At 71.2% G+C, this 54,089-nt stretch carries 57 protein-coding genes, 1 tRNA gene, 1 pseudogene and 1 riboswitch (1 of these 60 running past the window's edge); of the genes and pseudogenes, 18 read left to right on the top strand and 41 right to left on the bottom strand.

Annotated elements, in window-relative coordinates:
• From bioA to HZU84_RS10585, 14 genes are all read right to left on the bottom strand, one after another.
• Positions 1–909, bottom strand: the 5' portion of a protein-coding gene (gene bioA / locus HZU84_RS10650) for an adenosylmethionine--8-amino-7-oxononanoate transaminase (protein WP_256365852.1). Its footprint begins 504 nt before the window's first position; 909 of the gene's 1,413 nt are visible here — the first part of the coding sequence; the start codon lies at positions 907–909; its stop codon lies beyond the left edge, outside the window.
• Between the two features lie 16 nt (positions 910–925).
• Positions 926–1,321 (bottom strand): aspartate 1-decarboxylase, encoded by a 396-nt coding sequence (panD, locus tag HZU84_RS10645; RefSeq protein ID WP_149504179.1) that lies wholly within the window; start codon positions 1,319–1,321, stop codon positions 926–928.
• A 100-nt stretch (positions 1,322–1,421) separates the two neighbouring features.
• Positions 1,422–1,967, bottom strand: coding sequence for a histidine phosphatase family protein (locus tag HZU84_RS10640; RefSeq protein WP_149504180.1), 546 nt, complete (start codon positions 1,965–1,967; stop codon positions 1,422–1,424).
• Positions 1,968–1,978: 11 nt separating this feature from the next.
• The gene (cobS, locus tag HZU84_RS10635; protein WP_180692894.1) at positions 1,979–2,770 is read right to left on the bottom strand and encodes an adenosylcobinamide-GDP ribazoletransferase; all 792 of its coding nucleotides are present in this window, start codon (positions 2,768–2,770) and stop codon (positions 1,979–1,981) included.
• A gap of 16 nt (positions 2,771–2,786) precedes the next feature.
• Entirely contained in the window at positions 2,787–3,851 is a 1,065-nt protein-coding gene (gene cobT, locus HZU84_RS10630; RefSeq protein WP_149505296.1) for a nicotinate-nucleotide--dimethylbenzimidazole phosphoribosyltransferase, read from the bottom strand.
• A gap of 59 nt (positions 3,852–3,910) precedes the next feature.
• Complete coding sequence (locus HZU84_RS10625; RefSeq protein ID WP_149504181.1) at positions 3,911–5,389, bottom strand: cobyric acid synthase; 1,479 nt, start codon at positions 5,387–5,389, stop codon at positions 3,911–3,913.
• A 205-nt stretch (positions 5,390–5,594) separates the two neighbouring features.
• Positions 5,595–6,740 (bottom strand): aminotransferase class I/II-fold pyridoxal phosphate-dependent enzyme, encoded by a 1,146-nt coding sequence (locus HZU84_RS10620; RefSeq protein ID WP_149504182.1) that lies wholly within the window; start codon positions 6,738–6,740, stop codon positions 5,595–5,597.
• A gap of 4 nt (positions 6,741–6,744) precedes the next feature.
• The gene (cbiB, locus tag HZU84_RS10615; protein WP_149504183.1) at positions 6,745–7,749 is read right to left on the bottom strand and encodes an adenosylcobinamide-phosphate synthase CbiB; all 1,005 of its coding nucleotides are present in this window, start codon (positions 7,747–7,749) and stop codon (positions 6,745–6,747) included.
• Between the two features lie 5 nt (positions 7,750–7,754).
• Positions 7,755–8,324 carry a cob(I)yrinic acid a,c-diamide adenosyltransferase gene (gene cobO / locus HZU84_RS10610; protein WP_149504184.1) on the bottom strand — a complete coding sequence of 190 codons (570 nt, stop codon included), beginning with the start codon at positions 8,322–8,324 and terminating at the stop codon, positions 7,755–7,757.
• Between the two features lie 41 nt (positions 8,325–8,365).
• The gene (locus tag HZU84_RS10605; RefSeq protein ID WP_180692893.1) at positions 8,366–9,193 is read right to left on the bottom strand and encodes an ABC transporter ATP-binding protein; all 828 of its coding nucleotides are present in this window, start codon (positions 9,191–9,193) and stop codon (positions 8,366–8,368) included.
• Positions 9,193–10,203 carry a FecCD family ABC transporter permease gene (locus tag HZU84_RS10600; RefSeq protein ID WP_149504185.1) on the bottom strand — a complete coding sequence of 337 codons (1,011 nt, stop codon included), beginning with the start codon at positions 10,201–10,203 and terminating at the stop codon, positions 9,193–9,195. The genes HZU84_RS10605 and HZU84_RS10600 overlap by 1 nt, the downstream gene beginning before the upstream one ends.
• Complete coding sequence (locus HZU84_RS10595; RefSeq protein WP_244954294.1) at positions 10,200–11,048, bottom strand: ABC transporter substrate-binding protein; 849 nt, start codon at positions 11,046–11,048, stop codon at positions 10,200–10,202. The genes HZU84_RS10600 and HZU84_RS10595 overlap by 4 nt, the downstream gene beginning before the upstream one ends.
• Entirely contained in the window at positions 11,045–11,617 is a 573-nt protein-coding gene (locus HZU84_RS10590) for a bifunctional adenosylcobinamide kinase/adenosylcobinamide-phosphate guanylyltransferase (protein ID WP_149504186.1), read from the bottom strand. The genes HZU84_RS10595 and HZU84_RS10590 overlap by 4 nt, the downstream gene beginning before the upstream one ends.
• Positions 11,618–11,637: 20 nt before the next feature.
• Positions 11,638–13,533, bottom strand: a complete 1,896-nt coding sequence (locus HZU84_RS10585) for a TonB-dependent receptor domain-containing protein (protein ID WP_149504187.1) — start codon at positions 13,531–13,533, stop codon at positions 11,638–11,640.
• A gap of 85 nt (positions 13,534–13,618) precedes the next feature.
• Positions 13,619–13,861, bottom strand: a riboswitch (cobalamin riboswitch).
• Between the two features lie 108 nt (positions 13,862–13,969).
• On the opposite strand from HZU84_RS10585, the gene HZU84_RS10580 reads away from it, so the two are divergent.
• The 3 genes from HZU84_RS10580 to HZU84_RS10570 all read left to right on the top strand — a co-directional run bounded on the left by HZU84_RS10580 (position 13,970) and on the right by HZU84_RS10570 (position 15,549).
• Complete coding sequence (locus HZU84_RS10580) at positions 13,970–14,203, top strand: cell division protein ZapB (protein WP_037483244.1); 234 nt, start codon at positions 13,970–13,972, stop codon at positions 14,201–14,203.
• Between the two features lie 2 nt (positions 14,204–14,205).
• The gene (locus HZU84_RS10575) at positions 14,206–14,538 is read left to right on the top strand and encodes a cell division protein ZapA (RefSeq protein ID WP_149505299.1); all 333 of its coding nucleotides are present in this window, start codon (positions 14,206–14,208) and stop codon (positions 14,536–14,538) included.
• A gap of 198 nt (positions 14,539–14,736) precedes the next feature.
• On the top strand, positions 14,737–15,549 hold the full coding sequence (locus HZU84_RS10570; RefSeq protein WP_149504188.1) for a sulfite exporter TauE/SafE family protein: 813 nt from the start codon (positions 14,737–14,739) through the stop codon (positions 15,547–15,549).
• Here HZU84_RS10570 and HZU84_RS10565 read toward each other — a convergent pair whose 3' ends face one another.
• From HZU84_RS10565 to HZU84_RS10555, 3 genes are all read right to left on the bottom strand, one after another.
• Positions 15,550–16,869: a methyl-accepting chemotaxis protein gene (locus HZU84_RS10565; protein ID WP_149504189.1), complete on the bottom strand. Its 1,320-nt coding sequence runs from the start codon at positions 16,867–16,869 to the stop codon at positions 15,550–15,552. It lies immediately after the preceding gene.
• 61 nt (positions 16,870–16,930) lie between these two features.
• Positions 16,931–18,988, bottom strand: coding sequence for a chemotaxis protein CheA (locus HZU84_RS10560; protein WP_149504190.1), 2,058 nt, complete (start codon positions 18,986–18,988; stop codon positions 16,931–16,933).
• A gap of 149 nt (positions 18,989–19,137) precedes the next feature.
• Positions 19,138–19,500 (bottom strand): response regulator, encoded by a 363-nt coding sequence (locus HZU84_RS10555; RefSeq protein WP_037483269.1) that lies wholly within the window; start codon positions 19,498–19,500, stop codon positions 19,138–19,140.
• Here HZU84_RS10555 and HZU84_RS20540 point away from each other — a divergent pair.
• The 5 genes from HZU84_RS20540 to HZU84_RS10535 are packed head-to-tail and all read left to right on the top strand — an operon-like array spanning position 19,499 to position 22,066.
• On the top strand, positions 19,499–19,633 hold the full coding sequence (locus HZU84_RS20540) for a hypothetical protein (RefSeq protein WP_256365853.1): 135 nt from the start codon (positions 19,499–19,501) through the stop codon (positions 19,631–19,633). The genes HZU84_RS10555 and HZU84_RS20540 overlap by 2 nt on opposite strands.
• 17 nt (positions 19,634–19,650) lie before the next feature.
• The gene (locus HZU84_RS10550) at positions 19,651–20,808 is read left to right on the top strand and encodes a hybrid sensor histidine kinase/response regulator (RefSeq protein WP_149504191.1); all 1,158 of its coding nucleotides are present in this window, start codon (positions 19,651–19,653) and stop codon (positions 20,806–20,808) included.
• On the top strand, positions 20,805–21,434 hold the full coding sequence (locus HZU84_RS10545; protein WP_149504192.1) for a response regulator: 630 nt from the start codon (positions 20,805–20,807) through the stop codon (positions 21,432–21,434). The genes HZU84_RS10550 and HZU84_RS10545 overlap by 4 nt, the downstream gene beginning before the upstream one ends.
• A gap of 36 nt (positions 21,435–21,470) precedes the next feature.
• Positions 21,471–21,719 carry a hypothetical protein gene (locus HZU84_RS10540; protein WP_149504193.1) on the top strand — a complete coding sequence of 83 codons (249 nt, stop codon included), beginning with the start codon at positions 21,471–21,473 and terminating at the stop codon, positions 21,717–21,719.
• Entirely contained in the window at positions 21,716–22,066 is a 351-nt protein-coding gene (locus HZU84_RS10535; protein WP_149504194.1) for a hypothetical protein, read from the top strand. The genes HZU84_RS10540 and HZU84_RS10535 overlap by 4 nt, the downstream gene beginning before the upstream one ends.
• Before the next feature lie 13 nt (positions 22,067–22,079).
• On the opposite strand, the gene hisF is transcribed toward HZU84_RS10535, so the two are convergent.
• The 12 genes from hisF to HZU84_RS10475 form a co-directional block, all read right to left on the bottom strand.
• Positions 22,080–22,859, bottom strand: a complete 780-nt coding sequence (gene hisF / locus HZU84_RS10530) for an imidazole glycerol phosphate synthase subunit HisF (protein ID WP_149504195.1) — start codon at positions 22,857–22,859, stop codon at positions 22,080–22,082.
• Between the two features lie 25 nt (positions 22,860–22,884).
• A complete protein-coding gene (locus HZU84_RS10525; RefSeq protein ID WP_149504196.1) occupies positions 22,885–23,334 on the bottom strand; it encodes a nucleotidyltransferase substrate binding protein in 450 nt (149 codons plus the stop codon).
• 11 nt (positions 23,335–23,345) lie between these two features.
• Positions 23,346–24,095: a 1-(5-phosphoribosyl)-5-[(5-phosphoribosylamino)methylideneamino]imidazole-4-carboxamide isomerase gene (gene hisA / locus HZU84_RS10520; RefSeq protein WP_149504197.1), complete on the bottom strand. Its 750-nt coding sequence runs from the start codon at positions 24,093–24,095 to the stop codon at positions 23,346–23,348.
• 66 nt (positions 24,096–24,161) lie between these two features.
• Entirely contained in the window at positions 24,162–24,824 is a 663-nt protein-coding gene (gene hisH / locus HZU84_RS10515) for an imidazole glycerol phosphate synthase subunit HisH (protein WP_149504198.1), read from the bottom strand.
• A 1-nt stretch (position 24,825) separates the two neighbouring features.
• Positions 24,826–25,449, bottom strand: coding sequence for an imidazoleglycerol-phosphate dehydratase HisB (hisB, locus tag HZU84_RS10510; RefSeq protein WP_149504199.1), 624 nt, complete (start codon positions 25,447–25,449; stop codon positions 24,826–24,828).
• Between the two features lie 15 nt (positions 25,450–25,464).
• The gene (hisC, locus tag HZU84_RS10505) at positions 25,465–26,568 is read right to left on the bottom strand and encodes a histidinol-phosphate transaminase (protein ID WP_149504200.1); all 1,104 of its coding nucleotides are present in this window, start codon (positions 26,566–26,568) and stop codon (positions 25,465–25,467) included.
• A 14-nt stretch (positions 26,569–26,582) separates the two neighbouring features.
• The gene (gene hisD, locus HZU84_RS10500; protein ID WP_149504201.1) at positions 26,583–27,905 is read right to left on the bottom strand and encodes a histidinol dehydrogenase; all 1,323 of its coding nucleotides are present in this window, start codon (positions 27,903–27,905) and stop codon (positions 26,583–26,585) included.
• Positions 27,906–27,936: 31 nt separating this feature from the next.
• Entirely contained in the window at positions 27,937–28,587 is a 651-nt protein-coding gene (gene hisG, locus HZU84_RS10495) for an ATP phosphoribosyltransferase (protein ID WP_149504202.1), read from the bottom strand.
• Positions 28,584–29,852 (bottom strand): UDP-N-acetylglucosamine 1-carboxyvinyltransferase, encoded by a 1,269-nt coding sequence (gene murA, locus HZU84_RS10490; protein WP_149504203.1) that lies wholly within the window; start codon positions 29,850–29,852, stop codon positions 28,584–28,586. Before murA ends, hisG begins: the two co-directional genes overlap by 4 nt.
• Positions 29,853–29,979: 127 nt before the next feature.
• Positions 29,980–30,261, bottom strand: a complete 282-nt coding sequence (locus tag HZU84_RS10485) for a BolA family protein (RefSeq protein ID WP_149504204.1) — start codon at positions 30,259–30,261, stop codon at positions 29,980–29,982.
• 68 nt (positions 30,262–30,329) lie between these two features.
• Complete coding sequence (locus tag HZU84_RS10480) at positions 30,330–31,109, bottom strand: ABC transporter permease (RefSeq protein WP_149504205.1); 780 nt, start codon at positions 31,107–31,109, stop codon at positions 30,330–30,332.
• On the bottom strand, positions 31,106–32,017 hold the full coding sequence (locus HZU84_RS10475) for an ABC transporter ATP-binding protein (protein WP_149504206.1): 912 nt from the start codon (positions 32,015–32,017) through the stop codon (positions 31,106–31,108). The genes HZU84_RS10480 and HZU84_RS10475 overlap by 4 nt, the downstream gene beginning before the upstream one ends.
• Before the next feature lie 108 nt (positions 32,018–32,125).
• On the opposite strand from HZU84_RS10475, the gene yghU reads away from it, so the two are divergent.
• Together yghU and HZU84_RS10465 are read left to right on the top strand one after the other, a co-directional pair.
• Positions 32,126–32,989: a glutathione-dependent disulfide-bond oxidoreductase gene (gene yghU, locus HZU84_RS10470; protein ID WP_149504207.1), complete on the top strand. Its 864-nt coding sequence runs from the start codon at positions 32,126–32,128 to the stop codon at positions 32,987–32,989.
• A gap of 116 nt (positions 32,990–33,105) precedes the next feature.
• Positions 33,106–33,762, top strand: coding sequence for a TetR/AcrR family transcriptional regulator (locus tag HZU84_RS10465; RefSeq protein ID WP_149504208.1), 657 nt, complete (start codon positions 33,106–33,108; stop codon positions 33,760–33,762).
• A gap of 98 nt (positions 33,763–33,860) precedes the next feature.
• Here HZU84_RS10465 and lysM read toward each other — a convergent pair whose 3' ends face one another.
• The 3 genes from lysM to HZU84_RS10450 all read right to left on the bottom strand — a co-directional run bounded on the left by lysM (position 33,861) and on the right by HZU84_RS10450 (position 35,343).
• Positions 33,861–34,370 (bottom strand): peptidoglycan-binding protein LysM, encoded by a 510-nt coding sequence (lysM, locus tag HZU84_RS10460; protein ID WP_149504209.1) that lies wholly within the window; start codon positions 34,368–34,370, stop codon positions 33,861–33,863.
• 186 nt (positions 34,371–34,556) lie between these two features.
• The gene (locus tag HZU84_RS10455; RefSeq protein ID WP_244954295.1) at positions 34,557–35,180 is read right to left on the bottom strand and encodes an MOSC domain-containing protein; all 624 of its coding nucleotides are present in this window, start codon (positions 35,178–35,180) and stop codon (positions 34,557–34,559) included.
• An 87-nt stretch (positions 35,181–35,267) separates the two neighbouring features.
• A tRNA-Arg gene (locus tag HZU84_RS10450) sits at positions 35,268–35,343 on the bottom strand.
• 160 nt (positions 35,344–35,503) lie between these two features.
• Between HZU84_RS10450 and HZU84_RS10445 the strand changes: the two genes are divergently transcribed.
• Positions 35,504–36,022 (top strand): c-type cytochrome, encoded by a 519-nt coding sequence (locus HZU84_RS10445; protein ID WP_149504210.1) that lies wholly within the window; start codon positions 35,504–35,506, stop codon positions 36,020–36,022.
• A 42-nt stretch (positions 36,023–36,064) separates the two neighbouring features.
• On the opposite strand, the gene HZU84_RS10440 is transcribed toward HZU84_RS10445, so the two are convergent.
• From HZU84_RS10440 to HZU84_RS10400, 9 genes are read right to left on the bottom strand one after another with little or no spacing between them, the layout of a single operon-like run.
• Entirely contained in the window at positions 36,065–36,604 is a 540-nt protein-coding gene (locus tag HZU84_RS10440) for a DUF2946 family protein (RefSeq protein ID WP_149504211.1), read from the bottom strand.
• A complete protein-coding gene (locus tag HZU84_RS10435) occupies positions 36,597–37,658 on the bottom strand; it encodes a YheT family hydrolase (RefSeq protein ID WP_244954296.1) in 1,062 nt (353 codons plus the stop codon). Before HZU84_RS10435 ends, HZU84_RS10440 begins: the two co-directional genes overlap by 8 nt.
• Positions 37,655–38,101, bottom strand: coding sequence for a YybH family protein (locus HZU84_RS10430; protein ID WP_149504212.1), 447 nt, complete (start codon positions 38,099–38,101; stop codon positions 37,655–37,657). Before HZU84_RS10430 ends, HZU84_RS10435 begins: the two co-directional genes overlap by 4 nt.
• Positions 38,102–38,122: 21 nt before the next feature.
• Entirely contained in the window at positions 38,123–39,007 is an 885-nt protein-coding gene (gene purU / locus HZU84_RS10425; protein WP_149504213.1) for a formyltetrahydrofolate deformylase, read from the bottom strand.
• Between the two features lie 59 nt (positions 39,008–39,066).
• A complete protein-coding gene (gene waaF, locus HZU84_RS10420; RefSeq protein ID WP_180692892.1) occupies positions 39,067–40,140 on the bottom strand; it encodes a lipopolysaccharide heptosyltransferase II in 1,074 nt (357 codons plus the stop codon).
• Positions 40,141–40,153: 13 nt separating this feature from the next.
• Positions 40,154–40,360: a zinc-finger domain-containing protein gene (locus tag HZU84_RS10415; RefSeq protein ID WP_037486115.1), complete on the bottom strand. Its 207-nt coding sequence runs from the start codon at positions 40,358–40,360 to the stop codon at positions 40,154–40,156.
• Positions 40,361–40,397: 37 nt separating this feature from the next.
• Positions 40,398–41,321 carry a branched-chain amino acid transaminase gene (locus tag HZU84_RS10410; RefSeq protein ID WP_180692899.1) on the bottom strand — a complete coding sequence of 308 codons (924 nt, stop codon included), beginning with the start codon at positions 41,319–41,321 and terminating at the stop codon, positions 40,398–40,400.
• A gap of 36 nt (positions 41,322–41,357) precedes the next feature.
• Complete coding sequence (locus HZU84_RS10405; protein ID WP_149504215.1) at positions 41,358–42,971, bottom strand: ATP-binding protein; 1,614 nt, start codon at positions 42,969–42,971, stop codon at positions 41,358–41,360.
• Between the two features lie 25 nt (positions 42,972–42,996).
• Positions 42,997–43,713, bottom strand: coding sequence for a response regulator transcription factor (locus HZU84_RS10400; RefSeq protein WP_149504216.1), 717 nt, complete (start codon positions 43,711–43,713; stop codon positions 42,997–42,999).
• Positions 43,714–43,995: 282 nt separating this feature from the next.
• Here HZU84_RS10400 and bcsD point away from each other — a divergent pair, with 282 nt between their 5' ends.
• From bcsD to HZU84_RS20535, 7 genes and pseudogenes are all read left to right on the top strand, one after another.
• On the top strand, positions 43,996–44,463 hold the full coding sequence (gene bcsD, locus HZU84_RS10395; protein WP_180692891.1) for a cellulose biosynthesis protein BcsD: 468 nt from the start codon (positions 43,996–43,998) through the stop codon (positions 44,461–44,463).
• A gap of 56 nt (positions 44,464–44,519) precedes the next feature.
• Positions 44,520–45,170 (top strand): hypothetical protein, encoded by a 651-nt coding sequence (locus HZU84_RS10390; RefSeq protein ID WP_149504218.1) that lies wholly within the window; start codon positions 44,520–44,522, stop codon positions 45,168–45,170.
• A gap of 125 nt (positions 45,171–45,295) precedes the next feature.
• The gene (gene bcsA, locus HZU84_RS10385; protein WP_149505303.1) at positions 45,296–47,500 is read left to right on the top strand and encodes a UDP-forming cellulose synthase catalytic subunit; all 2,205 of its coding nucleotides are present in this window, start codon (positions 45,296–45,298) and stop codon (positions 47,498–47,500) included.
• A complete protein-coding gene (locus HZU84_RS10380; protein WP_180692890.1) occupies positions 47,500–49,947 on the top strand; it encodes a cellulose biosynthesis cyclic di-GMP-binding regulatory protein BcsB in 2,448 nt (815 codons plus the stop codon). The genes bcsA and HZU84_RS10380 overlap by 1 nt, the downstream gene beginning before the upstream one ends.
• Positions 49,913–51,304 (top strand): cellulose synthase complex periplasmic endoglucanase BcsZ, encoded by a 1,392-nt coding sequence (bcsZ, locus tag HZU84_RS10375; protein WP_149504220.1) that lies wholly within the window; start codon positions 49,913–49,915, stop codon positions 51,302–51,304. Before HZU84_RS10380 ends, bcsZ begins: the two co-directional genes overlap by 35 nt.
• The gene (locus HZU84_RS10370) at positions 51,277–54,021 is read left to right on the top strand and encodes a tetratricopeptide repeat protein (protein WP_180692889.1); all 2,745 of its coding nucleotides are present in this window, start codon (positions 51,277–51,279) and stop codon (positions 54,019–54,021) included. Before bcsZ ends, HZU84_RS10370 begins: the two co-directional genes overlap by 28 nt.
• Positions 54,006–54,089, top strand: a pseudogene (locus tag HZU84_RS20535) (TerC family protein); the annotation flags it as partial. The gene HZU84_RS10370 and the pseudogene HZU84_RS20535, both read left to right, overlap by 16 nt.

Raw genomic sequence — 54,089 nt, 5'->3', positions numbered from 1 at the left:
GGTCAGCACGGCGGACAGCGGCAGCATGCCGCCGGTCAGGCCCTTGGACAGGCACAGGAAGTCCGGCCGGATGCCGGCCTGCTGGTGCGCGAACAGCGTGCCGGTGCGGCCGAAGCCGACCGCGATCTCGTCGAGCACCAGATGCACACGCCAGCGGTCGCACAGCTCGCGCACCCGGCGCAGGTAGACCGGATCGTGCATCGCCATGCCGGAGGCGCACTGCACCAGCGGCTCCAGGATGACCGCCGCGGTCTGCGCGTGGTTCGCCTCCAGCCAGACGGCCAGTGCGGCCGCGGCGCGCTCGGCCACGTCGGCGGCGCTTTCGCCCGCACGGGCACCGCGGGCATCGGGGCTGTCGACGGTGGCGGCCAGGCGCACCAGCGGCGCATAGGCGTCGCGGAAGATGCCCAGGTCGGTGACCGCCAGCGCCCCGACCGTCTCGCCGTGGTAGCCGCCGGCCAGGCCGACGAAGCGGGTCTTGTCCGGCTCGCCCTGGTTGCGCCAGGCATGCGCGCTCATCTTCAGCGCGATCTCGGTGGCCGAGGCGCCGTCGCTGCCGTAGAAGGCATGGCCCAGGCCGGTGAGCGCGCCCAGCCGCTCGGACAGCTCCACCACCGGCGGATGGGTGAAGCCGGCCAGCATGACGTGATCGAGCCGGCCGAGCTGGTCGACCAGCGCCTCGCGCAGCGCCGGGTGGTTGTGGCCGAACAGGTTGACCCACCAGGAGCTGATGCCGTCGAGGATGCGCCGCCCCTCGGCGTCATGCAGCCAGACGCCCTCGGCGCGCACCACCGGCACCAGCGGCAGGCCGGGCCGGCCGCCGGGCTGGCCCTCGTGCAGCTTCATCTGGGTGCAGGGATGCCACACCGCGCGCAGGCTGCGGGCGCGCCAGTCGTCGTTCAGGCTCACGTCGGCCGGTCCTTCTTCAGCGCAGCGGCGAGGTCTGCTCCGGGTTCTCCGGATGCGAGCGCAGTTCCTTCACCTGGTTCTTCTCGTCCATGAAGACGAGCCTGGGCTCGTGGGCGGCCACGCCCTCCTCCGCCACCAGGCCGAAGGCGGCGATGATGATCAGGTCGCCGACCGAGGCGCGGCGCGCCGCCGAGCCGTTCAGCGAGAAGATGCCGCTGCCGCGCGGCGCCTTGATCGCATAGGTGACGAAGCGCTCGCCGTTGTTGATGTTCCAGATGTGGATCTGCTCGTTCTCGCAGAGGTTGGCGGCGTCCATCAGGTCCTCGTCGATGCCGCAGGAGCCTTCGTAGTGCAGCTCGCAGTGGGTAACGGTGGCGCGATGGATCTTGGACTTCAGCAGCGTGCGGAACATGGCGGTCGGGGTCGGATGAGTCGGTCGGAGGCAGCGGATGGTAACGGCTGGCGGGGCGATTCGCCGCAGTCCGGTCGAGTCGGACGGCCGTAATTATTAATCACAAAAGGGTCGCCACACGAATGGCCCCATGGCGCGGTGGCGCCGGCCAGTCGGCGGCCGTGGGCGAGCCCGGTCGGCCATGCAGCGCCAGCGCGTTCATCCAGCCGGCGTGCCCGACCGCCAAGACCGGCCGGCCGGCCGCGGCCAGCTGGACCAGCACGCCGGCGACGCGCTTGCGCAGCCGGTCCAGCGACTCGCCGCCGCCGGGCGCGTGGCCGGCAAAGTCGGCCTCCCACGCCGCCACCTCGGCCCAGGCGATCTCGCGCCAGGGCCGGCCGTCCCAGCTGCCGAAGTCCAGCTCGATCAGGCCGGGCTCGATGCGGTGCGTCCAGCCCCAGCGGCGCAGCCAGCGCCCGACCTCGCGCCCGCGCCGCAGCGGCGAGGTGAGGATCTCGCGCGGCAGGCCGTGGCGGCGCGCGTGCTGGCGGATGCGGTGCGCCAGACGGCGGGCCTTGCGCGGATCGACCGGCAGGTCGGTGCGGCCCAGGCAGAGGCCGGCGGCGCCGACCGGCTTGGGGTGCCGCCAGATGTGCAGTTCGTTCATGCGCGCCCCCGTCAGGCCACGCCCAGCGCCGCCAGCCAGCCCAGCAGACCGGCGACCTCGCCGAGCTGCTGCGAGGCGCCCAGCGTGTCGCCGGTGTAGCCGCCCAGGCGCTGCCGGTACCAGCGCGCGCACCAGAGCGTCATCGCAGCCGTGGCGCAGGCGCCGGCCAGCACGGGCCGCGCGCCGACCCACGCCGCCGCGCCCGCGCACAGCGCCAGCGCCACCGCGATCACCCAGCCCAGGCCGCCGCCGGAGATCTGCTGCGCCATCGGCTTGGCCTTGGCATGCTCCGGATCGCCCGCATAGGGCAGCGCACGCAGCAGCAGCACCGGCGCGACCCGCGACAGGCCATGCGCCCAGGCAGTCGCCAGCGCGGCGGCCGTCAGGTCCTGCGCGGCCAGCCCGTGCAGCGCCGCGGCCTTCAACCCCAGCACGCCGACCAGACCGAGCGCGCCGTAGCTGCCCAGGCGCGAGTCCTTCATGATGGTGAGCGCGCGCTCGCGGCTGACGCTGCCGCCCAGGCCGTCGCAGGTATCGGCCAGACCGTCCTCATGGAAGCCGCCGGTCATCCAGACGGTGGCCGCCATCGACAGGCCGACCGCCACCGGCAGCGGCCACAGCCCGGCCGCGCCCAGCAGCACCGCCGCACCGACCGCGCCGACGCACAGCCCGACCAGCGGATAGTGGCGCGAGCTGGCGTGCATCCACTCCGGCGACCAGCCGACCCAGGCCGGCACCGGCACGCGGGTGAAGAACTGCAGCGCCACGAAGAACAGGCGCAGCTCGTGCAGCAGCAGGCTCATCGGGCGGTGTCCACGCTCAGGCCTCGCGGTCGGACACGCCCGCCGCCTCGAAGCTGGCCATCTCGGCCAGGATGCGGCAGGCCGACTCCAGCAGCGGCCAGGCCAGCGCCCCGCCCGAGCCCTCGCCCAGGCGCAGGCCCAGCGCCAGCAGCGGCTCGGCCTCCAGGCGGGCGAGCATCAGCCGGTGGCCGCTCTCGTCGGACTGGTGCGAGAACACGCAGCGCTGCAGCACCGCCGGCGCCAGCCGGGAGGCCACCAGCACCGCGCTGCTGACGATGAAGCCGTCGACGACGATGACGCGGCGCTCCTGCGCGGCCTGCAGCACCGCGCCGACCATCATCGCGATCTCGAAGCCGCCCAGCGCCGCCAGCGCGGCCAGCGCATCGCTCGCGTCGGCATGGCGCGCCAGCACCTGGCGCAGGATCTCGGTCTTGCGCACCAGCGCCGGGCCGTCGACGCCGGTGCCGCGGCCGGTGCAGCGGTCGATCGACTCGCCGGTCAGCCGCGCCATCAGCAGCGCCGCCGCCGAGGTGTTGCCGATGCCCATCTCGCCCAGCAGCAGCGCATTGCCCGGCAGGCTGCGCACCACGCCGGCGCCGGTCTCGATCGCGGCGACGCACTCGGCCAGCGACATCGCCGGCTCCTGCAGCGCGTCGGCGGTGCCCCAGCCGATCTTGCGCGAGATCAGGCCCGGACGCGGCGCGAACTCGTGCTTGACGCCCGCGTCGACCACCGACAGCGCCAGCCCGTGCTGGCGCGCCAGCACGCTGACCGCCGCGCCACCGGCCAGGAAGTTCTCGACCATCTGCCAGGTCACCTCGCTCGGGAAGGCGGAGACGCCGCGCGCGGCCAGGCCATGGTCGGCGGCGAACACCACCATCTGCGGATGCTGGAGCTGCGGGCGCTCGCAGCCCTGGATCAGCGCCAGCTTCAGCGCCAGCGACTCCAGCCGGCCCAGCGAGCCCTGCGGCTTGGTCTTGCGGTCCAGCGCGAGCTGCACGCGCTCCTGCAGCGCCTCGTCATGCAGGTCGGCGACATCGAGCAGCCCGGCGAGTGCAGCGCGGGCGGAGGAGAGGTCCATCGTCATCGGTCTTGTCCTTTGTGCTTCTCGGGGGGACAGGGAAACAGGGAGCGTGCGGATCAGCGGATCAGCGCCTCGAGCGTGTCCGGCGCGACATGGCGGTCGAGGAAGTCGGCCAGGCCGTCGAAGACGGCGTCGAGCGTGCGCACCTGCGCGCCGAACAGCGCGCGCAGCACCGCCGGCGACTCGAACAGGCCGTGCGCGTACAGGCCCAGCACCGGGCCGCGCTGCCAGCCCAGCACCTCGCCGGCAGCGTTGCGCAGCGCCACCGCGGGCGCGGGCAGATCGGCATGCGGCGCGGTGCGGCCGTGGTGGATCTCGTAGCCGTCGAAGCGCACGCCCGAGAGCGCGGCCCACGGGCCCGACAGCGCGGCGAAGGTGGCCTGCGTCGGCGCCAGCAGCTTGTCGGGCTCGAACAGCGTCACCAGCGGCAGCAGGCCCAGGCCGGGGCCGTTGCTCTCGCCGCCGGGCGAGTCGATGCCGTGCAGGTCGACCAGCGCCTCGCCCAGCATCTGCAGGCCGCCGCAGATGCCCAGCACCGCACCGCCCGCGGCCGCATGGCGCGCGATCGCCGCGTCGAGCCGCTGCGCGCGCAGCCAGGCCAGATCGGCGCCGGTGTGCTTGGAGCCGGGCAGGATGATCCAGTCGACGCCGTCCAGGTCATGCGGATGGCGCGCCCAGCTCAGCCGCACGCCGGCCAGGTTGCGCAGCGGCTGGAACTCGTCGAGGTTGCTCAGGCGCGGATAGGCCACCACCGCCACCCGCAGCGGGCGCGCCGCCGCGGCGCCACCGGTGCTGCGGTCGTCGAAGACGCCGTCTTCTTCCGGCAGGCCGTGCTCGCGCCACATCGGCAGCACCGCCAGCGTCGGCACGCCAGTGAGCTGCTCGAGCATTTCCGGCCCCGGCGAGAGCAGACCCGCGTCGCCGCGGAAGCGGTTGAGCACGAAGCCGCGGATCAGCGCACGCTCGTCGGGGGGCAGCAGCTGGTGCGTGCCGTAGAGGTGGGCGAAGGCGCCGCCGCGATCGATGTCGGTCACCAGCAGGCAGGCGGCCTGGGCAGCGCGCGCGGTGCGCATGTTGACGTAGTCGCTGGCGTGCAGATTGATCTCGGCGGGCGAGCCGGCGCCTTCGATCACGACCAGATCATGCTCGGCCTGCAGCGAGGCCAGCGCCTGGCGCGCATGCGGCCACAGCGCCTCGCTGCGCCGGCGCCACGGCACCTCGGCCAGGTCGCGGCGCACCTCGCCCATCACCACGACCTGGCTGCGGGTGTCGGCCTCGGGCTTGAGCAGCACCGGGTTGTGGCGCACCTCGGGCACGACTCGCGCCGCCAGCGCCTGGAAATACTGCGCGCTGCCGATCTCGCCCATGCGCCCGCCCGGCGCCGGCACGACCCGTGCGTTGTTGCTCATGTTCTGCGCCTTGAACGGCGCCACCCGCAGGCCGCGCCGCGCATACCAGCGGCACAGCGCGGTGGCCAGCCAGCTCTTGCCCGCCCCGCTGGTGGTGCCCAGCACCATGATCGCCTTGCCCGTCATCGTCCTTGCGCTCCCGTTCCTGGTCCAGATCCTGGCCTCACCCCGTCACCCCGTCACATCGTCATGCCCGCGCAGGCGGGCACCCACGCCGCCCCCCCGGCCGTCCGTGGCGAGCGGGTGCGCGTGGGCCCTCGCATTCGCGAGGGTGACGGAGGTGGGGCAGCCCTCCTTGAGCAGCATCGAACAGCATTGAGCAGGTCAGCCATCAGTAGGTCGACAGCGACTGGAAGCCCGACTGCCGCACCGTCGGCACGAAGCTGGACTCGCCGATCACCTGGCGCCAGAGCTGCGACAGCGCCTGCTGCGAGGGCGGCGCCTGCACGCTGACGCGCACCCAGCCCGGCAGGCCCATCGAGCTGCAGTCGCGCAGCTTCAGCCCGAGCGTGCGCAGCTCCGGCAGCAGCCGCACCGGATGGGCGGGATCTTCCTGCGCCTGCGCCGGATCGTCCCAGCGCCCCCAGCGCGCCAGATAGAAGGGCGTGACGCTGGCGCGGCAGGTCCAGCCCAGGCGCCGGTGGCACAGGTCGAGCTGCTGCCGGCGCCAGCTGCGCAGGATGTGCAGGCTGGCGCGCACCCAGGACTGGGCCTCGTCGCTGGCCCAGGCGCTCAGCATCGCCACTCCGTGCGCGCCCAGCGGCCAGGACGGCGCCAGCCGGTCGAGCTGCTGCTGCAGCCAGTCGACCAGCTCGGCGGTGACCGCGCCGCGCTCCGGCGCCACCGCATAGGCGCCGCGCACGCCGGTCAGGCCCAGCGCCTTGTTCGGCGACCACAGCTGCCAGGCATGCGGCGAGAGTTCCGGCGCCTCGCCGTCCAGGCGCAGCGGCGCATAGGCGCGGTCGACCACCAGCACCGAGTCGGTCGGGTCGAAGTCCGGCGCCGGAGCGGCGTCGCCAGCCGGGCTGCCCGGCTCGGTGTGCCAGATCAGATAGGGCGGCGAGTCGACAGGCAGCTCGCTGGCGCGCCAGGGCTGCAGCCCCAGCGCATGCGCCGCGGCGGCATATTCGCCATAGGCGTAGTCGGGCACCTGCACCCGCGCGCCCGGCTTGAGCATCGCGATCGCCAGCGTCATGCGGCGGATGAACTCGCTGGCGCTGGCGGCGATCACGATGCGCGCCGGATCGACCTGATGCAGCTGGCCGAGCTGGCGCCGCAGCGCGCTGAAGGTGGGATCGGGATAGCGCCGGGCATCGACCTGGCGCACCATTTCCAGCGCCATCGGCGCCGGCCCGCAGGCATTGGCATTGGTGGAGAAGTCCCAGCGCGGCACGCCGTGGGCATCGGGCCCGCCATGCGTGCGTGCGAAATCGTGCAGGGACGAGGTGATTTGATTGTCGTGGTGCAGCGTCGTCATGGGCTCAGGCCGGCCCCCCGGCCAGCCGTGTCAGCATCATCAGCGCGCCCGCCACCAGTCCGCCCGCGAGCACGCCCGTCCAGATCCGCGCGGCCGAGCGGGCCAGCCGCAGCGCCTGCACCAGGTCCGCGGCCTCGGGAGATCGTCCTGCGGCATGCAGAGCATAGACGCCCGGCTTGCGCAATCTGACATCCAGACGTAACGCCATCGCGCCCATCGGCCAGCCGCCGTTGGGCGACGGGGTGCATGCGGCCTCGCGGGCCAGCCGGGACCACTGGCGCGGGCGCCAGGCCGGGCGCAGCAGCAGCGCGGCGGTCAGCCGCGCGGTCGGCCAGGACAGCAGATCGTCGGCGCGCGCCGCCCACTTGCCCGCCCACTCCCAGGCGCCGCGGTAGCCCCACATCGCATCGGCGGTATTGGCGAAGCGGTAGAGCACCGCACCCGGCAGTCCGGCCAGCGCAAACCAGGCCAGCGGCGCCACCACCGAGTCGTTGAGGTTCTCGGCCAGCGTCTCGATCGCCGACTCGCGCACCTCGCCGGCATCGAGCCGCGTCACGTCGCGGCTGACCAGCCAGGCCAGCCGGGCGCGCCCGGCCTCGAGCGACTGCGCCAGCGCCGCCTCCACCGCGGCGACCTCGTCGCACAGCATGCGGCAGGCGAACAGCGGCTTGAGCGCCAGCGCCAGCAGCCCCAGCGCCACCGGCCCCGGCAGCGCGACGATCCAGCGCTGCAGCGCCCAGGCCGCGCCCGCCAGCGCCACGGCGATCAGCAGCCACGACAGCGCGCCGCCCGCGAAGGCCGCCGCCGGCGCACGATCCCGCCAGAAGCGCCCGACCGGCCCGAGCAGCCGCCCCAGCCACGCCACCGGATGCCAGCGGTCGGGCGGCTCGCCGAAACGACGGTCCAGCGCCCAGGCCAGCAGCAGCGCGCCGGCCTGCAGCAGCGGCCACGGCCAGGGCGAGCCCAGCAGCGCGGTCAGCCACTCCGGCAACGGCAGCGACAGCGGCATGCGCCTCAGTCCTCGATGCCGCGCTGCGCCGGCACGCCAGCCTGGTAGTGGTGCTTGACCAGGCGCATCTCGGTCACGGTGTCGGCCAGGTCGACCAGCTCCTGCGGCGCATTGCGCCCGGTCAGCACCACATGCACATGATCGGGGCGCTCGCGCAGCGCCGCCAGCACCGGCTCCAGCGGCACCCAGCCATAGCGCAGCGGGTACATGATCTCGTCGAGCACCACCAGGAAATGCGCGCCGGCGCGGATCGTCGCCTCGGCACGCGCCCAGCCGTCACGGGCGAGCTGCGCGGAATGCTCCAGATCCCTGCTCTTCCAGCTGAAGCCGTCGCCCAGGCCCTCGATCGGCACGCCGAGCTGCTCGAACATGCGGTGCTCGCCGAAGCGCGCGCTGGGCACCTTCATGAACTGGTAGATCTTCACCGGCTTGCCGCGGCCGTGCGCACGCAGCGCCAGGCCGAAGGCAGCCGTGCTCTTGCCCTTGCCGTCGCCGGTGTGGATCAGGATCAGGCCGCGGCGCTCGCCCTCGGGCTTCTGGCGGTCGCGCTCGACCGGGGGGGATTCGATCTGCATGGTCTGGATTCGCTATTCGCTTCGATTCGAGTCAGGGGGAATCAGAGCCGCGGCAGCGCGACCCACTGGACTTCGGCCGCAGCCGCAGCAGCCTCGGTGGCGCCTGCGCTCACCGGCACCGCCTCGATGCGGATCGCGCCGCCGAAGACCTCGACCAGCGTGCGCTGCACCAGCGGGTCGCCGGGCTGGCCGATCGCGTGGATCTGGCCGGCGGCCATCACCACCAGCCGGTCGGCGGCCAGCGCCAGGCTCAGCTCGTGCAGCACCGCGACGATGGTGCGGTTCTCCTGGCGGGCGAGCCGGGCCATCTGCCGCACCAGCGCCACCTGATGCGGCGGGTCGAGGTGGGTGGTCGGCTCGTCGAGCAGCAGCACCGGCGACTGCACCGCCAGCGCGCGCGCCAGCAGCACCCGCTGGCGCTCGCCGCCGGACAGCTCGGCCAGGCGGCGGTGGCGCCAGGCGGTGCATCCGGTGGCCTGCATCGCCTGGCGGACCGCCTGCTCGTCGCGCCCGCGCGCCAGGCCGAACAGGCCGAGATGCGGCAGCCGGCCCAGCCGGACCACATCGATCACCGTCAGGTCGCCGCCGGCCTCGCCCTGCTGCGCCAGCCAGGCCAGCCGGCGCGCGCGCTGAGGCGCCGGCCAGTCGGCCAGCGGGGCCCGGTCGAGCCGGACCTCGCCGTGCTCGAGCGGCTGCAGCCCGGCCAGCGCACGCAGCAGCGTCGACTTGCCGGCACCGTTGGGCCCGACGATCGCGGTCCAGCCCGGGCCGAAGTCCAGGTCGATGTCGCGCAGCACCGTGCGATCGCCCAGGCGCACCTGCAGGCGGCGGGCGCTGAGCATCGGATCGGACACGAAGGGGCCGCCCATCAGCCCATCCTCCGGCGCTGCAGCAGCCACAGCAGATAGGAGCCGCCCAGCACCGCGGTCAGCACGCCGACCGGCAGCTCCTGCGGCGCGATCAGCCAGCGCGAGAGCACATCGGCGCCCATCAGCAGCACGCCGCCCATCGCCGCGCTGGCCACCAGGCAGTAGCCGTGCGTCGCCTGCACGAAGCGGCGCACCAGATGCGGCGCCACCAGGCCGACGAAGGCCACCATGCCGGCCTGCGCGACCGCGGTGCCGGTGGCCAGCGCCATCAGCGCGACCATCACCAGCCGCAGCCGCGGCAGCGACAGCCCGAGGCTGGTGGCGCTGTCCTCGCCCAGCGACAGCGCATCGAGCACCCGCGCCAGCCGCCAGGCCAGCGGCAGCGCCGCCAGCAGCGCCAGCAGCAGCAGCAGGCAGGACGGCCAGCCGAGAAAGCCGGTCGTGCCCAGCAGGAAGGCCTGCTTGCCGCGCAGCGCGTCCGGGTCGAGCGTGGTCAGCAGATCGTTGAAGGCGCCCAGCACCACGCCGACCACCACCCCGGCCAGCAGCAGCCGGGTGGTGTGGGTCGCGCCCCGGGCCAGCATCAGCGTCAGCGACACGCCCAGCAGGGCACCGCAGAAGGCCGCACCGACCAGCCCGAAGCGCGCCAGCCAGCCGGCCGCCCCGCCCCCGAGCACCACCGATCCGGCGGTCAGCACCAGCACCACGCCGAGAGAAGCCCCCGCAGCCGAGCCCAGCAGATAGGGATCGGCCAGGGGATTGCGGAACAGCCCCTGCGCGATCGCGCCGGCCAGGCCGAACAGCGCGCCGGTCAGCCAGGCGCCCAGCGTGCGCGGCAGGCGGATCTGGCCCAGCACCAGTCCGGCCGATCCGTCATCGAACAGGGCCCGCAGCGCCGAGAGGCTGGCGCCCTCGCTGCCGATCAGCAGCCCGGCCAGCAGCCCGATCAGCGACAGCAGCGCCAGCCCCCGGGCCAGCAGCCGCCGGCGATGGCGTTCCTCGAGACTCATTCGCGCAGGGCCGTCAGGCAGTCGGCGACCAGCTCGGCCGCCTCGCCCAGGCGCGGGCCAGGCCGCACCAGGGTGTCATAGCGATCGGCCGGAAAGGCACAGCGCCGGCCCGACTGCAGCGCCTTCAGCCCGGCCCAGCCCGGCCGGCGCGGCATGTCGGCGATGTGGCGCTCGACCGCCATCACCACATCGGGCGCGGCGCGCACGACGAATTCGGGATTGAGCTTCGGGAAGGGGCCGAGTTCGGCCGGCACGATGTTGACCAGGCCGAAGCGCTGCAGCAGCTCGCCGATGAAGGAGCTGCGCCCGGCCGCATAGGGCGCCGAGTCGACCTCGAAATAGACGCTGCGCCCGCGCCAGCCGGCCGGCACCCGGGCGACGGCCCGCTCGACCTGCGCGTCGATGCGCGCCCACAGCGCCGTGCCCTGCCCGGGCCGGCCCAGCAGCACCGCGATCGTCTCGGCGGTGCGCCGCGCCTCCTCGGTGGTGCGCGACTCCAGCACCACCACCTTCAGGCCGAGCGACTGCAGCCGCTCGACCGCGCGGCTCGACGGCACGGCCAGCACCACATCGGGCCGCAGGCCGACGATGCGCTCGATCTGCGGATCATCCATGCCGCCCAAGCGCGGCAGCCGCTCGACCCGGGCCGGCCAGCTGGAATAGCGGTCGACGCCGACCAGACGCTCGCACTCGCCCAGCGCGCAGACGGTCTCGGTCAGCGAGGGCATCAGCGAGACGATGCGCCGCGGCGGCACCGACGAAGCCGGGGCCTGGGCCTGAACCGCCGGCCACGCCGCCAGCAGCGGCAGCAGCGCGGCGCAGGCCCGCAGGACCGCGCGCCTCACCGCCGCACCGCCATCTCGAGCCCGGCCACCATCAGCGTGACCCGCGCACAGACCGCCGCCACCTGCTGATGCAGCCGCCCGAGCGCATCGACGAAGTGTCGGGCCTCGCGCGACAGCGGCGCCAGGCCCAGGCCGATCTCGTTGGAGACCAGCACCACCGGACCCGGCGCCTGCTGCAGGGCCGCAGCCAGCGCGTCGCAGGCGGCCTGCCAGCGCGTCGCGTCGGCCGGCTCGCCCTCGAGCGGCATCAGCCAGCGGGTGGTCCACAGCGTCAGGCAGTCGACCAGCACCAGGGTGTCGGGCGCGGCATGGCGGCGCAGCGCGGCGGCCAGATCGAGGCAGTCCTCGTCGGTCGCCATCGCCGGCACCCGCTCCAGGCGATCGAGGCGATGGCGCTCGATGCGCTCGCGCATCTCGCCGTCGCCGGCCAGCGCGGTGGCCAGCAGCACCGCACGGCGCCCGGGCGCGCCGGCCAGCCAGTCGGCCGCGCGACGCTCGCCACAGCGCGACTTGCCGCTGCGCTGGCCGCCCAGGATGAATTCGCAGCGCTGATGGTTCTCCATTCTCATCGCCCGATCATCGCTCAGGCTCAGCGCGGGCTGTAACGCAGCGTGAGATGCAGCTCGCGGCCCGGCTGGTTGTAGCCCCAGGCGGTCTCGTACTGGCGGTCGAACAGATTGTTCAGCCGCGCCCCCAGCGACCAGTCGCGCTGGAACTGCCACTGCGCGTTCAGGTCGGCCACCGCGTAGCCGGCCAGGCGGCGGGTGTTGGCCGCATCGTCGTAGCGGTGACCGCGCGCCTGCAGGCCGGCACCAACGCTCCACGCCCCCAGATCGACATCGGCCGACAGCCGGGCCTGGTTGCGTGCGCGGCGCGGCAGCAGCTTGTCGTGGTTGGCGCTGCCCTCGGTGGCGTTGCGCGGGTCCAGATGGTCATAGGCGGCACCGACCCGCACCGGGCCGAGGCGGCCGTCATAGGCCAGCGTCACGCCACGGCTCTCGACATAGGGCAGATTGGTCGGGTTGGCGCCCTGGGTGATGTAGCCGCGCACCCGGTTGCCGAACAGCGTCGCGCTGACGCTCTGCTCGCCCAGGGTGTAGCGCAGGCCCAGCTCGGCATGGCGGCCTTCCTCGGGCGCCAGCGCCGGGTTGCCATAGGACGGCCAGTAGAGCTGGTTGAAGCTCGGCGCGACAAAGCTGGTGCCGAGCTGGGCGCTCAGGCGCAGCGCATCGCTCAGCGCCAGGCCGTAGCCGAGGTTGCCGGTGGTCTGGTCGCCGTACTGCGAGTTGCGGTCATGGCGCACGCCGGCCTGCACGGTGTGCGCACCCAGCACCGCGCGGTAGCCCAGCGCGCCGCTGCGCACGGTGCGCTCGGTCACCTCGTAGTTGCCACCCGGCTTGCTGACCTTCTGCTTCAGATGCTCGGCCACCACCAGCAGCGAGCCGACCGGCAGCACGAAGGTGTTGTCCCAGCTCAGCTGCTGCTGCACGGTGGCGATGGTGCCCAGATCGGTCCAGGGCGAGGCCGAGGCGAGCGTCTCGTAGTCGTTGGCGCTGCGGGCGATGCGCAGCACCGTCGACCAGCCCTTGACCACCTCGCCGCTGGCATCGACCGAGGCGACCTGGGTGCGCAGGCCGGCCCGCGAATCGGCGCCCGGGCCGTCATCGAAGCCGGTGCGCGATTCCGACTGCAGCAGCCGGGCATTGAGCTGCCAGCCCTGCGGCAGGCGCAGGCCGAGCTGGGCGCTGCCGGCGTTCTGGTTGAAGCCGTCCGGATCCGGGTTGTGGCTGCCGAACAGCACCCGCTCGTTGGTCGACGAGAAGCCGCGGTTCTCGGTGTGAATCAGCTGGACCGCGCCGTTCCAGAGGCCGTCGTCGAAGCTCAGACCGGCACTGCCCTGGGCATGGCGCTTGCTGCCGACGGTCAGCGCACCGTTGCCGCGCAGGCCCTGGCCCGGCTGGGCGCGGCGGGTGAAGACCTGCACCACGCCGCCGACCGCATCGCTGCCGTACAGGCTGGAGAGCGGGCCACGCACGATCTCGATGCGCTCGATGTCGCCCAGCGGCAGGTTGTCGAAGTCGGCCTGGCCGAGCGTCGCCGAACCGTAGCGCACGCCATCGACCAGCAGCAGCACATGACGCGCCTCCATGCCGCGCATGAAGATCGAGCTGGACTTGCCCAGACCGCCATTGGAGGTGAGCTGGATGCCCGGCTGCTGCGCCAGCACCTCGGCCAGCGTGCGGCCGGACTGGAGCGCCAGATCCTCGGCGGTCAGCACCGTCACGTCGGCGATGCTGCGGTCGGCCTGGATCGGGCTGCGGGTGGAGGTCACCACCACCGCGGGCAGCGAGGCCGCCGCGGTGGCCACGGCCGGGGCGGACTGGGCGGCAGCGCCCAGCGGCAGGCACAGCATCAGCGCTGCGGCGGCAGCAGTGGCGCGCAGGCGCGTTTCGGGCAGACGGCTGCCGACGGAGAGCTTGGACATGATGGAACGGTGTCAGGATCGTGCATGCCAGCGTCCCCGCAGGCCTCGCACCTCATGGCCTGCCGGCGCCGCGACCGGCGCGACATCGACAGACCCCCTGTTGGCCGGTATCCGGGCTGACGGACGAACCCGCTGCGACCCTTCCCGGCATCGCCTGGATGCCAGTGGTTCATGTGCGCAGGGGCAGAGAGCCGCCGAGGCTCTCGTCCGCTTACCGTTGCGGGGGCAGCACAGGTTGGGCCGACCCGGCGGGTCTTGACCTTCCTGTTTCCCGTTTAACCCACCGACCAGATCCGGTCAGGCGAGCACCAACAGCGTGAATTGTAAACATTGCGGCGGTGCACCACTACAATCGGACCCTTCCGGCGCCCTCGCCTGTGGCGTTCGCGCCAACACGATGCAGCGGCACCGACCGCCCCGACAGCACAGCAGCGCAATGTCCACACTCGAAGACCTCGCCGACCGGATAGAACGGCTGATCCTTCGCCACGAAGAGCTCAAGCGCGCCAATGCCCAGCTCGAGCAGCAGCTCACCGCGGTCGCGGCCGAGCGGGACAACCTGCGCTCGCGCTATGCGGCCGCGCGCAACCGCATCGACGCGCTGCTCGAGCGGCTGCCCGCCGGCGATGTCGACACCCATGAACGCGGCGCCTCGGGAGGCGGGGTATGAGCATGAAGCAGATGGAAGTCAGCATCATGGGCCAGATCTATCTGCTGGCCTGCCCGGAAGGGGGGGACGCGGTGCTGGCCGAGGCGGTGACCCGGGTCGACCGCGAGATGTGCGCGATCCGCGATGCCGGCCGGGTCAAGGCGCGCGAGCGCATCGCGGTGCTGGCGGCGCTGAACATCGCCTACGCGCTGAGCGAGCTGCGCCACTCGGGCGGCACCCCGATGCCGCTGCCGCCCCCGCCGCCACCCGCGCCACCGCCGATCACCATCGATGTCGACGGCCTGGTGCGGCGCATCGAGGCCAGCCTCGGCGCCGAGGGAATGAAGCTAGAATGACACCCGTCCGTCGCGTCCGCGGGGGTTTTATATTTCCTTGAACCGATGCTCTCGCGAGCCCGGGCCTGGAACATTGTCCGGCTGGTGCGATCGTCTCGCGTCAGATGAACCCGAAGCCGGACTGACCTCGCCCACCTGAATCCCCTGGGTTCAGGAATGCGGCCCTCGGTTCGCGATGGACACCTCCCCTCCACCACGATGAACCTCGACCTGATGCTGGTCGCCCAGCTGCTCGTTCTCGGCAGCTGCACCGGTTTTCTCGCCGGCCTGCTGGGCATCGGCGGCGGCATGCTGATCGTGCCCTTCATGACGCTGATCCTGTCCGCCCGCGGCGTGGAGTCGGCGCTGGCGGTCAAGATGGCGATCGCCACCTCGATGGCCACCATCGTCTTCACCTCGATCTCGAGCGTGCGCGCCCACCACCGACGCGGCGCGGTGCGCTGGGATCTGGTGCGGCGCATCGCGCCGGGCATCGTGATCGGCGGACTGATCGCCGGTGCAGGCGCTTTTGCCGCGCTGCGCGGCACGACGCTGGCGCTGGTGTTTGCGGTCTTCGTTGCCTTCTCGGCGACGCAGATGCTGCGCAACCGTCAGCCGGCACCGTCGCGGCAGATGCCCGGCACCGCGGGCAGCCTGGGTGCAGGCACGCTGATCGGCTTCATGTCCGGACTGGTGGGGGCCGGCGGCGGCTTCATCTCGGTGCCCTTCATGACCTGGTGCAATGTCGCGATGCACCACGCGGTGGCGACCTCGGCCGCGCTGGGCCTGCCGATCGCGCTGGCCAACACCGTCGGCTACCTGATCGGCGGCTGGTCGATGCCGGCACCCCTGCCGGGAGCGCTGGGCTGGCTGTGGCTGCCGGGCCTCGGGCTGATCGCCTGCGCCAGCGTGCTGACCGCGCCGCTGGGTGCACGGGCCGCCCATGCGCTGCAGGTCGCGCAGCTCAAGCGCGCCTTCGCGCTGGTGCTCTACCTGCTGGCGCTCTACATGGGCGGGAAGGCGCTGGGCTGATCAGAAGGATTCCCACTGCTCGGTCGAGCCGGTCTCGGCCACCGGCGCGGGGGCCGGCGCGGCCTTGCGCTCGGCGGCGGGCGGCGGGGGCGGTGCCGGCCGGCTGACCGGCGCCGACACAGGCGTCGCTGCGGTGCGGGCCACCGGTGCTGCAGCGGCACGCGCAGCCGACTTCGGCTTCGGTGCCGGCGACACGGACGGCACCCGGCTGCCACTGCTGCCACCGCCCGTTCCCAGCTGGAAGCTCTTGACGCCGGCCGCCAGCGTCGCGGCCTGACGGCGCAGGCTGTCGGCGGCCGCCGCGCTCTCCTCGACCAGCGCGGCGTTCTGCTGCGTCATCTGGTCGAGCTGGCTGACCGCGGCGCTGACCCGGCCCAGCTCGGTGCTCTGCTCGCTGGTCGAGGCGGTGATCTCGCTGATCAGGTCGCTGACACGCTGCACGCCGCTGACGATGTCGCTCATCGCCCGGCCGGCGTCATGGACCAGATGCGTGCCGGCACCGACCTTGTCGACGCTGGCCCCGATCAGGGTCTTGATCTCCTTGGCCGCATGGGCGCTGCGCTGCGCCAGGTTGCGCACTTCGCCAGCCACCACCGCGAAGCCTCGGCCCTGCTCGCCGGCCCGGGCGGCCTCCACCGCCGCGTTCAGCGCCAGGATGTTGGTCTGGAAGGCGATACCGTCGATCACGCCGATGATCTCGGCGATCTTGCGGCTGGAGGCGCTGATCTCCTCCATGTTGCTGACGACCTGGGTCATCACGTCGCCACCGCGCTGGGCGGCGCTGGAGGCCTGGCCGGCCAGCTCGTTGGCGAGCTGGGCCGAATCGGCGGTCTGGCGCACCGTCTCGCTGAGCTGCTCCATCGAGCTGGAGGTCTGCTGCAGCGAGCCGGCGGTCTGCTCGGTGCGCATCGACAGCTCCTGGTTGCCGGCCGCGATCTGCGTGCTGGCGGTGCCGACCGCCTCGGTCGATTCGCGGATGCTGCCGACGATCGCACCGACCGCATCCTGCATGCGCAGCAGCGCGCGCAGCAGCTGCGCGGCCTCGTCCTCGCCGCGGACCTCCAGGCGGGTGCCCAGATCGCCCTGGGTGATCGCGTCGGTCAGCTGCTGGGCGCGGGCGATCGGCGCGACGATCGAGGCCGAATTGACCAGCGTCAGCGGCACGACGACTGCCAGCATCGCCGCCATCGTGCCAAGAATCAGCATGCGGTCGGCGCCGCTCCAGACCATCGCGCCGATGACGGCGAACAGCCCCACCAGCATGGCCACCGCCGCGGCCATGCGCAGTCGGATGGTGAAATTCCAGAACATGTCCTGCATCGCGTGCGCTCCCGGGATTGGTCTGTCGCGTGTCGTGTCGTGAAGGGGCCGGGGCGGCGCGTCAGCGCGCCTGCACCAGCGTGGCGATGTCGAGGATCAGCGCGACCCGGCCGTTGCCGAGAATCGTCGCGCCCGAGACATGCGGGATGCGCTTGTAGTGGGTCTCGAGGTTCTTCACCACCACCTGCTGCTGGCCGATCAGCTCGTCGACGATCAGCGCCGCGCGCGACCCCTCGGACTCGACGATGACCATGATCGGCTGGGCCGGCGGCTCGTCGCGCCAGACGCCGAAGTGCCCGGCCAGGTCGACCACCGGCAGGTATTCCTCGCGCACCTTGGCGACGCGGTGGTTGTTGCCCAGCGAGCGGATGCGGTCCGGCCCGATCAGGTCGCTCTCGACCACCGAACCCAGCGGCAGGATGTAGACCTCGTCGCCGACGGCCACGCTCATGCCGTCCATGATCGCCAGCGTCAGCGGCAGGCGCACCTTGACGCTCATGCCGCAGCCCGGCGCCGACTCGATGTCGACCCGCCCGCCCAGACCGAGAATGTTCTTCTTCACCACATCCATGCCGACACCGCGGCCGGACACGTCGGTGACCTGCTCGGCAGTCGAGAAGCCCGGCTCGAAGATCAGGTTCCAGACCTGGGTGTCGGTCATCGAGTCGGAGGCCTGCAGGCCGCGCTCGATCGCCTTGGAGATCAGCTTCTCGCGCGACAGGCCCTTGCCGTCGTCGCGCACCTCGATCACCACCGAGCCGCCCTGGTGCCAGGCCGACAGCGTGATCGTGCCCACCGCCGGCTTGCCGGCCTGCACCCGCGCCTGCGGCAGCTCGATGCCGTGGTCGCAGGAGTTGCGCACCAGGTGGGTCAGCGGGTCGGTGATCTTCTCGATCAGGCCCTTGTCGAGCTCGGTGGCCTCGCCGTGCGTGACCAGCTCGACCTGCTTGCCCAGCTTGCCCGAGAGATCACGCAGCATGCGCGGGAAGCGGCTGAAGACCGCCGACATCGGGATCATGCGGATCGACATCACCGCGTCCTGCAGGTCGCGCGAGTTGCGCTCCATCAGGTTGATCGCGCTGACCAGCGACTGGTGCACCACCGGGTCGAGCGAGCGGCTGCCCTGGATCAGCATCGCCTGGGTGATGACCAGCTCGCCGACCAGGTTGATCAGCTGGTCGACCTTCTCGACCGAGACGCGCAGCGTCGCCGCATCCGGTGCGGCCGGCGCGCGGTTGCCGCCCTTGGCCCCGTTCGCCGGGGCAGCGGCAGCCGGCGGTGCGGCCGGTGCCGGCGCGCCGGCCGGTGGCGGCTCGGGCGCGGCAGAGGGCACGCCGGGATTGCCTTCGTAGAAGCCGAAGCCGGGGCCGGATTCCATCAGATGGACCAGCTTGCGATCGACATGGAAGCTGAACAGGTCGAGCAGATCGTTGTCGGTGCAGCTGGTGATGACGGTGAAGCGGCGCATGCCGTCGACCGGCTCGCCGAAGTCCAGCGGCTTCATCTCGCCGATGCCGGGAATCTCCTCGAAGAGCTCGTGCAGATGGCTGGCCGTCTGCGGCAGCTCGAGCGGTCCGATGCGGACCTCGAGCTCGCGGGTGCCGGCCGGCCTGGGCGCAGCAGCCGCCGCGGCCGCCGCAGGGGCCGCCACCGGTGCCGGTGCAGGGGCCGCGCTGGCCGCCGCGTCCAGGCTGGCCAGACGGCGGATGTCGGCGACCAGGCCGCTGGTCTCGGGCGCCTCGTCGGTCAGGCCCTGCTGGAAGGACAGCAGACCCCACAGCGCGTCGCCGCCGCGCAGCAGCACATCGACCATCGGCGGCGTCGGTGCCAGCTCGTGGCGGCGCAGCCGGTCGAGCAGCGTCTCCATCTCGTGCGCCAGCGTGGCCACCGCGGTGAAGCCGAAGGTGGCCGCGCCGCCCTTGATCGAGTGCGCGACCCGGAAGATCGCGTTGAGCGTCTCGTCGTCGACCGCGGCCGGATCGAGCGCGAGCAGCAGCTGTTCCATGCTCTGCAGGTTCTCCGCCGCCTCCTCGAAGAAGGTCTGGTGGAACTGCTGCAGGTCGAGGCCACCGTCGCTGGAACGCGAAGAGGCAGAGCCTTGGGAGAGTCGATCGGCCATGGTGTCGGGGCTTCCTCAGTGAGTGCGCTCGGTGCGGACTCGGTGCGGGCGGCGGAAATCGTCGAACAGGTCCGCAGCCGCGTGACGTGGAGCGCAGCAGACAAGCTGCGGCACCAGGCGCCACGAACGGTGCAGGATCGGGAGGCAGGTCAGCGGATGACCATGCGGATGACCTCAAGCAGCTTCATCGAGTCGAAGGGCTTGACCAGCCAGCCGGTGGCGCCGGCCTCCTTGCCGGCCTTCTTCATGTCGTCGCCCGACTCGGTGGTCAGGATCAGGATCGGCGTGCTCCGGTACTGGGACGTCTCGCGCAGCTTGCGCGTCAGCGAGGTTCCGTCCATGCGCGGCATGTTCTGGTCGGTCAGCACCAGATCGAACTGCTGGCGGCCGGCCTTTTCCCAGGCGTCGGCTCCGTCGACCGCCTCCACGACCTGATAGCCAGCGCTCTTGAGCGTGAACTGGACCATCTGGCGCATGGAGGGGGAATCGTCGACAGCGAGAATGGATGGCATGAATCTCTCCGGCAGCGGCTGGGCGCTGTTGATGGACACTGAACGGGTGTCGATTGCATCAATTTTTCTCAATCGCGCCTGTCACCGGTGCCGGGATCACGCCTCAAAATCCGGCTCAGTTCCTGACATGTGAAAAAGCGTTGCCCGCCCATGCCCCGTACCCCCCAGCTGCGCCGCCTGCGCCTGCTCCATCTGGAAGATTCGGAGCTGGATCACCAGCTGGTGCTGGCACACCTGCGCCGCGGCGGCATCGAGCCGTCGATGCAGCGCATCGACACCGAGGGCGCCTTCCTGGCCGCGCTGGATCAGCGCTGGGACGCGGTGATCTCCGACTACAACCTGCCGGGCTTTTCCGGCCTGGTGGCGCTGGAGCTGCTGCGCGAGCGTGATGCGCTGCTGCCCTTCATCCTGGTCTCCGGGGAGATCGGCGAGGACACCGCGGTCGAGGCGATGCGCAACGGCGCCTCCGACTACCTGCTCAAGAGCAACCTGATCCGGCTGGTGCCAGCGCTGCTGCATGCGGTCGAGGTCTGCGAGGGCCTGCGCGCGCGCAAGCGCAGCGACGAGGAGCTGGCCCGCTCGCGCAAGCGCCTGTCGGAGCTGGCGCAGCATCTGCAGACCTCGATCGAGATGGAGCGCGCCGCCATCGCGCGCGAGATCCACGACGACGTCGGCGGCTCGCTGACCGCAGTCAAGTTCGATCTGGCCTGGCTGACGCGTCACGCGCCCAACGGCCCGATGGCCGAGCGCGCGCAGCAGGCGCTGGAGACGGTCAACCACGCGATCGAGGCCAGCCAGCGCATCATGCACAACCTGCGCCCGGCCATTCTCGAGCAGGGCCTGGTGGCGGCGCTGCAGTGGATGACGCAGCGCTTCGAGCGCCGCAACGGCATCATGACCGCCTTCCGCACCAGCCATGACCATCTGCGCCTGCCCCCGGGCGTGCCGCTGGTGGCCTATCGCACCGCGCAGGAGGCGCTGACCAACATCTCCAAGCACGCCCGCGCCACCCGGGTGCAGGTCGACCTGACGGTGGCCGCCGGCGTGCTGTCGCTGGAGATCAGCGACAACGGCCGCGGCCTGTCGAACCAGGACCTCGGCAAGGAGCGCTCCTTCGGCATCCGCGGCCTGCACGAGCGCGCCGACACCGTCGGCGGCTGGATCGACCTGAGCAGCTCGCCCACCGGCACGACGCTGATCCTGTCGGTGCCGCTCGACGTGGTCGGCACCAGCTCGCGGCCCGGCGACACCGACATCGATCTGCCCCTGGGCAGCCCTCACGATCCATCCACCTGGGGAGCGCTATGACCCGCGTCATCCTGTGCGACGACCACGCGCTGATCCGCCGTGGCATCCGCGACACGCTGGCCGAGCAGCCCGACATGCAGATCGTCGGCGAGGCCGGCGAATACGGCGAGCTGCGCACGCTGCTGCGCAGCACCTCCTGCGACGTGCTGGTGCTCGACATCAGCATGCCCGGGCGCAGCGGCCTGGACGTGCTGCATGTGCTCAAGGACGAGGGCTCGCCGATCCGGGTGCTGATCGTCTCGATGTACCCGGAGGACCAGTACGCGCTGCGCGCGCTGCGCGCCGGCGCCTACGGCTATGTCAACAAGGGCGCCGACCCGGCGCAGATCGTCGCCGCCGTGCGCATGGTCGCGCAGGGACGCAAGTACATCACCGCCGAGATGGCGCAGATGCTGGTCGAGAGCCTGACCACGCCCGCGCCCGAGGCGCCGCACGAGAAGCTCTCCGACCGCGAGCTGCAGACGCTGACGATGATCGCCTCGGGCAAGCGCCTCTCGGACATCGCCGACGAGCTGTCACTGAGCCCCAAGACCGTCAGCGTCTACCGCGCCCGGGTGCTGGAGAAGCTGGGCATGGCCAACAACTCCGAGCTGACGGTCTACGCGATCCGCAACGGGTTGGTATGACATGGGACAATCCGCCGACGCCAAGAGGAAACTGCCATGACCACACCGCATGTTCTTGATGAAGCCGGAATGCAGTCGATGGAAGCCCGCATCCCCGAACTGGCCGAGATGGCGGTGCACCGCGCCTACCTTCAAGCCCTGACCACATCAGGCCGGGTCGTTGAAGCCATCGACGGACAGCTGGTCGAAACGCTGGTCACGGGCCAGCACCGCGTGCTGCGGCAGCTGGCGCCCCCGATCCCGGTCCAGCGCGGCATGCGCCTGACCCGCCGAACAGCACGATGAGTCAACCCATCCCGCGCCTGCGGGTGTTCGCTGGCCCGAACGGCTCGGGCAAAAGCACCATCAAGGATTCGTTGCTGCCTCAGTGGCTCGGTGTCTACGTCAACGCCGATGACATCGAGAAGGCCATCCGCACCCAGGTCATCAGCCGCTACCACCGCTCGCTGGAATTGCTGCCGGCGGCTGTAGAGCAGTCCAGCCGTGCGTACGTGTTCGACAACTCGAACCATGCACGAACCTGGATCGCGGAAATCACGGACGGCGACGACATGGAGCTGCAGACCGACCAGATGCCGCACTGGTTCAGGACTGCACTCTGGGATCCGTTCGCCGGCACGACCGACACCTGACCCCCAAACAGCGTCAGAGCCGCACCGGAATCCCGCGCGCCGCCATCAGCGCCTTGGCCTCGCCCACGGTGTGCTCGCCGTAGTGGAAGATGCTGGCTGCCAGCACCGCATCCGCCCCACCCTGCTGCACGCCATCGGCCAGGTGGTCGAGGTTGCCCACGCCGCCCGAGGCGATCACCGGCACCGACACCGCATCGCTCACCGCACGGGTCAGGTCGAGGTCGAAGCCGATCTTGGTGCCGTCGCGGTCCATGCTGGTCAGCAGGATCTCGCCGGCGCCCATCTGCGCCATCTGCGCCGCCCACGCCACCGCGTCGATGTGCATGTTCTTGCGCCCGCCGTGGGTGTAGACGTCCCAGCCCGGGCCCTTGGCGGCGAGGTCCTCGCCCACCCGGCGCTTGGCGTCGATCGCCACGACGATGCACTGCGAGCCGTACTTGTCGCTGGCCTCGCGGATCACCTGCGGATTGGCCACCGCCGCCGAGTTGAAGCTGACCTTGTCGGCGCCGGCGTTGAGCAGCCGGCGCACATCGGCCACCGTGCGCACGCCCCCGCCCACCGTCAGCGGGATGAAGACCTGCGAGGCCACCGCCTCGATGATGTGCAGGATCAGGTCACGGCCGTCGCTGGTGGCGGTGATGTCGAGGAAGGTCAGCTCGTCGGCGCCCTGGTCGTTGTAGCGCGCGGCGATGTCGACCGGGTCGCCCGCATCGCGTAGGCCGACGAAGTTGACGCCCTTGACGACACGACCGCCGGTCACGTCCAGGCAGGGAATGATGCGTTTGGCGAGCATGGAGGGGGCTTGATTTGAAAAACGATTAGATGCCGGAAGAATCGAGACGCGCTTCGACCTGAACCAGTTGCTGCATCCGGTCGGCGAACCGGCCCAAAAGACTGGCGTAGCGCATACAGACAGCCATGGCGATCTGCTCGGCAATCTCACAGTCGAATGTGTGCGAGGACTGGTTGCGGCTGACGATCATCTCCATCCAGCCTTCGAGGTCCTCGATCAGCTGCATCGCGAAGGCGGCCCGGGTGGCGTCGCGCGAGCCCATGATCTCGGTCTGCCCCTGGTAGGCGACGTAGTCCTTCATGACATTCCAGGACAGCTCGTGCGTGAACTCGAAGGCCTGGATCAGCCCCTGCTGCTCCAGCTCGCTGAGCGCACGCTCCCGGCTCAGCGCCACCGCCGACTGCAGCTGCCGCAGCGCCCGGACATAGTTGTCCAGTCGCAGCTGCCAGCGCGGCGGCGTCGCCTCGGTGCTCATGGCGCCCGGAATCAGCCCGCCACGCCGCCCAGCGCGTCGGCGCGGGCCTGGCCGGCGGCGAAGTCGAGGTCGCCGGTGTAGATCGAGCGGCCGCAGATGACGCCCTCGACGCCTTCCTTCTCGACCGCGCACAGCGCCTCGATGTCCTGGATGTTGGACAGGCCGCCGGAGGCGATCACCGGGATCTTCAGCGCCTGCGCCAGGCGCACGGTCGCCTCGATGTTGATGCCCGAGAGCATGCCGTCGCGACCGATGTCGGTGTAGATGATGCTCTCGACGCCGTAGTCCTCGAACTTCTTCGCCAGATCGACCACCTCGTGGCCGGTCAGCTTGCTCCAGCCGTCGGTGGCGACCTTGCCGTCCTTGGCATCCAGGCCGACGATGATGTGGCCGGGGAAGGCGGCGCAGGCGTCGCGCAGCAGGCCGGGGTTCTTGACCGCGGCGGTGCCGATGATGACGTAGCTGATGCCGGCGTCCAGGTAGCGCTCGATGGTGTCGAGGTCGCGGATGCCGCCGCCGAGCTGCACCGGGATGCGGCCGCCCACCTCGGCCAGGATGGACTTGATCGCGCCGGCGTTGACCGGCTTGCCGGCGAAGGCGCCGTTCAGGTCGACCAGGTGCAGGCGGCGGCCGCCGGCGTCGAGCCAGCGCCGCGCGATGACGGACGGATCGTCCCCGAAGGTGGTGGAGTCGTTCATGTCGCCCTGTTTGAGGCGGACACACTTGCCGTCTTTGAGATCGATCGCCGGAATCAGCAGCATGGCTGGAAACGCAGAGGTTGCGGTTGAATGAGGAAGGGAGGCGCGGGAGTTGCCGGTCGGCGCCGCTCAGGGCTTCCAGGACAGGAAGTTGCGGTAGAGCGCCAGGCCGTGGTCGGCGCTCTTCTCCGGGTGGAACTGGGTCGCGAAAATGTTATCCCGGGCCACCGCGCAGGTAAAGGCGTCGCCGTAGTCGGTCTCGCCGGCGGCGTGGCGCGCGTCGGCCGGGCAGGCATGGTAGCTGTGCACGAAGTAGAACCAGGCACCGTCGGGCACGCCGGCCCAGACCGGATGGACCGCGCCGTCATGCGCCAGCTGGCGCACCCGGTTCCAGCCCATCTGCGGCACCTTGAAGCGGCTGCCGTCGGGCTGCAGGCGGCCGTCCAGGCGGAAGCGGATGACGCGTCCGGGAATCAGCCCCAGGCCCGGCGTGTCCTGCTCCTCCGAGTGGTCGAGCAGCATCTGCATCCCGACGCACACGCCCATCAGCGGCTTGGTCGCGGCGGCTTCGAGCACGGCGTCCTTCAGGCCCGAGTCGTGCAGCTCGCGCATGCAGTCGCGCATCGCGCCCTGGCCGGGCAGCACCACCCGCTCGGCGGCCCGCACCTCCTCGGGGCGCGAGGTGACGACCACCTCCAGCCCGGAGCCCTGCGCGACGTGCATCACCGCCTGCGACACCGAGCGCAGGTTGCCCATGCCGTAATCGACGACGGCGACAGTTCGTTGGCTCATGTCAGAGGCATCCCTTGGTCGACGGAATCACGCCGGCCGAGCGCGGATCGGGCGTGATCGCCATGCGGATCGCGCGGCCGAAGGCCTTGAAGATCGTCTCGCACTGGTGGTGCGCGTTGTGGCCCTTCAGGTTGTCGACATGCAGGCTGACCAGCGCATGGTTGACGAAGCCCTGGAAGAACTCGAACACCAGCTGCGTGTCGAGCGCGCCGATCATGCCGGCGGTGAACTTCACGTCCATCGCCAGGCCCGGACGGCCCGAGAAGTCGACCACCACCCGCGAGAGCGCCTCGTCCAGCGGCACGTAGGCGTGGCCGTAGCGGGTCAGGCCCTTCTTGTCGCCGACCGCGCGGGCCACCGCCATGCCCAGCGTGATGCCGACGTCTTCCACCGTGTGGTGGCCGTCGATGTGCAGGTCGCCGTCGGCCTCGATCTCCAGGTCGATCATGCCGTGACGGGCGATCTGGTCGAGCATGTGGTCGAAGAAGCCGATGCCGGTCTTCAGGACCGACTTGCCGCTGCCGTCGAGGTTGACGCGCACGCGGATCTTGGTCTCGTTGGTGTCGCGGCGGATCTCGGCGATGCGGTCCGCGCCGGCGGCCGGGGTCAGGGTGTCAGTGCTCATGGAGGGGCTCGGGTCTCAGAGCGACGCGCGCAGCGCGGCGATCATGCGGTCGTTCTCGTCGGGCGTGCCGACGGTCAGGCGCAGGCAGTTGGCCAGGAGCGGATGCAGCGCGGCGACATGCTTGATCAGCACGCCCTGGCGCTTCATGCCCTCGAAGGCGGCCTTCGAATCGGCGACCCGCACCAGGATCATGTTGGCCTCGCTCGGCCAGGCCTTCACGCCCGGCATCTCGCGCAGCGCCGCCTGCAGCCGCTCGCGCTCCTGGCGCAGCAGGGCGGCCTGGGCGGCGTACTCGTCGGCATGCTCGAGCGCAAACAGCGCCGCCTCGGCGTTGAGCACGCTGACGTTGTAGGGCGGGCGCACCTTGTCGATCTCGCCGATCAGCGCGGCAGGTCCCACCATGTAGCCCAGGCGCACGCCGGCCAGGCCGAACTTGCTCAGCGTGCGCATCACCAGCACATGGTCGAACTCGCCGGCGCGTGCCATCCACGAGCGCGACGCGAAGGGCTGGTAGGCCTCGTCGAACACGACCAGGCCGTTCTGGCGGCCGACCGCGGCGACGATGCGCTCGATCACCGCGTCGTCGAACAGGTTGGCGGTCGGGTTGTTCGGGTAGGCGATGTAGGTGATGGCCGGGCGGTGCAGCTCGATGGCCTCGAGCATCGCGGTCTCGTCCAGCTCGAAATCGGGCGTCAGCGGCACGCCGACGAACTCCAGCCCCTGCAGCTGCGCCGACATCGCGTACATCACGAAGCCGGGCACCGGCGCCAGGATGGTCGCGCCGGGGCGGTCGCAGGCCATCGCCAGGAGCGAGATCAGCTCGTCCGAGCCGTTGCCCAGCATCAGCGCGCAGCCCTCGGGCAGCCCGACATGCGCGGCCAGCGCGGCCTTCAGCGTGTCGATGCGCTCGCCGGGATAGCGGTTGATCGCCACTGCACCCAGGCGCCGGCCCAGCTCGGCCTGCAGCTCGGGCGGCAGCGGGAAGGGATTTTCCATCGCGTCGAGCTTGATGAAGCCGGCGCTGGGCTGCACCGCGTAGGCGTGCATGCCCTGCACATCGTTGCGCAGGATGGTCTGCAGGCGCTCGGGGAGCAGCGCGGCGGAAGAGGAAGCAGTCATCTCGGAACTCCGGTTCATTCAGCGCGCTTCAGGCGGAACTCGGCGGCCTGCGCATGCGCCTGCAGGCCCTCGCCATAGGCCAGCTCGGCGGCGATGGGGCCGAGCTGCTGCGCGCCGGCCTCGCTCACCTCGATCAGGCTGGAGCGCTTCTGGAAGTCGTAGACGCCCAGCGGCGAGCTGAAGCGTGCGGTGCCGGAGGTCGGCAGCACATGGTTCGGGCCGGCGCAGTAGTCGCCCAGGGACTCGCTGGTGTAGGCGCCGAGGAAGATCGCGCCGGCGTGGCGCAGCAGCGGCTCCCAGCGGTGCGGCTCGGCCGAGCTGACCTCGAGGTGCTCGGGCGCGATGCGGTTGCTGATCGCGCAGGCCTCTTCCATGTCGCGGGTCAGGATCAGCGCGCCGCGGCCCTCCAGCGAAGCGCGGATGACGTCGCGGCGCGGCATGCCGTCGATCAGGCGGTCGATCGACGCCTGCACCTGGGCGATGTAGCCGGCGTCCGGGCACAGCAGGATGCTCTGCGCCAGCTCGTCGTGCTCGGCCTGGCTGAAGAGGTCCATCGCCACCCAGTCCGGCGGCGTCGTGCCGTCGGCCAGCACCAGGATCTCGGAGGGGCCGGCGATCATATCGATGCCGACCTGGCCGAAGACGCGGCGCTTGGCGCTGGCCACATAGGCGTTGCCCGGGCCGGTGATCTTGTCGACGCGCGGCACGGTGGCGGTGCCGTGCGCCAGCGCGCCCACCGCCTGCGCGCCGCCGATCGTGAAGGCGCGGCTCACACCGGCCACGTAGGCGGCGGCCAGCACCAGCGCGTTCTTCTCGCCGCGCGGCGTCGGCACGACCATGACGATGTCGGACACGCCAGCCACATGGGCGGGAATCGCGTTCATCAGCACCGACGACGGATAGGCCGCCTTGCCGCCGGGCACGTAGATGCCGACGCGGTCCAGCGGCGTGACCTTCTGGCCCAGCAGCGTGCCGTCCTCGTCGCGGTAGGACCAGCTCAGGCCGCAGGCCTGCAGCTGGCGCTCGTGGTAGGCGCGCACGCGCTTCGCGGCCGACTCCAGCGCGCTGCGCTGCGCCGGCGTGATGGCGTCGAAGGCGCGCTGCAGCTCCTCGCGGGTCAGCTCGAGCGCGGCGACCGAGGGCGCCTCCAGCGCGTCGAAGCGCGCGGTGTACTCGAGCACCGCCGCGTCGCCGCGGGTGCGCACGTCCTCGAGGATCGCGGCGACGCGCTCCTCGATCGCATGGTCCGTCTCCGCCGACCAGTGCAGCACGCGCTTGAACTCGGTCTCGAAATCGGCGCTGGTGGTGTTCAGGTGACGGACGGCGACGGGAGGCATGGCGGTTTCCGTGAGGGTGGAGCGAAGGGAATCAGTCTTTCGGTATCGCGGCGGCGAAGGCGTCGATCAGCGGACGCAGCCGGTCGCGCTTGAGCTTCAGCGCGGCCTGGTTCACCACCAGGCGCGAGGAGATCTCCATGAAGGGCTCGACCTCGACCAGCTGGTTGGCCTTGAGCGTCTTGCCGGTGGAGACCAGGTCGACGATCGCGTCGGCCAGACCCGTCAGCGGCGCCAGCTCCATCGAGCCGTAGAGCTTGATCAGGTCGACATGCACGCCCTTGTCGGCGAAGTGCTGGCGCGCGATGGTGGTGTACTTGGTGGCCACGCGGATGCGCGAGCCCTGGCGCACCGCGGCCTCGTAGTCGAAGCCCTCGCGCACCGCCACGCTCATGCGGCAGCGCGCGATCTTCAGGTCCAGCGGCTGGTACAGGCCCTCGCCGCCGTGCTCGATCAGCACGTCCTTGCCCGCCACGCCGAGGTCGGCGCCGCCATGCTCGACATAGGTCGGCACGTCCGTGGCACGCACCAGCACCACCTGCACGTCGGCACGGTTGGTCGGCAGGATGAGCTTGCGGGACTTCTCCGGGTCTTCGAGCACCTCGATGCCGGCGGCGGCCAGCAGCGGCAGCGTCTCCTCGAAGATGCGGCCCTTCGACAGCGCGAGCGTGATCATGTCGCTCATCCCGGAATCCTTTCGATGTCGGCGCCGATGGCGCGCAGTTTCACTTCCATCGCGTCATAGCCGCGGTCGAGGTGGTAGATGCGGTCGACGGTCGTCGCGCCTTCTGCGACCAGGCCGGCGATGACCAGGCTGGCCGAGGCGCGCAGATCGGTGGCCATCACGGTGGCGCCCGACAGCTTCGGGATGCCCTCGACGATGGCGGTGTGGCCGTCGACGGCGATGTGCGCCCCGAGCCGCACCAGCTCGTTGACGTGCATGAAGCGGTTCTCGAAGATCGTCTCGGTGACGCGTGCCACGCCCTCGGCGATGCAGTTCACCGCCATGAACTGCGCCTGCATGTCGGTCGGGAACAGCGGATGCTCGCTGGTGCGGAAGCTCACCGCCTTCGGACGCTGGCTGGCCGCGACGCGGATCCAGTCGGCGCCGTGCTCGATCGTCACGCCGGCCTCGCGCAGCTTGTCGATCACCGCGTCGAGGTGGCTGGCGTCGGCGCGGCGCAGCGTCACGTCGCCGCCGGTGGCCGCCACCGCGCACAGGAAGGTGCCGGTCTCGATGCGGTCCGGGATGATGCGGTGCGGTGCGGCCGGCGCATGCAGGCGCTCGACGCCGGTGATGCGCAGCCGGCTGGTGCCGCGGCCCTCGATCTGCGCGCCCATCGACACCAGCAGGTCGACCAGGTCGGTGATCTCGGGCTCCTGCGCGGCGTTCTCGAGAATCGTCTCGCCCTCGGCCAGCGTCGCGGCCATCAGCAGGTTCTCGGTGCCGGTGACCGTCACCATGTCGGTGGTGATGCGCGCGCCCTTCAGGCGGCGGGCGGTGGCGTGGATGTAGCCGTGCTCGACGCGGATCTCCGCGCCCATCGCGCGCAGGCCCTTGATGTGCTGGTCCACCGGGCGCGAGCCGATCGCGCAGCCGCCGGGCAGCGACACCCGCGCGATGCCGAAGCGCGCCAAGAGCGGCCCCAGCACCAGGATGGAGGCGCGCATCGTCTTGACCAGATCGTAGGTCGCCTCGGTCGAGGTGATGCTGGAGGCGTCGACGGTGACCACCGACGCGTCGGCCGGATCGCGCACCGAGCTGGCGCCGAGCTGCGCCAGCACCTTCAGCGTCGTCGAGACGTCCTTGAGCAGCGGCACATTGGCCAGCGTCACCGGCTCGGGCGTGAGCAGCGCGGCGCACAGCTCCGGCAGGGCGGCGTTCTTCGCGCCGGAAATCGTGACCTCACCCTGGAGGGTGCGGCCGCCGCGGATCAGGAGCTTGTCCATGGGCAGGCGTGGTGTGAGGGGGAGCGGAGAATGCGTCCGGCACAGCCCCGGGCGGGCGGACGACCAGAGGCCGGAAGCACCGGCCCGTCTGGCGCCCGCGCCGCGGCCTGCCGCCGCGCGCGGGCAATCAGTGATGCGGGTGGGAGGCGGTGCCGGCGCCCTGGCCGGCCTGGACGGCCCATTCGGCCGGGGTGAGCGTCTTCATCGACAGCGCGTGGATTTCCTCGCGCATGCGCTCGCCCAGGGCCTTGTAGACCAGCTGGTGGCGTGCGACACGCAGCTTGCCCTCGAAGCTCGCCGAGACGATCGTCGCGAAGAAATGCCGGCCGTCGCCCTCGACATCGAGGTGCTCGCAGGGGAGGCCCGCAGCGATGTAGTCGCGGACCTGGGCGGGGGTGGGATCAGCCATGATGGGTCGGATTGTAGCGGCAGCGTGAAAAAGGAGCGCTTCGGCCTGGATGCGGCAGCCGTTCGGCTTCAGTGCCGCAGCTTGTAGCCGCTGGCCAGCAGCCTCAGCGCGATCGCCGAGACCACCGCGAAGCTGGTTCCCACCACCGCCAGGCTGGTCCAGGGCGACACGTCGCTCACCCCGAAGAAGCCGTGCCGGAAGCCGTCGATCATGTAGAAGAACGGGTTGAGGTGGCTCACCTGCTGCCAGATGCCGGGCAGCGAGTGCACCGAGTAGAAGACGCCCGAGAGAAAGGTCATCGGCATGATGATGAAGTTCTGGAAGGCGGCGAGCTGATCGAACTTCTCCGCCCACAGCCCGGCGATCAGGCCGAGCGTGCCCAGCATGCCCGCGCCCAGCAGCGCGAAGACCAGCACCCACAGCGGCTCGGCCAGGCGCAGATGCGCGAAGCCGGCGGTCACCGCCAGCACGCCCGCGCCCACCACCAGCCCGCGCACCACCGAGGCGCCCGCATAGGCCACGAACCAGGCCCAGTGGCTCAGCGGCGCCACCAGCAGGAAGACCAGGTTGCCGGTGATCTTGCTCTGGATCAGGCTGGACGAGCTGTTGGCGAAGGCGTTCTGCAGCACGCTCATCATCACCAGACCCGGCACCAGGAAGCTGGTATAGCTGACCGCCTCGTAGACCTTCACATGGTCCTCGAGCACATGGCCGAAGATCAGCAGGTAGAGCAGCGCGGTGAGCACCGGCGCGGCCACCGTCTGGAAGCTGACCTTCCAGAAGCGCAGCACCTCCTTGCGGAACAGCGTGCCGGCCCCGGCGAAACGCGAACTGGCGACGGCGCTCATGCCCGGCCTCCCTGCATGATCTCCAGGAACACATCCTCGAGGTCGGCGCGGCCGATCTCGAGGTCCTCCACCCGCACGCCGGCGGCGCGCAGCCGCGCCAGCAACTGCTCGACATCGGCGGCGTCGCGCGCCTTGACCTGGGCGATGCGGCCGGTGATGCGCGCCTGCGCGGCCAGATCGGCCGGCAGCGCGTCGTCGGTCTTGAAGCGCAGCATCGTGCTGGAGGCCGCGCCCAGCAGCGCGCTGGTGCGGTCGAGCGCGACGATGCGACCCTGCTTGAGCATCGCGATGCGCCCGCACAGCGCCTCGGCCTCCTCCAGGTAGTGCGTCGTCAGCAGCACGGTGTGGCCCTCGCGGTTGAGCCGGGCGACGAACTGCCACAGCGTCTGGCGCAGCTCGACGTCGACGCCGGCGGTCGGCTCGTCGAGCACGATCACCGGCGGGCGGTGAACCAGCGCCTGCGCCACCAGCACCCGACGCTTCATGCCGCCCGACAGCTGGCGCATGTTGGCGCCGGCCTTGTCGGCCAGGCCCAGGCCCTCGAGCAGCTCGTCGATCCAGGCGTCGTTGCCCTTCACGCCGAAATAGCCGCTCTGGATCCTCAGCGTCTCGCGCACAGAGAAGAAGGGATCGAACACCAGCTCCTGCGGCACGATGCCCAGCGACCTGCGCGCCGCGGCGTAGTCGGCCACCACCTCATGGCCCATCACCTCGACCCGGCCGGAGGTGGCGCGCGCCAGCCCCGCCAGGATGCTGATCAGCGTGGTCTTGCCCGCGCCGTTGGGCCCGAGCAGCCCGAAGAACTCGCCCTGCGCGATGTCGAGGCTGACGCCGTCGAGCGCCTGCAGCGGTCCGCGCGGGGTCTGGAAGGTCTTGCCGACCTGCTGGAAGGAGATTGCGGGGGTCATCGGGCAGGGATTGTAGGCAGCCGCCCCTGGTCCTGCAGGCGCGGCGCGCTTCCCGTAGAGTGGCCGGACGCCCTGCCCCACCCCCGACCGATCCTGTCGACACCTGCCATGACCTCCACCTCCTCCGACACGCCCTGGACCCCGCCCGCCATCTGGACCTGGAACACCGCCAGCGGCGGCAAGTTCGCCAGCATCAACCGGCCGGTGGCCGGCGCCACGCACGAGCGGGCGCTGCCGGTCGGGCGCCATCCGCTGCAGCTCTACTCGCTGGGCACGCCCAATGGCGTGAAGGTCACGGTGATGCTGGAGGAGCTGCTCGCGCTGGGCCATGCCGGCGCGGAATACGACGCCTGGCTGGTGAAGATCGGCGACGGCGAGCAGTTCGGCAGCGGCTTCGTCGAGGTCAATCCGAACTCGAAGATCCCGGCGCTGGTCGACCGCAGCGGCCCCGAGCCGATCCGGGTCTTCGAGTCCGGCGCGATCCTGGTGCATCTGGCCGAGAAGTTCGGCGCCTTGCTGCCCGCCGCGCCGGCCGCGCGCGCCGAATGCCTGTCGTGGCTGTTCTGGCAGATGGGCAGCGCGCCCTTCGTCGGCGGCGGCTTCGGGCATTTCTATGCCTACGCGCCGGAAAAGCTCGAGTACCCGATCAACCGCTACGCGATGGAGACCAAGCGCCAGCTCGATGTGCTCGACCGGCTGCTGGCCACCCGGCGCCACATCGCCGGCGACGACTACACGGTGGCCGACATCGCGATCTGGCCCTGGTACGGGCAGATGGCGCAGGGCCTGCTCTACGGCGCGGGCGAGTTCCTGCAGGTCGAGCAGTACACGCATCTGCGCCGCTGGGCCGACGAGGTGGGCGCACGGCCCGCGGTGCAGCGCGGCCGGCGGGTCAACCGCACCTTCGGCGATCCGGCAGACCAGTGCCCGGAACGCCACGACGCCTCCGACCTGGACCGCCCGGGCCCGTGATCCCCGAGCGGCGCGACCACGCGGCCGCTGCGGGCACGCGCCATGCAGAGGCAAACCCGGGGCAATCAGGCACCAGCGCGGTGCTAGATTGGCGCCCGGAGACTCTGCACGACACCATGACCGACCGCGCCAAGAAGGCCCCCCGGCGCACCGCCGAGCGCATCCTCGACCACACGCTGGCGCTGTTCAACCGCTACGGCGAGCCCAATGTCTCGACCAACGCGCTCGCGGCCGAGCTGGGCATCAGCCCCGGCAACCTGTACTACCACTACCCGGCCAAGGAGGCGCTGGTCAATGCGCTGGTCGGCCGCTACGAGCAGGCGCTGGCCGGGGCGCTGGACGCCGCCGGCCCGGCCGACGATGCCGAGGGCGCCTGGCTGCTGGTGCCGGCGCTGCTGCGCCTGGCCTGGGACTACCGCTTCATCTTCCGCGATCTCAACGACCTGCTGACCCGCAACCGCCAGCTCGAGACCCGCTGCCAGGCGGCGCTGGCGCTGCAGCAGGCTGCGGTGCGCGAGCGGGTCGCGCGGCTGTGCATTCTCGACGGCGCGCCGATCGGGCCGGAAGATGCCGATGCGCTGGCCACCTCGATCATCGTGCTGCTGACCTACTGGCTGAGCTACGAATATGTGCGCGACCCGCGCCGCGCGCTCGAGCCCGACAACGCCGAGGCCGCGGTGCGGCGCGGCACCCGGCAGGCGATGGCGCTGCTGTGGCCCTACCTGAGCGCGGAGCGCCGGCTGCAGCTGCGGCCGGGCAGTCGGGATGGCTAGCGTGAGTCATGTGCGTCAAGTCCAGCGCCACGCCATCCCGGGCGACTGGCCGCGCTGGGTGGTGCCGCGCGGCCGAACACGCCCGGCACCGACCGCGCTCAGGCGGGAATGCGCAGCACCTGGCCCGGATAGATCTTGTCCGGGTGGCCCAGCATCGGCTTGTTGGCCTCGAAGATCTTCATGTAGGCATTGGCGTTGCCGTACATCGCCTTGGCGATGCCCGACAGCGTGTCGCCGCGCACGACGGTGTGCCAGCGCGACTCGTCGGCCGGCTCGGTCACGGTCAGCATGTCGTTGACGCCGGTCACGCCGGCGACATTGCCGCAGCACAGCAGCACCTTTTCCTTGGTGGCCTGGTCGGGCGCGCAGCCGCTGACGGTGGCCTGGCAGGTCGTGCCGTCGAAGGCGACCTGCAGCCCGTCGACCTTCAGGCCCTGGGTGTCGATGTACTTCTCGATCGCGCGGGCGGCGTTCTCGTTCGCGGCGGCCAGGCGGGCCTGCGCGGCGGCCGGATCCGGAGCGGTGGCGACCTCGGCGGCGGCCTTCTCGGGATCGTCCTTGCCGAACAGCTTCTCGCCGGCTTCCTTGATGAAACTCATCAGTCCCATGGTCTCTTTTCCTTCAGGTCGAAGTGTCACCGGCACCAGGCTGCCCGGGCCGGAGGGGGGGATGCCCGGGCAGGTTAGTCGGTGGCCGGTGACATTGCAATCGTGACGAAGTTCACTGGGAACCGCACTGGACCTCGGTATGGGGCACGGAACCCTGCGCTTCAGGGACCGTTCAGGAAGCCCTGGTCAGAGCTCGACCCGGCGGCGCACCTGCGCCGCAAAGACCTCGGACAGCCGTACACGGCGCGGCCCCGGCACCAGCTCGGCCATCTGGCCGGCGGCCAGACTGCCGGCACGCGCCACCGACAGGTACCAGCCGCAGGCACCGGTGCGCGCCATCTGCCGGGCCGCACCGTTCCAGCCCATCGCGGCATTGAACTTGAAGCAGGGAAAACGCGGCTCGGTCACCACCAGCTCGCAGTCGGGCAACCGCAGCCGGTCGCCGATCCAGACCTGGCTCTCGAGCAGGCCGGCCAGCGCCAGGTTCTCGCCGACCAGGCTGGCCGACGCGCCGGCGGTCTCATCGTCATGCTCCCACAGCGAGGCCACGCCAGCCTCCAGGCGCGCCTGGCGCCACAGGGCCGCATGCTCCGAAGGATAGGCATAGACCGCCTTGGCCAGACCGCCGTGGACCGTGGGATCGGCCTGCTCGTCGCCATCGAGACCGAGCGGCCCGACCCGGCAGAAGCCGCTCGCCACCGCCTGCTTGCCGATGCCTGACATGACGGTGCGCCCGCCCGCCACCCGCAGCGGCCGCACTGTCGCGACATGGACGCCGAGAATCCGGCAGGTCATGCTGGCTTCGCTCATCGCACGAGACTCCTTGCCCGGACCCGGGTCCGGAAACAGCAACGCCAACCGTTTTTGGCGGTTGGCGTCGATGTCGAAATCATTCGGTGGCGCGCCCGGCTGGGATCGAACCAGCGACCCTTGGCTTCGGAGGCCAATACTCTATCCACTGAGCTACGGGCGCGGAGATTGCGATTCTAGCATTGTTTGCAGCGCTGCGTGCATGCAACAAATCCCCGTCGGGCAGCGGACTATAATTCGCAGGTTTTGCGCCCCGGCCATCCCACCGCCAGAGAGCCGCGCCCTCACCGCTTTCCAACATTCCCGTGCAGCCCGAGGAACCCATGAGCCAACACCACGACGAGCACCATAGCCCGATCAAGACCCCGAAGCAGCTGATCCTGGCGGTGATCTTCGCTTTCCTGGTCCCGATCTTCGTGATCGCGCTGCTGGTGCGCGATGTCGGCAGCGACCGGCGCGATGGCGCCGGCAGCGAAGCGATGAGCGAGCAGGCGGTGGCCGAGCGCATCCGTCCGGTCGCCAAGGTGGCGATCAAGCTCGAAGGCGGCCCGCTGAAGACCGGCGAGCAGGTCTACAAGGCGCAATGCGCCGCCTGCCACGAAGCCGGCCTGGTCGGTGCGCCGAAGTTCGGCGATGCCGGTGCCTGGGGCCCGCGCCTGGGCCAGGGCTTCGAGGCGCTGGTGAACTCCGCGCTGAAGGGCAAGGGCAACATGGGCGCCCAGGGCGGCGGCGATCACAGCGATCTGGAGATCGCCCGCGCAGTGGCCCACATGGCCAATGCCGGCGGCGGCAAGTTCGAGGAGCCGAAGGCCCCGGAAGGCGCCGCTTCGGCCGCGAACTGATCAGGATCGAATCACGAGAGAAGCCGGCGCCGCCGGCTTTTTTCATGCCCGTGCCGGGCTCAGCACATGGCCGCAGCGTGCCGGCAGCGTGACGGAGGCCACCTCCTCGGGCTGCCAGCGCCCGGCCAGCACCTCGTCGGCCGCCAGGTCCATGTCGGCGGAGGCGACCAGGCCCAGGCCGATCATGGTGTCGAGGAAAAGCCGCCCCTGCTCGTCGACCAGTGCCGCGCGCACGGCGTCGGCCTCGAGCGGCCGGCCGGTGTGGGTCTCGACATGCAGCGCCCCGGCCGCATCGCGCCGCAGCCGCAGCACCCAGGGCGCGATCTCCAGCTCGACGAAGACCTGCTGCGGACCGTTCTGGAAATACCAGCACCCGGACGCATCGACCTCGTAGTTGCGGCCGATGAACTCGCGCAGCTTGTCGTGCACCACCCGGCTGCCCCTGGACTGCGGAAAGGGCCCGGCCGCCTGCGTGCGGTCGTCGCGCATGTACCAGTCGCCACGCGCATCGAGCGCCAGCCAGCCCCGGCAGGCGGGAACGTTCGGCCACTTGCGCAGGGCCGCTTTGACGATCTCATCCATGCAGCGGATCTTGCCTCAGATCCGCGCGCAGGCCCATGTCGCGCCCCTGCAGCCAGTCGCAGACCCGCTGCGGCAGCGTGCGCACCTCGCCCGGCCAGGCGCCGCTGGCGAAGCCGACATGGCCGCCGTGCGCCGGCTGCCACAGCTCGACCGCACGGCCGGCCTCATGCGGCGCCGGCAGGCTGCCGGCCGGCACGAACGGGTCGTTGAGCGGATTGATCACCAGCGCCGGCACGCGGATCTCGGCCAGCCGGTGGCGGCTCGAGGCGCGCCGCCAGTAGTCGTCGACGCCGGCAAAGCCGTGCAGCGGGCCGGTGAAGACATCGTCGAACTCGCGCAGGTCGCGTGCCGCGCGCAGCCGCGCGGCATCGAACAGGCCCGGATGCTGCGCCAGCTTGGCCAGCGCCTTGGGCTTCATCGTGCGCAGGAACATCGGCGTGTAGATGCGCCGGTTCAGGCCCCGGCCGATCGCGTCGCCGGCGGCCGCGAGATCCAGCGGCGCGCAGATCGCGGCGATCGAGCGCAGCTGGCGTGCCGCCTGCTCGCCGCTTTCCTGCGCCCAGCGCAGCAGCGCGTTGCCGCCCAGCGAGACGCCGACCGCATGCACCGGCCCCTCGCGCCCCTGCGTCAGCCGCGCCAGCATCCAGCCGATCTCCTCGAAGTCGCCGGAGTGGTAGGCGCGCGGCGCCCGGTTGAGCTCGCCGGAGCAGCCGCGGAAATGCGGCAGCGCGCAGGCCCAGCCCAGCTGCTCGGCACGCTCGGCGAAGGCCTGCGCGTAGTGGCTGGACGAGGAGCCCTCCAGGCCGTGGAAGATCACCAGCAGCGGCGCCTGCGGGCCCGGCGCCGGGTTCTGGCGCGGCTGCAGCCGGTCGACGTCGATGAAGTCGCCGTCCGGCGTGGCCCAGCGCTCACGCGCCCAGACGGGTGCACGGCCCGGCGCATGGCGGCGCGAGAACAGCGCCGGCCAGATCGTCTGCAGCTGCCCGCCAGGCAGCCAGGCCGGTGCCGGCGGCAGCGGCCCCGGAGAAGCGGTGGAAGCGGTGGCCGCGCTCAATGCAGCATCGAGGGCTCGTCGCCGACTTCCTGCACCGCGCCTGCGCTGCCCGGGCTGGCATGGTGCACCAGCAGACGCCAGCCCTGCGGCGTCTTGACGAACACATGCGTGGCCAGCACCCAGGCGCTCTGCGTGCCTTCAGGCGTCTCGACCCGCAGCTCCTCCAGCACATGGTGGACGGCGCTGTTGCCGACCACCAGCCGGCGCACCTGCGCGATGCGCAGATTCAGCCCGCCGCCCTGCAGCAGCGACTCGTAGCCGGCACGGATCGCATGCAGCCCGAGCAGGCGCGGGCCCGATGGATGGATGCAGGCGATGTCGTCGTCATCGGCCCAGACCGCCATCACCCGGTCGAGATCACCGCGCTGCAGCGCCTCGTAGAACTGGGCCTCGGTCTCGTCGGGCGTGGTCATCAGCGCGACCTTGGGCGGCCTGGCGGGCATCGGGGGCTCCTCGTGTCGGCGTCAGCGGAAGACCACGGTCTTGCGACCGTTGAGCAGCACCCGGTGCTCGACATGCCAGCGCACCGCGCGCGCCAGCACCACGCACTCCACGTCGCGGCCGACCGCGGTGAAGTCCTCCGGGCTCAGCGTGTGGTCGACCCGCTCGACGTCCTGCTCGATGATCGGGCCCTCGTCGAGGTCGGCGGTCACATAGTGCGCGGTCGCGCCGATCAGCTTCACGCCGCGCTCATGCGCCTGGTAGTAGGGCTTGGCGCCCTTGAAGCTCGGCAGGAAGCTGTGGTGGATGTTGATCGCGCGGCCCTGCAGGAACTGGCACAGCTCGGTGCTGAGGATCTGCATGTAGCGCGCCAGCACCACCAGATCGATGTCGAGTTCGGTGAACAGCGCCTCGATGCGCTGCTCCTGCTCGCGCTTGACCGCGGCGCTGCTGCCAGTGGGCAGCGGCAGGTGGTGGAAGGGAATGCCATAGCTGGCGGCCAGCTCGGCGAAGTCGGGGTGGTTGGAGACGATGGCCGGAATGTCGACCGGCAGCTGGCCGCTCTTCCAGCGGAACAGCAGGTCGTTCAGGCAGTGGCCGTGCTTGCTGACCAGCAGCATCAGGCGCGGGCGGCGCGCCAGACTGCGCACCTGTGCGCTCATCGCGTACTGCTGGCGCACATGGCCGAACAGGCGGTCGAGCGTGCCGGCATCGGCCAGGTGGTCCGGCGCCTCGAAATGGACCCGCATGAAGAACAGGCCGGTCGCATCCTCGCCGAGGACGTCGCCGAACTGCTGCGAGTCGATGATGTTGCAGCCCGCCTGGAACAGCAGGCCGGAGACGGCGTGCACGATGCCCTTGGCATCGGGACACGAGAGGGTGAGAACGAATTCGCGGGTCATCGGCATGATGGCGCGGATTCTACGCAGCAATGCTGCAGCGCCGCTTCAGCCCCCTTGCACGCGCGTCAGCGCACCACCCGCAGTCCGGCGACCGGATGGTCGAGCTCGCGCTCGGCCGCCGCGACGCGCTGCAGCAGCGCGGTCTCGACCCGCGGCGGCGCGACCTCGGCCAGGCAGCGGGTGTGGCCGAGCGGGCAGACGCGCTGGAAGCACGGCGCGCAGTCCAGGCCCAGCTCGTCGCGCAGCCAGATCACCTCGGCGCGCGTGTTCAGCGGCGGGGTGTGCTCCGGGCTGGTCGAGCCGAAGACGGCCACCTGCGGCAGGCCGAAGGCGGCGCCGACATGCATCAGGCCGGAATCGTTGCTGACCAGGCCGCGTGCGCCGGCCACCAGCGCCATCGCCTCGTCGAGCGTGGTGCGCCCGGCCAGCACCTGCACGCCGGAGCCGGCCTCGTCGGCGATGCCCTGCGCCATCGCCGCCTCCTTGCCGGAGCCCAGCAGCACCACCGGCTGGCCGGACTGCTGGTGCAGCGTGCGCGCCAGCGCGGCGTAGTGCGAGGCCGGCCAGCACTTGGCCGGGCCGTATTCAGCGCCCGGCGCCATCGCCCAGTAGCCGCGGCGCGACAGGCCCAGGCCGGTCAGCACCTTGCGCACCCGCTCGGGCGGCAGATGCAGCACCGGGTCCGCCACCGCGTCGCGCGCCGGAGCCGGCGCGTCCGGCGCCTCGGCCAGCGCGGCGTAGAACGCGACCATCGGCGGGCGCGCCTCGGCCGGATTCGGGCGGCGCCGGTTCAGCAGCAGCGGCCGGCCCTCGCCCTGGTAGCCGATGCGCTCAGAGATGCCAGCAAACCAGGGCAGCAGCGCCGCCTTGATCGAATTCGGCAGCACATAGGCCCGCTCGAAGCGCCCGGCCCAGCCGCGGCCGAGCCGCCAGCGCGCCTTCAGGTCGAGCCGGCCATGCGCGAACGGCAGGTCGAACACCTCGGCGACCTCCGGCATCGCGCGGTAGACCGGCGCGACCCAGGGCAGCGCCGCCACCGCGAGCGTCTCGCCGCGCGCGGCCAGCGCCGCCAGCAGCGGCTGGCTCATCACCGCGTCGCCGATCCACTGCGGCGCGACGACCAGCGAGCGCGTCGTCAAGGCAGCAGCCGGTTCAGTGGTGGGACGGCATCTTCTCGCCGGCCTTCAGGCGATAGACGGTGCCGCAGTACGGGCACTTGCCTTCGCCGCCGTGCGACAGGTCGATGTAGACCTTCGGATGCTGGTTCCACAGCGTCATCTTCGGATTCGGGCAGAAGACCACGCCCGGGCCCTGCAGGTCCGAGGCCAGCACCTCGACGACGTCTTTCTTGTCGCTCATCTCGATCACTCCTTCGATGCCTTGATGGATCAGGAAATCAGCCGTTCACCGGCGTCAGCCAGTGCGCGTACTTCGGATTGCGGCCGCCGACGATGTCGAAGAAGGCCGACTGGATCTTCTCGGTGATCGGGCCGCGCGAGCCGATGCCGATCTCGATGCGGTCGAGCTCGCGGATCGGCGTGACCTCGGCGGCGGTGCCGGTGAAGAAGGCCTCGTCGGCGATGTAGACCTCGTCGCGGGTGATGCGCTTCTGCACGATCTCCAGGCCCAGATCCTTGGCGATGTGGAAGATGGTGTTGCGGGTGATGCCGTTGAGCGCGCCCGCCGACAGGTCGGGCGTGTAGATCACGCCGTTCTTCACGATGAAGATGTTCTCGCCGGCGCCCTCGGACACGAAGCCGCTGGCGTCGAGCAGCAGCGCCTCGTCGTAGCCGTCGTCGGTGGCTTCGGCGTTGGCCAGGATCGAGTTGGTGTAGTTGCTGACCGCCTTGGCCTGCGTCATCGTGATGTTGACGTGGTGGCGGGTGTAGCTGGAGGTCTTGACGCGGATGCCGCGCTTCAGGCCCTCTTCGCCCAGGTAGGCGCCCCAGGGCCAGGCCGCGACCATCAGGTGGATGGTGTTGTTCTTGGCGCTGACGCCCAGCTTCTCGGAGCCGACCCAGGTCAGCGGGCGCAGGTAGCCGCTGGCCAGATTGTTGTCGCGCACGACCGCCTTCTGCGCCTCCTCGACCTGCTCGATCGTGAAGGGAATCTTCATCCGCAGGATCTTGGCCGAGTTGAACAGGCGCTCGGTGTGCTCGCGCAGGCGGAAGATCGCCGTGCCGTTCACGGTCTCGTAGGCGCGCACGCCCTCGAAGGCGCCGCAGCCGTAGTGCAGCGTGTGGGTCAGCACATGGATCTTGGCATCGCGCCAGTCCACCATCTGACCATCCATCCAGATCTTTCCGTCTCGGTCGTGCATCGACATGGTTCTCTTGCCTTCTCGGTCGCTTCAGCTTCAGGTCGGGGAGCGGGATTGTACGGTGCCGGCCGGCGTGGCCGCCGGGCGCGGTCCGAGCTTGGCGCCCACCATCGCGCGCAGCCGGTTCGGCGTCACCGGATGCGGCAGGGCATGCACATCGGGCTCGTGCGGGGTGAAGGTCGAGCCGGTCGGATCGCCCGCAGGCAGCTGGTGCAGCAGCAGCACCGCAGGGACCGTCTGACCGAAGATGCGGCGCAGCAGCCCCACCGGCGCCAGGCCGTCCGCTCCGCTCGACAGCCGGGCGTCAGCGATCAGCAGCGCCGGCACCCGGGGCTGCACCGCGGCCCAGGCGGCCAGTCCGGTCGCCGATGCGAAGGCACTGACGCTGGCACCCCAGCCGCGCAGCAGGCCAGCGGCACCCTGCTCGGCGGCAGCCGCCTCGCCGATGCACACCACATGAATGCCCTGCAGCGTCGGCAGGGTGCGCATCGGCGCAGGCGGCATCCGGCTCGCGGCCTCGATCTGCGCGGCGCTGGCCACCGGCAGCTGCAGCGTGAAGACCGTGCCATGGCCGGGCCGCGAGTCCACCCGCAGCGGCAGCGCCATCAGCAGCGCCAGCCGGCGCACGATCGCCAGTCCCAGCCCGCGGCCGCGGCGCGGCACAGGCTCCTCGGCCACCGCATCGCCCTCACCCGGCCCGACCTGGTAGTACTCGTCGAAGATGCGTGGCAGCTGCGCGTCATCGATGCCGGGCCCGGAATCCCAGACCTGCAGCAGCAGCCCCTCGGGGCGCGAGCGACAGCTCACCAGCACTCCGCCATCCTCGGTGAAGCGGATCGCGTTCGACAGCAGATTGCGCAGGATGCGCTCGACCAGCACCGGATCGGCCAGCGCCGCATGGCGCCCGCCCCGGAAGGACAGCGACAGCCCCTTGTCGAAGGCCTGCGGCTCGAAATGCGGCTTCAGCCGCGCATAGACCTCGCGAAGATGAAAGGCACGTGCATCGACCTTCACCGCGCCGGCATCCAGGCTGCTCAGGTCGAGCAGCCGGTCGAACAGATGATCGAGCGACTCGATCGCGCCGGCCAGCTGGCCGAGCGTCTCGTCCAGACCGGGGTCGCGGTTGCGCAGCTGCAGCGACTTGGTGAACAGCACCAGCGCATGCAGCGGCTGGCGCAGGTCGTGGCTGGCCGCGGTGAAGAAGCTGGTGCGCGCCCGGGTCGCGGCCTCGGCCACCGCCCGAGCCTCCTCGGCGGCCTCCTTCTCGGCCGCCAGCTCGGCCATCAGCAGCGCGGTGCGGTCGCGCAGCACCTGCTGGGTCAGGAAGAGCCGGCGGTGATGCAGCCCGAGCAGCGTCGACCCCAGCAGCAGCACCGTCACCAGCCAGGCCCGCCGCGCGTCGAACGGCGGCATCAGAACCGCTGCCAGCACCGGCAGACCCGCCAGCCCGGCCTGGAGCCAGGCACGGCCCAGCGAAACGGCAGGCGAACCCAGGCACAGCAGCGCGATCGGCACCAGCAGCGCCAGCCGCAGCGGATCATCCGCCCGCGGCAGCAGCCAGGCGGTTGCCAGCCCCCAGGCCAGCACCCCCGGCAGCCACAGCCGACCGACCCGCGACATCAGCGAGCAGGAGCGCATCGATGCGGACATGAGCATGCCGATCCCGCCCCGCGGATCAGGACAGGGAGCCCTCGGACAGATCGCTCATCAGGCCGACGGCCAGCACCGCCTGGGTGCGCGAGGTCACCCCGAGGCTGCGCAGCACCGCAGCCACATGGTCCTTGACCGTCTCGACGGAAATGCCGAGGTCCCGGGCGATCAGCTTGTTCGACTTGCCGTGCAGCAGCAGCTGCATCACCTGGCGCTGGCGCGGCGTCAGCCCGAGATCGGCCAGCGAGCCGCCGGTCCGGACGCGCGCGCCGGGGCGCAAGGCCTGTCCGGCCGCCGCCACGCCAGCCGGCGCGGCCAGCGGCGGGACCGGGCCCGGCTCGACCCGGTCGGTGGGCACGAGCTCGGGCATGTAGATGCCGCCCGACATCACCAGGTGCACGGCGTCCTGCAGCAGCTCGTTGCTGGAGCGCTTGGGCACGAAGCCCATCGCGCCGGCATCGATCGCGCGCAACGCATCGCCGGGCCGCTCGGACGCCGACACCACCATCACCGGCAGCGCGGGATGCTCGCGGCGCAGCTCGGCCAGCAGCTCGAAGCCGTCGGCATCGCCAAGCTGCAGGTCGAGCAGGATCAGATCGAAGTCGCGGCGCCTCGCCAGCACCGCCCGGCACTCGGCGGCGGACTCGCCGGTGACCGCCTCGATGCCATGGTCGATCTGCAGGATGACGCTCTGCATCGCCGACAGGATCAGCGGATGGTCATCGATCAGCAGCACTTTCATCGGCAGACTCCACGGCTCCACAGGCATGTCCGGACCCGATGGTAGCGCCGGGCGGCGCCAGCCCGCACCTTGCAGGATCCCCACCAAAGGAGGAAAGCCAGCCATCGACTTCATGACTTGTGCGACAGAAATCCGATGCCATCAGTAACAGAAAGCCGACAACTCGCAACGAAGAGAAAAAACTTGCAATACCCCAGGAAGTGCCATGCTACTATCCCCAGAATAAGTGGTAATAGGCGCCATTTCTGCAGAATTGATAAATTTTCCCAGCTTTTACAGGCAATGAAACGCCCGACCTCGGATCACGAATATCACCAGCAGCACCAGTGTTCCCGCCAGTGGCGACCCTTCCTGTTCTGTCTCGGGCAGGAACTGGCCGAGCGGCTCGGCCCGGACGGCGCACGCGCATTGATGCGCCGGCTCGGCGGCGCGATGTCTCGCGAACGCCCTCTTCCAGCGCTGGAGCTGCTGCCCGACCTGGAGGCCGCGATGAACGCGCTCTGGTCCGACATGGACTGGGGCTGGGTGGAACTGCAGGACACCGGCGATGCGCTGCGCATCGTCCACCACTGCGCGCCGCTGGACGCGGCCTTCGGCGTGTCGGCGCGCGCCTGGTCCGGCGCCCTGCTCGAGGGCGCCTACGAGCAGTGGCTGAAGGCGGCCGGCGCCGGCGATCGCCTGAGAGTGCGGCAGATGCCGGGCAGCAGCAGCTCGCCCGACACCACGCTGGTCTTCGTGCTGACCTCCTGACGCCTGCCACCACCGCCAGACCACCGCCCAGACACCGCCTACAGGGAGCCCGAACGATGAACATCGGCGACGACATCAGCAACCTCCTGCGTCAGATCGGTCCGGAGGCCGGGATCTACCAGGACGTGAGCAAGTACAACGCGGCGCGCGGCGGCCACAGCCGTCGCGGCCTGTTCGGCCGCACCCAGCCCGCAGCGCTGACCGTGCCTGCCGATCTGCCGCAGGGCCCCCAGGACGAGCCCCCCGCCGTCGCACCTGCGCCCGCCCTGGCCGAACTTGCCCTGTCGGAAACCGTCGCAGCGCAGGTCGACACGGAAACTGTGGAACCTGCCCCGGCTGGAGAATCTTCCGCCGGAGAATCAGCTGATATTCGCCTCGATCCTGCGGAAAACCCCGAGGACACCGAGGCACGGTTCGCCCCGCTGCAGGCCGCCGCGGCAACACCTGTTGCATTCCTGTTGCAAGCACCAGCCCCCCGCACGGAGCCAGCCCCGACACTGGCTGTCGAGGTTCCGGCCGCAACGGCCCGGCCGACATCGCTCTCCAGCCTGGCACGCCGGCTCAGCGGCGACGCCCGGCCTGCCGACGGACTCGATCTTTCCGCCTTGGGCGAGGGCTCGGCCGGCACCTCGCGAGAGCCTGCTGCCGCACCGACGCAGCGGCTCGACCGACTCTTCGATCGTCTCGCCTCGTCGCTGCCCCGATGAGCGCGGGCTGACCTGCTGACCTGTTTCCCGCTGACGCCCCCGACCCCATGGCCGAACTGCCGCGCCTTCGTTCGCTGAGATCCCGGCTGAAGCCGCAGCGCTCGCGCCCCCACCACCGGCAGCCGATGCATGCCCGCACGCTGCTGGACTCGCTGTGGCCGATCACCGGCTGGCGGCTGTGGCAATACCGCGCGCTGCAGGCCGGCCTGCTGCTGTGCGGCCTCTTCCTGATGGTCACCGTGATGTCGGTGCCGCTCGAGCTCGAGGAGCAGTTCATCTTCGGCGTGCTGTGCTTCGCCTGCACCTGGGTGCTGAACAAGTACCCGGGGCGGCTGATCACGCTGGTGATGACCTTCGTCTCGCTGACCGTCTCGACACGCTATCTGTACTGGCGGCTGACCGAGACCATGCACATGGACAAGGCGGTCGACATCTTCTTCGGCACCGGCCTGATCGTGGCCGAGATCTATGCCTGGGTGGTGCTGGTGCTGGGCTTCATCCAGACGATCTGGCCGCTGCAGCGTCGCCCGGTGGCGCTGAACCTGCCGATCGAGGACTGGCCGCATGTCGACATCTTCATCCCGTCCTACAACGAGCCGCTGAAGGTGGTCAAGCCGACGGTGCTGGCGGCGATGGCCATCGACTGGCCGATCGACAAGCTGCACATCCACATCCTGGACGACGGCCGGCGCGAGGAGTTCAAGCAGTTCGCCGAGGAGGTCGGCGTCAACTGGGTGATCCGCAACCACAACCGCCACGCCAAGGCCGGCAACATCAACGAGGCGCTGAAGAACACCCGCGGCGAGTTCATCGCCATCTTCGACTGCGACCACATCCCGACGCGCTCCTTCCTGCAGATGACGATCGGCTGGTTCTACCGCGATCCGAAACTGGCGATGATGCAGACGCCGCACCATTTCTTCTCGCCGGACCCCTTCGAGCGCAACCTGGGCACCTTCGGCCGCATCCCGAACGAGGGCGAGCTGTTCTACGGCCTGGTCCAGGACGGCAACGACTTCTGGAACGCGACCTTCTTCTGCGGCTCCTGCGCGGTGCTGCGGCGCGATCCGCTGCTGGAAGTGGGCGGCGTGGCGGTCGAGACGGTCACCGAGGATGCGCACACCGCGCTGAAGATGCACCGCAAGGGCTACACCACCGCCTACATCTCGATCCCGCAGGCCGCCGGCCTGGCCACCGAGAGCCTGTCGGCGCATGTGGGCCAGCGCATCCGCTGGGCGCGCGGCATGGCGCAGATCTTCCGCACCGACTGCCCGCTGCTGGGCCCGGGGCTGACGCTGGCGCAGCGGCTGTGCTACTCGAACGCGATGCTGCACTTCTTCTACGGCATCCCGCGGCTGATCTTCCTGACCGCGCCGCTGGCCTATCTGTTCTTCGGCGCGCATGTCATCCAGGAAAGCGCGCTGATGATCGCGGCGATGGCGCTGCCTCACCTGTCGCACGCCAACCAGGTCAACTCGCGGGTGCAGGGCCAGTTCCGGCACTCCTTCTGGGCCGAGGTCTACGAGGCGGTGCTGGCCTGGTACATCTTCCGCCCGACGCTGTACGCGGTCATCAACCCGAAGGCCGGCAAGTTCAACGTCACCGCCAAGGGCGGCTACATCGAGCGCGACTACTTCGACTGGGGCATCGCGCGGCCCTATGTGGTGCTGCTGAGCGTGAACATGGCGGGCATGGTGGTCGGCCTGCTGCGCATGGCCGCGCTGCAGTTCGGCTGGGGCGACCTGGGCGTGCCGGGGCTGGACTACAAGCTGCATGACAGCAACGACCAGATCGAGACGGTCGTGCTGAACATGCTGTGGACCGTCTACAACCTGATGATCCTCGGCGCCGCCGCCTCCGCCGCGTCCGAGACCCGCCAGGTGCGCCAGTCGCACCGGGTGCAGTTCGGACTGCCGGTGCGGCTGCAGGGCCCGGGCACCGCGCCCTTCCATGCCGAGACCGAGGACTTCTCCGAAGGTGGCCTGAAGGTGCGCATGCCCGACGGCCTGGCCTTCGAGCGCGACACCCCGCTGACGCTGTGGATGGAACGCGGCGACGAGCCGCCTCGCTTCAGCGCCCGGGTCGCCTTCCGCAACGGCCGCTCGCACGGCCTCAGCTTCGAGGACATGTCGCTGGAGCAGCAGATGGATCTGGTGCAGTGCACCTTCGCGCGCGCCGACACCTGGCTCGGCGTGCAGGATCGTCACCACCCCGACCGGCCGGCCTATGCGCTGGCGGAAGTGTGCCGGCTCGGCCTGCGCGGCTGCGCGCAGGTCTTCCTGCGCCGCAACGGCGGCGCCGCACCGCCGGCCTCGTCCGCATCCGCATGATGAGGCGTCCCCTGAACCTGAAGGCCGCGCTGGCGGCGGCGACGCTGTGCCTGCTGGCGCCGGCCTGGTCCGGCCAGACCCGGGGCACACCGGAGCGCATCGAGCCCGCCCGGACTGCCGCCCCGCCGGAGCATCCCGTCCCGCCGATCCTGCCACCGCCAGAAACCGCAGGCGCCCTGAAGTTCACCGTGCGCCGCAACGCCGAGGGCCGCGAGCTGACGCTGCCGTTCAGCCAGATCGGGCAGGTGCACCATCCGCACGAGGTCCGTCGCGGCCAGTTCCGCCAGCGGCTGCATTTCGAGCTGCGCACCGACGAGCTGGTGCGCCGCGCGACCCTGACGCTGATGCTGGCGCCCTCGCCCGATCTGCTCGGACGCAACGATCTGCTGGTGGTCAAGCTCAACAGCGAGACGGTCGGACGGATCGCGGTGCCGCCGGCCTCCGGGCTGGACCGCAGCGGCCAGTTCTCGACCCGACTGGAGCTCGACCCGAAGCTGCTGACCGACAGCAACGAGCTGACGGTGCAGTTCGCCGCACCGCCGCAGTGCGACAGCGCGCAGTTCCCGCGGGTCAGCGTCAACGGCCATTCGAGCCTGCAGCTGACCGTGCAGCCGCTGCCGCTGGCCAACGACCTGTCGGTGCTGCCCTCGCCCTTCTTCGACCGCCGCGACCCGGGCCAAACCGAGGTGACGCTGGTGACCTCGGACCGGCCGGACGGCTCGACGCTGCAGGCCGCCGGGCAGCTGGCGTCCTGGTTCGGCGCGCTGGCCGGGCACCGCGGTGCGCGCATCCGCTCGCGTGCCGACCTGCCGGCCGGCCATGCGATCGTGCTGGCCACCGCGCAGGACCGCCCGGCCGGCGTCAGCCTGCCGCCGATCACCGGCGCCACCGTGGTGCTGGGCAGCCATCCCTCGCGCCCCGGGGCCAAGGTGCTCTACCTGCTCGGCCGCGACGGCACCGAGCTGCGCCGGGCGGTGGAGGCCCTGGTGCGCGGCCAGCTGCCGGCCCAGGGCAGCTCGGCGGTGATCGACACCCTGCCCGAGGTCGCGCCGCGCCAGCCCCATGACGCACTGCGCTGGACCAGCACCCAGCGGCCGGTGCGCTTCGACGAGCTGCTGCGACAGGATCAGCTGGATCAGCTGGGCTTCTCCGGCACGCTGCCGGACGCGATGGGCAACTCGATGATGACCTCGCTGCAGATGCGCCTGCCGCCCGACCTGTTCGCCTGGCGGGAACGGGTGGTGCCGATCGACCTGCGCCTGACCCACTCGCCGCGACCGTTCAGCGATCCCCGGCCGGAGCAGGCCAGCATCGAGCTGCGCCTGAACAACGAGGAGCCGCTGCTCGCCGAGAACCTGGCCGCCGGCCAGCCCCGGCGCTGGCTCGAGCAGCTGTGGCAGCAGATCGACGACAAGGAGGTCAAGCGCGAGCACCGCCACCGCATCCGCCTGCCGGTCGAGAGCCTGGGCACCCGCTCCTACAACGCGGTCAACATCCGCATCGACCACGGTCCCTTCGACGAGCGCGCCCAGTGCCTGCGCGAGGCCCAGGCCGAGAACAGCCAGGGCGGCCGCCCCGACGAGGCCTGGAGCCTGCCCTCGACCATCATCGACGGCAGCTCGACGATCGACTTCTCGGACGTGCCGCACTACCTGCCGATGCCGGATCTGGCCGCGTTCGCCAATGCCGGATTTCCCTTCACCCGCATGGCCGACCTGTCGGAGACCGCGATCGTGCTGCCGGACCTGCCGATGCGCGAGGAGATCGACGCGATGCTCGGCGTGGCCTCGCGGCTGGGCGAAGGCAGCGGAGTGGCCGGGCGTCTGCTCGAGGTGGTGCGGGTGCGCGAGATCGACCGGGTCGCGCAGCGCGAGCTGGTGGTCATCGGCAGCGCCGGCAGCCAGCCGCTGTTCACCGAATGGGTGCGCGCGATGCCCTTCCGGGACCTGCCGGTGGCCGGCAGTGGCGACCTGCCCGAGACGCAGGAAGTGCCGTTCTGGCAACGCTGGCTGCACGGTCTGTGGCAGCGCCCGAAGTTCCCGCCGCTGCCGCAGCAGACCTTCCGCTCGGTCGAGGCGCCGGCGGTGATCGCCGGCTTCGAGTCGCCGCTGCGCGCCGGTCGCAGCGTGGTGGCGCTGATCGGCGCGACCGCTGCCGACCTGGAACTGCTGACCGACGCGCTGGCCGATGCCGAGCGGCTGCGGCGCATTCACGGCCACCTGTCGAGCGTGCGCGACGAGACGCCCGAGGGCGTGAGGCCCTGGTATGCCGATCCGACCTACGGCTCGGGCGAGCTGCCCTGGCTGACCCGACTGCGCTGGGAACTCTCCAACAAGCCGGTGCTGCTGTGGCTGGTGCTGTTCGGCGCCATCCTCGCCCTGTCCCTGATCACCTTCGTGCTGCTGCAACGCCATGCGATACGACGCCGAGCGGGCTCGCCGCTCTGAGCCGGCCGCCCCTGCCCGGCCGCCCGCGGTCGATGCGGCACGCCGACAGCTGCTCGGCGCCGGCCTGGGCAGCCTCGGCCTGGGGCTGGGCGCGCTGGCCGGCTGCGTCGAGAGCGGGGCCGGCGCCGCACCTTCTGCCGCACGACCGCCCGCGACCGCCACGGCCGCGCTGACGCCGGTGGCCGATCCGCCGCCCGCCCCCGCCCCGCCGCCCGGCACCTGCCTGGACTTCGATCATCTCTGGCGCCGCTTCGTCGCCCAGTGCGTGCAGCCCGACGGCCGGGTGGTCGACCATGACACGCCCGAGCGGGTCAGCACCTCGGAGAGCCAGACCTACACCCTGTTCTTCGCGCTGGTCGCCGATGACCGGGCGCGCTTCGACAAGGTGCTGGACTGGACCCGGCACAACCTGGCCGGCGGCGACTTCTCGGCCCGGCTGCCGGCCTGGCAATGGGGCCTGCGCGACGGCCGCTGGGGCGTGCTCGACGCCAACGCCGCCTCGGATGCCGACCTGTGGCTGGCGCAGGCGCTGTTCGAGGCCGCTCGGCTCTGGAAGCAGCCCGCCCATGCCGACACCGCCCGCGCCATCCTGAGGCGGGTGCAGCGCGAGGAAGTGGTCGATGTGCCCGGCCTGGGCCTGATGCTGCTGCCCGGCCCGCAGGGCTTCGTCTCCGCGGACCGCCAGCAATGGCGCTTCAACCCGAGCTACAGCGCGGTGCACCAGCTGCGCGCGCTGGCCACCCATGACCCGCAGGGCCCGTGGGCAGAGCTGGCGCAGCAGGGCGTGAAGATGATCCAGGCGGTCAGCCTGAACGGACTGGCGCCGGACTGGGTCACCTGGCAGCTCGAGCGCTCGCGCATGTCGCTGCCCGGCGGCGTCAGCGGCCGCTGGCTGACGCATGACGCGGAAAAGGGCGACATCGGCGGCTATGACGCCATCCGCTGCTACCTGTGGGCGGCGGTGCTGCCGCCGGGCGACCCGGTGCGCGCCACGCTGCTGCGCGCGCTCGGCGGCCTGCAGCCCTGGCTGCAGGGCGACGGTCCGCCGCCGGGCAAGCTCTCGACCACCCGCGCGACGCTGATCGAGGCCGGACCGCCCGGCTTCGATGCGGTCGCCCTGCCCTATCTGGCCGCGCTGGGCGACCGCGCGGCGCTGGCGCGCCGGCTCACGCGGCTGCAGGCCGCGATGAGCCAGCCGCTGCGCTATTACGACCTGGTGCTGATGCTGTTCGCCATCGGCGCGCTGCAGGGCCGCTGGCAGTCCGGTGCCGACGGTCTGCTGATCCGCCGCGCACCGGTCCGCTATCCGACCGCTCCTCTGGATCCGACATGCCGACCTCTTCCGACCTCCGCCTGAACGGCCTGCGCCCCGGCGCGGCCTTTCCCGTGCATCTCGTCGCGCTGGGCTGCCTGCTGCTGCTCGGCGGCGCCGCGCACGCGCAGGGCAGCGCCAGCGGCAGCGCCGCCGCGGCCAGCCCGTCGACCGAAGGCGCCTCCACCACCGCCGCGACGCAGACGCTGATCGAGCAGGCCCGCCACTGGGAACGCAACCGCCGCCCCGACATGGCCCGCCAGCTCTGGGGCAAGCTGCTGGCGGTCGATCCGCGCCATCCCGACGCGCTGCAGGGCATGGCGGTGCTGAACATCGACGAGAGCCGCTTCGAGGAAGCCCAGTCCTATGTCGACCGGCTGCGCAAGGTCCGGCCCGATCATCCGGCGCTGGAGCGGCTGAGCCGCCAGGTGCGCACCCGCACCACGAGCCAGGCCCTGCTGGCCACCGCACGCCAGCAGGCCCAGGCGGGCCAGGCGGACGCGGCCTCGCGCTCCTACCGCGAGGCGCTGGGGACGAAGCCGGCCAATGACGAGCTGGCGCTCGAGTACTACCAGACGCTGGGCGGCACCAACGAGGGCTGGGACGAGGCGCGCATCGGCCTGGAGCGGCTGGCCCAGGCCCAGCCCAGCCAGGGGCAGGTCCAGCTGGCCTATGCCCGGCACCTGAGCTACCGCATGCCCACCCGCAACGAGGCGATCCGCCGCCTCAGCGCGCTGGCGGCGCGCACCGACGTGCCCAACAGCGTACGCCAGGACGCACGCACCGCCTGGCTGCAGGCGCTGCTGTGGTCGGGCAGCGCGGCCGATCCGGCCCAGCTGCGCCAGTACATCAGCAGCGTCGGCCCGGACCCGCGCCTGAGCGCGCTGCTGCAGGCGCGAGAGAAGACGCCGGCCGGCAGCGCCAGCGCCAGCGCCGTGCCCGCCGCGCCCTCGCCGCGCGATCTGGCGATGAAGGCCGCCTATGCCGCACTGGATGCCGGAGAGCTCGACACGGCCGCCAGCCAGTTCGAGACCCTGCTGCGCCAGCGTCCGCGCGAGGTCGACGCGCTCGGCGGCCTGGGGCTGACGCGGCTGCGCCAGGAACGCTTCGACGAGGCGGTCGAGCTGCTGGGCCGGGCCACCGCGCAGCCGGCGGGCAGCCGCTGGAAGACGATGGAGCGCACCGCCCGCCACTGGCAGGCGCTGGGCGAGGCCAACGCCGCCCGCCAGGCCGGCGACACCGACCGTGCGCTGCGCCTGGCGCGGGCGGCGGTCGAATCCGATCCGAAGGAGCCCGAGGCCCAGATCCTGCTGGGCGACCTGCTCGCGGCCCAGGGCCGTCTGCCGCAGGCCGAGAGCGCCTACCGCGCCGCGCTGCAGGCCACGCCGCGCCCGGTGCGCGCGCTGGCCGGGCTGATCAGCGTGCTGGGCGCCAGCGGCCGGGTCGACCAGGCCCAGGCGATGATCCGCGAACTCGACGACAGCCAGCTCGCCCGCCTGGGAGGCGCCGGCACGCTGCGCGCCAACCAGCTGCGGCTGCAGGCCGAGCAGGCGCAGCAGCGCGGCGACAGCGTCGGCGCGCAGGCGCTGCTGGAGCAGGCGGTGGCGCTGGCGCCGCAGTCGGCCTGGGCACGTCTGGCGCTGGGCCAGCTGCTGGTGCGCCAGAACCGGCTGGACGAGGCCCGCGCGCAGCTCGACGCGATGGCGCTGCCCGCCGCCGGCGCCGAGCGGCTCGATGCGCTGCAGGCCCGTGCACTGCTGCAGGCCGAGCTGAAGGATCACGCCGGCGCGCTGGCCTCGCTCGAGCAGATCCCGCGTGCGCAGCGCTCGGCGGCGATGGCGCAGCTGCATCGCCGCATGGCGGTGCAGGAGCAGGCCGCCGAGGCGGTGGCGCTGTACCGCGCCGGCCAGCCCTCGGCCGCGGCCGCGCTGCTGGCCGAGGCCGAAGGCGCCGCCGGCCAGGATCCGGACCTGATCAGCGCGGTGGCGGGCGCCTATCTCGATCTCGGCCACGAGGCGCGTGCGGCGCAGCTGATCCGCGCCACGCTGGCCGCGCAGCCGCAGGCCGGCCCGGCGCTGCTGCTGCGCCATGCCGCGCTGCTGCTGCAGACCCGCCAGGATGCCGAGCTGTCGCGGGTGCTGGGCCAGCTGATCTCGATGGCGCGTCTGCAGCAGCTCGGCCCGGCGCAGCGCCGCGATCTCGACGAGCTGCGCCTGGGCTACTCGGTGCGCCAGGCCGACCTGCTGCGCGAGGCCGGCGATCTGGCCTCGGCCTGGGAAGCGATCGCGCCGCTGATGCAGGAGCGCCCGGGCGAGCCGCGGCTGCAGATGGCGCTGGCGCGCATGCATCTGGGCGCCAGCGAGCCCGATGCGGCGATCGCGCTCTATGAGTCGGTGCTGCGCGAGCGCCCGGAGGAGGTCGACGCCTGGCTGGGCCTGGCTGCCGCCGCCGATGCCCGCAAGGACCGCGACACCGCGGCGCAGGCGCTCGAGCAGGCCCGCCGCCTCGCGCCCGACCGACCGGAGGTGCTGGCGCAGCAGGCCCGCCACTACCGCGCCCGCGGCCAGTTCGCCAAGGCGTCCGAATACCTGCGCCTGGCGATGGCCGCGCAGCAGCCGGCGGCGGTGGCGCAGTGGGGCCAGCCGCGCATGGCGGCCAACCCGTTCGCGCAGCGTCGCGCCACGCCGCTGGCCGCGGCGGTGACCACACTTTCCTTTCTTCGCGGAACGCCACCGCCCTTCTGCCCATGGAACAGTTTATGACCCCCGAGTTCTGGCTTGCCGTCGGCCAGATCATCATGATCGACATCCTGCTCGGCGGCGACAACGCG

Source organism: Sphaerotilus sulfidivorans (genome assembly GCF_013426975.1).
Lineage (GTDB): Bacteria > Pseudomonadota > Gammaproteobacteria > Burkholderiales > Burkholderiaceae_C > Sphaerotilus > Sphaerotilus sulfidivorans.
Note: the sequence above shows the minus strand (reverse complement) of the source record. Positions and strands in the feature narration are given on the sequence as shown.

Excerpts from the sequence above, each read along its gene's own strand:
- HZU84_RS10440 (WP_149504211.1), bottom strand. The coding sequence starts at position 36,604 with ATGGATGAGATCGTCAAAGCGGCCCTGCGCAAGTGGCCGAACGTTCCC.
- hisA (WP_149504197.1), bottom strand. The coding sequence starts at position 24,095 with ATGCTGCTGATTCCGGCGATCGATCTCAAAGACGGCAAGTGTGTCCGC.
- cobO (WP_149504184.1), bottom strand. The coding sequence starts at position 8,324 with ATGCAGATCGAATCCCCCCCGGTCGAGCGCGACCGCCAGAAGCCCGAG.
- purU (WP_149504213.1), bottom strand. The coding sequence starts at position 39,007 with ATGCCGATGACCCGCGAATTCGTTCTCACCCTCTCGTGTCCCGATGCC.
- HZU84_RS10485 (WP_149504204.1), bottom strand. The coding sequence starts at position 30,261 with ATGGCTGATCCCACCCCCGCCCAGGTCCGCGACTACATCGCTGCGGGC.
- HZU84_RS10430 (WP_149504212.1), bottom strand. The coding sequence starts at position 38,101 with ATGCCCGCCAGGCCGCCCAAGGTCGCGCTGATGACCACGCCCGACGAG.
- HZU84_RS10465 (WP_149504208.1), top strand. The coding sequence starts at position 33,106 with ATGACCGACCGCGCCAAGAAGGCCCCCCGGCGCACCGCCGAGCGCATC.
- HZU84_RS10445 (WP_149504210.1), top strand. The coding sequence starts at position 35,504 with ATGAGCCAACACCACGACGAGCACCATAGCCCGATCAAGACCCCGAAG.
- cbiB (WP_149504183.1), bottom strand. The coding sequence starts at position 7,749 with ATGCCGCTGTCGCTGCCGTTGCCGGAGTGGCTGACCGCGCTGCTGGGC.
- HZU84_RS10525 (WP_149504196.1), bottom strand. The coding sequence starts at position 23,334 with ATGAGCACCGAGGCGACGCCGCCGCGCTGGCAGCTGCGACTGGACAAC.
- HZU84_RS10455 (WP_244954295.1), bottom strand. The coding sequence starts at position 35,180 with ATGAGCGAAGCCAGCATGACCTGCCGGATTCTCGGCGTCCATGTCGCG.
- bcsA (WP_149505303.1), top strand. The coding sequence starts at position 45,296 with ATGCATGCCCGCACGCTGCTGGACTCGCTGTGGCCGATCACCGGCTGG.
- hisG (WP_149504202.1), bottom strand. The coding sequence starts at position 28,587 with ATGAGCGACATGATCACGCTCGCGCTGTCGAAGGGCCGCATCTTCGAG.
- HZU84_RS10400 (WP_149504216.1), bottom strand. The coding sequence starts at position 43,713 with ATGAAAGTGCTGCTGATCGATGACCATCCGCTGATCCTGTCGGCGATG.
- HZU84_RS10585 (WP_149504187.1), bottom strand. The coding sequence starts at position 13,533 with ATGTCCAAGCTCTCCGTCGGCAGCCGTCTGCCCGAAACGCGCCTGCGC.
- HZU84_RS10560 (WP_149504190.1), bottom strand. The coding sequence starts at position 18,988 with ATGGCCGATCGACTCTCCCAAGGCTCTGCCTCTTCGCGTTCCAGCGAC.
- HZU84_RS10625 (WP_149504181.1), bottom strand. The coding sequence starts at position 5,389 with ATGACGGGCAAGGCGATCATGGTGCTGGGCACCACCAGCGGGGCGGGC.
- HZU84_RS10570 (WP_149504188.1), top strand. The coding sequence starts at position 14,737 with ATGAACCTCGACCTGATGCTGGTCGCCCAGCTGCTCGTTCTCGGCAGC.
- HZU84_RS10535 (WP_149504194.1), top strand. The coding sequence starts at position 21,716 with ATGAGTCAACCCATCCCGCGCCTGCGGGTGTTCGCTGGCCCGAACGGC.
- HZU84_RS10415 (WP_037486115.1), bottom strand. The coding sequence starts at position 40,360 with ATGAGCGACAAGAAAGACGTCGTCGAGGTGCTGGCCTCGGACCTGCAG.
- HZU84_RS10545 (WP_149504192.1), top strand. The coding sequence starts at position 20,805 with ATGACCCGCGTCATCCTGTGCGACGACCACGCGCTGATCCGCCGTGGC.
- hisH (WP_149504198.1), bottom strand. The coding sequence starts at position 24,824 with ATGAGCCAACGAACTGTCGCCGTCGTCGATTACGGCATGGGCAACCTG.
- hisB (WP_149504199.1), bottom strand. The coding sequence starts at position 25,449 with ATGAGCACTGACACCCTGACCCCGGCCGCCGGCGCGGACCGCATCGCC.
- HZU84_RS10600 (WP_149504185.1), bottom strand. The coding sequence starts at position 10,203 with ATGAGTCTCGAGGAACGCCATCGCCGGCGGCTGCTGGCCCGGGGGCTG.
- HZU84_RS10575 (WP_149505299.1), top strand. The coding sequence starts at position 14,206 with ATGAAGCAGATGGAAGTCAGCATCATGGGCCAGATCTATCTGCTGGCC.
- yghU (WP_149504207.1), top strand. The coding sequence starts at position 32,126 with ATGACCTCCACCTCCTCCGACACGCCCTGGACCCCGCCCGCCATCTGG.
- HZU84_RS10620 (WP_149504182.1), bottom strand. The coding sequence starts at position 6,740 with ATGACGACGCTGCACCACGACAATCAAATCACCTCGTCCCTGCACGAT.
- HZU84_RS10605 (WP_180692893.1), bottom strand. The coding sequence starts at position 9,193 with ATGGGCGGCCCCTTCGTGTCCGATCCGATGCTCAGCGCCCGCCGCCTG.
- HZU84_RS10640 (WP_149504180.1), bottom strand. The coding sequence starts at position 1,967 with ATGAACGAACTGCACATCTGGCGGCACCCCAAGCCGGTCGGCGCCGCC.
- HZU84_RS20540 (WP_256365853.1), top strand. The coding sequence starts at position 19,499 with ATGAATCTCTCCGGCAGCGGCTGGGCGCTGTTGATGGACACTGAACGG.
- HZU84_RS10550 (WP_149504191.1), top strand. The coding sequence starts at position 19,651 with ATGCCCCGTACCCCCCAGCTGCGCCGCCTGCGCCTGCTCCATCTGGAA.
- HZU84_RS10580 (WP_037483244.1), top strand. The coding sequence starts at position 13,970 with ATGTCCACACTCGAAGACCTCGCCGACCGGATAGAACGGCTGATCCTT.
- HZU84_RS10540 (WP_149504193.1), top strand. The coding sequence starts at position 21,471 with ATGACCACACCGCATGTTCTTGATGAAGCCGGAATGCAGTCGATGGAA.
- cobT (WP_149505296.1), bottom strand. The coding sequence starts at position 3,851 with ATGGACCTCTCCTCCGCCCGCGCTGCACTCGCCGGGCTGCTCGATGTC.
- lysM (WP_149504209.1), bottom strand. The coding sequence starts at position 34,370 with ATGGGACTGATGAGTTTCATCAAGGAAGCCGGCGAGAAGCTGTTCGGC.
- murA (WP_149504203.1), bottom strand. The coding sequence starts at position 29,852 with ATGGACAAGCTCCTGATCCGCGGCGGCCGCACCCTCCAGGGTGAGGTC.
- bcsD (WP_180692891.1), top strand. The coding sequence starts at position 43,996 with ATGAAACGCCCGACCTCGGATCACGAATATCACCAGCAGCACCAGTGT.
- HZU84_RS10590 (WP_149504186.1), bottom strand. The coding sequence starts at position 11,617 with ATGAGAATGGAGAACCATCAGCGCTGCGAATTCATCCTGGGCGGCCAG.
- HZU84_RS10390 (WP_149504218.1), top strand. The coding sequence starts at position 44,520 with ATGAACATCGGCGACGACATCAGCAACCTCCTGCGTCAGATCGGTCCG.
- cobS (WP_180692894.1), bottom strand. The coding sequence starts at position 2,770 with ATGAGCCTGCTGCTGCACGAGCTGCGCCTGTTCTTCGTGGCGCTGCAG.
- HZU84_RS10410 (WP_180692899.1), bottom strand. The coding sequence starts at position 41,321 with ATGCACGACCGAGACGGAAAGATCTGGATGGATGGTCAGATGGTGGAC.
- HZU84_RS10405 (WP_149504215.1), bottom strand. The coding sequence starts at position 42,971 with ATGTCCGCATCGATGCGCTCCTGCTCGCTGATGTCGCGGGTCGGTCGG.
- panD (WP_149504179.1), bottom strand. The coding sequence starts at position 1,321 with ATGTTCCGCACGCTGCTGAAGTCCAAGATCCATCGCGCCACCGTTACC.
- HZU84_RS10475 (WP_149504206.1), bottom strand. The coding sequence starts at position 32,017 with ATGACCCCCGCAATCTCCTTCCAGCAGGTCGGCAAGACCTTCCAGACC.
- HZU84_RS10380 (WP_180692890.1), top strand. The coding sequence starts at position 47,500 with ATGAGGCGTCCCCTGAACCTGAAGGCCGCGCTGGCGGCGGCGACGCTG.
- HZU84_RS10480 (WP_149504205.1), bottom strand. The coding sequence starts at position 31,109 with ATGAGCGCCGTCGCCAGTTCGCGTTTCGCCGGGGCCGGCACGCTGTTC.
- hisD (WP_149504201.1), bottom strand. The coding sequence starts at position 27,905 with ATGCCTCCCGTCGCCGTCCGTCACCTGAACACCACCAGCGCCGATTTC.
- bcsZ (WP_149504220.1), top strand. The coding sequence starts at position 49,913 with ATGCGATACGACGCCGAGCGGGCTCGCCGCTCTGAGCCGGCCGCCCCT.
- HZU84_RS10370 (WP_180692889.1), top strand. The coding sequence starts at position 51,277 with ATGCCGACCTCTTCCGACCTCCGCCTGAACGGCCTGCGCCCCGGCGCG.
- HZU84_RS10565 (WP_149504189.1), bottom strand. The coding sequence starts at position 16,869 with ATGCAGGACATGTTCTGGAATTTCACCATCCGACTGCGCATGGCCGCG.
- hisF (WP_149504195.1), bottom strand. The coding sequence starts at position 22,859 with ATGCTCGCCAAACGCATCATTCCCTGCCTGGACGTGACCGGCGGTCGT.
- HZU84_RS10555 (WP_037483269.1), bottom strand. The coding sequence starts at position 19,500 with ATGCCATCCATTCTCGCTGTCGACGATTCCCCCTCCATGCGCCAGATG.
- hisC (WP_149504200.1), bottom strand. The coding sequence starts at position 26,568 with ATGACTGCTTCCTCTTCCGCCGCGCTGCTCCCCGAGCGCCTGCAGACC.